The sequence below is a fragment of the Pseudomonas sp. P1_A1 genome (assembly GCF_056406935.1).
In genome coordinates, this window is sequence record NZ_JBFTZE010000001.1 from 111,762 (window position 1) to 168,689 (window position 56,928).

Sequence of the window (56,928 nt, forward strand, 5' to 3'; positions counted from 1 at the left end):
CAGCTATTTCAGACAGGTCCAGATCATTCACGCAGGACTGACGCGATGACCGAGCCCCTCCTCAGCTTCGAAGCACTCAAACGCGCCGCTGCCGCCGGCGAGATCGATACCGTGCTGGTGTGCATGGTCGATATGCAGGGGCGACTGGTCGGCAAGCGCTTCCAGGTCGAGTTTTTCATCGACAGCGGCCACGAAGAAACCCACTGCTGCAATTACCTGCTGGCCGACGACATCGACATGGAGCCGGTGCCGGGATACGCCGCTGCCAGTTGGAGCAAAGGCTATGGCGACTTTGTGCTCAAACCCGACATGTCTACGTTGCGGCGCGTGCCGTGGCTGGAATGCACGGCGCTGGTGCTCTGCGATGTGCTCGATCATCACCATAGAAAAGACCTGCCCCACAGCCCGCGAGCGATCCTGAAAAAACAGGTCGAGCGCCTGCGCGAGCGCGGCTATACCGGGATGTTCGCCTCTGAGCTGGAGTTCTATCTGTTCGATGAGAGCTATGAGGCGATCCACGAGCGCAATTACCACCAGCCGAAGACCGCCGGTCACTACATCGAGGACTACAACATCCTGCAGACCACTCGCGAGGAGCCGGTGTTGCGGGCGATTCGCAAGCACCTGCAAGCCTCCGGCATTCCCGTGGAAAACTCCAAGGGCGAATGGGGGCCGGGGCAGGAAGAAATCAACATCCGATATGCCGATGCCATGACCATGGCCGACCACCACGCCATCATCAAGCACGCCTGCAAAGAGATCGCGCAACTGCAAGGCAAGGCGATCACCTTCATGGCCAAGTGGCGCTATGACGCCGCCGGTTCCAGCAGCCATATTCACAACTCGCTATGGGACAAGCATGCGAAAAAGCCACTGTTCTTCGACCCCAAGGCCGAGTTCGGCATGTCGAAGCTGATGCGCTCGTGGGTGGCCGGGCAGCTCAAGTACGCCAACGACATTACCTGTTTTCTCGCGCCCTACATCAATTCGTACAAGCGCTTTCAGGCCGGCACCTTCGCGCCAACGCGGGCGGTCTGGAGCCGGGACAATCGCACCGCCGGCTTTCGTTTGTGCGCCGAGGGCAGCAAAGCCATCCGCATCGAATGCCGCATCGGTGGTGCCGACCTCAACCCCTATCTGGCCTTCGCCGCGTTGATCGCCGCGGGCCTGGCCGGGATCGACGAGAAGCTCGAACTCGCGGCGCCTTTCGAGGGCGATGCCTATGTCGATGAGCATTTGCCTGAAGTGTCGAAAACCCTGCGCGAGGCCTGCGCCGCGCTCAAGGCGTCAAGCATGTTGCGCGAGGCGTTCGGTGATGAAGTGATCGACCACTACGTGCACACCGCCGACTGGGAACAGAAAGAGTACGACCGGCGGATAACCGACTGGGAACTGCAGCGCGGCTTCGAGCGCTATTGAGCATGCCATGACTGAGACCGTTCAACTTATCTCCCCGGTCGATGGCCGGGTCTATGCCGAACGCCGCCGTGCCGATGCGGTACAGATCGAGCAAGCCCTGACGGCGGCCGAAACCGCCCAAGCGCAATGGAAACGCCGGCCACTGAGCGAACGCGCCGCCTTTTGCAGCGCTGCCGTGGACGCGATGCTGGCGATGAAGGACGAGATCGTGCCGGAACTGGCCTGGCAGATGGGCCGCCCGATACGCTTCGGCGCTGGTGAACTGCGCGGTTTCGAAGAACGTGCCCGGCATATGATCGCCATTGCGCCTGAAGCGTTGGCAGCGGTAGAGCCCACGCCTGTCGCGGGTTTTCGGCGCTATATCAAACGCGAGCCGCTGGGTACGGTGCTGGTCGTCGCGCCGTGGAATTATCCCTACTTGACGGCGGTGAATACGATCATCCCGGCGCTGATGGCGGGCAACAGCGTGATCCTCAAACACGCCACGCAAACGCTGCTGGTCGGGGAGCGTTTCGCCGAGGCCTTTCGCCGCGCCCAGCTGCCCGAAGGGCTGTTCCATAACCTGCTGCTCAGTCATGTCTATGCGGCGGCGATCATTACCTCTGGACGGGTGCAGCAGGTGAACTTCACCGGTTCTGTCAGCGGCGGCGAGGCCATGGAACACGCGGCCGTCGGAGGTTTCCTCGGCGTGGGGCTGGAGCTTGGCGGCAAAGACCCGGCCTATGTCCGGGCAGACGCAAACCTTGAGCATGCGGTGGAAAACCTGGTAGACGGCAGCTTCTTCAATTCCGGGCAGAGCTGCTGCGCCGTCGAACGTATTTATGTCGATAAAAAAATTTACCCGGCCTTTGTCGAGCGCTTCGCTGCCCTGACCCGCCAATACGTGTTGGGCAACCCGCTGGACGAAGCCACCACCCTCGGGCCGCTGGTCACACCGAGCGCCGCTGAGTTCGTTCGCCGGCAGATTGCCGATGCCCTGGCACAAGGGGCCAGGGCGCTGATCGATCCAAAGGACTTCGCCGCCGACGCGCCGGGCAGCGCCTACCTCGCGCCGCAGGTGTTGGTCGACGTCACCCATCAAATGGCGGTGATGCGCGAGGAAAGCTTCGGCCCGGTGCTGGGCATCATGCCGGTGGCCAGCGACGACGAAGCCATCGCCTTGATGAACGACAGTGAGTTCGGGCTCAGCGCCTCGATCTGGACGCAAGACCTGGCCGCCGCCGAACGCATCGGCAACGAGATCGCCACCGGCACGGTGTTCATGAACCGCTGCGATTACCTGGACCCGGCCCTGGCCTGGACCGGGGTGAAGAACAGCGGGCGCGGCGTAACGCTGTCGCGCCTGGGCTATGAACACCTGACCCGAGCCAAATCCTTCCACTTGCGCCACGAGATCTGAGCCATGAGCCTGACCGCGAACTGGAACTACCCCACGAGCATCCGCTTCGGTGTCGGCCGCATCGCCGAACTGGCCGAAGTCTGCCGCAGCCAAGGGATCCAGCGACCGTTGCTGGTCACCGACAGCGGCCTGGCACGTGCGCCGATCACCACGGCGGCGCTGGAATCCTTGCGCGCCGCCGGCCTCGGTGTCGCGCTGTTTTCTGATCTCAAGCCCAACCCCGTCGAAGCCAATCTCGCGGGTGGGCTCGACGCCTGGCGTGCGGGCAAACATGACGGCGTGGTGGCGTTCGGCGGTGGCAGTGGCCTGGACATGGGCAAGCTCATCGCCTTCATGAGCGGCCAGACCCGACCGGTGTGGGATTTCGAAGATATCGGCGACTACTGGACACGCGCCGATGAAAGCAGCATCGCCCCGATCATCGCGGTGCCGACTACGGCGGGCACCGGTTCCGAGGTCGGCCGTGCGGCGGTGATCATCGACGAGCGTACGCACACCAAACGCATCATTTTCCACCCGAAGATGATGCCGCGGGTGGTCATCAGCGACCCGGCCCTCACCGTCGGCATGCCGGCCAAGGTCACCGCCGGCACCGGCATGGACGCGTTTTCCCATTGCCTGGAATCGTACTGCGCTCCCGGTTTTCACCCCATGGCCGAAGGCATCGCGGTGGAAGGCATGCGCCTGGTGGCCAATGCCCTGGTGCGGGCGGTACACACCCCTTCCGACCTCGACGCGCGCGCGCAAATGCTGGCGGCTGCGGCGATGGGCGCCACTGCGTTCCAGAAAGGCCTGGGAGGAATGCACGCGCTCTCGCATCCGGTGGGCGCCCTGTACGACACCCACCACGGCATGACCAATGCCACGTTCATGCCCTATGTGCTGAAGTTCAATCGCCCGGCCATCGAGGAACGCATCACCCGTCTGGCGGCGTATCTGCGCCTGCCCTCCCCTGGGTTCGACAGCTTTATGGCCTTCGTCCTCAAGCTGCGCAAGGACATCGGCGTGCCGCATACGCTGGTGGAGCTGGGGGTGGATGATCAGCAGGCCGACCTGATCGCGGACATGGCGATTGTCGACCCCTGTGCCGGCGGTAATCCGCTGCCGTTGACACGAAATGGCGCGGCAGAAATTTTCGAAGCGGCTTATCACGGCCGTCTTTAGAGCTCAGCCGTCAGTCAAACCGCGAAAGCTGTGGGCTGGCATGCCGAAAAAATCTCGAACTCCGACCCTATCGCTGAATCCAATGTGTAGGCCAATGGAGGTAAGCGAAATGAACAACGATGACAGTGTCAACGACGTCGAATCAGAACCAACCTCGAACACCCCGCCCACCGCTACATCTGATAAACCCGTCGATGTGGTCGAAAGAGAGCTTGAGGACAGCGACAGTGACCTCGACGGTGAAGATCAGGCCACGACTAAAACCCAGGAGCAGGAAGCTGAAGAGCGCAGCCGGAAAATAGCCGAGATCGAACGCAAGGTGGCGGATGGCAATTAGGAAAATACACGCCCCTCATCAGGTTCAGGGCACAGGCGAATGACAGAGGGCAATGAGTTCTCCGATACTGTCGAGCAAATGCAGTGCAATGAGAACCGAAATGAAAACCCATTGTGAAATTAGTGATGTCCCTGAGCCGAAAACCCGGCGTAACAGCAACCTTCACCACGCTACCCGTCTGCAGCAGGCGGTAACAGCATGATCGAGGTCACCGAGGTTTCCATTGCCGAGCTGCGTGCTGCGCTCGAATCCGGCCAGACCACGGCGGTTGAGCTTGTGCAGGCCTATCTCGCCCGGATCGACGCCTACGACGGCGCCGACACGCCCACCGCCCTCAACGCGGTGGTGGTTCGCAACCCCGATGCGCTCAAGGAAGCACAGGCGTCCGATGCCCGTCGGGCCAAAGGCGAGATGCTGGGGCCGCTCGATGGTATCCCCTACACGGCCAAGGACAGTTATCTGGTGAAGGGGCTGACCGCCGCCTCTGGAAGTCCCGCCTTCGCCAACCTGATTGCTTATCGCGATGCGTTCACCATCGAACGGCTTCGCGCTGCCGGGGCGATCTGCCTGGGCAAGACCAATATGCCGCCGATGGCCAACGGCGGCATGCAGCGCGGGGTGTATGGCCGTGCGGAGAGCCCGTACAACGCCGACTACCTCACCGCCCCTTTCGCCTCGGGCTCATCGAACGGCGCCGGCACGGCAACCGCCGCCAGTTTCTCGGCATTTGGCCTGGCGGAAGAAACCTGGTCGAGCGGACGTGGCCCTGCCTCGAACAACGGTTTGTGTGCTTATACGCCTTCGCGCGGGGTGATTTCGGTGCGCGGCAACTGGCCGTTGACGCCGACGATGGACGTGGTCGTGCCGTATGCCCGGACGATGGCGGACCTGCTCGAGGTGCTCGATGTGGTGGTGGCCGATGATCCCGACACACGCGGCGATCTGTGGCGGATGCAACCCTGGGTACCGATTCCGAGCGTCGCTTCGGTGCGCCCTGCGTCCTATGGGGCGCTGGCCGCGAAAAGCGATGCGCTCGCAGGGAAGCGCTTCGGCGTGCCTCGCATGTACATCAACGCCGATCCCGATGCGGGCACCAGCGATGCGCCTGGCATCGGTGGGCCGACGGGCCAGCGCATCGACACCCGTCCTTCCGTGATCGGGCTCTGGGAGCAGGCGCGCAAGGCACTCGAGGCGGCCGGCGCAGAAGTGCTCGAGGTCGATTTCCCGCTGGTTTCCAATTGCGAGGGCGATCGTCCTGGCGCACCGACGGTGTTTAACCGGGGCCTGGTGTCCAAAGAGTTCCAGCACCATGAGTTGTGGGACCTGACGGCTTGGGCGTTCGATGATTTTCTTCAGGCCAACGGTGATCCAAAACTGCATCGCCTGGTCGACGTAAACGGGCCGCTGATTTTCCCGCACGACCCGGGGACGCTGCCCAACCGCGAGGGCGACCTTGCCGCGGGCATGGACGAGTATGTACGGATGGCCGCACGCGGCATTACGCCGTGGAACCAGATCGAAACGCTGCCGGATGGACTGCGTGGGCTGGAACTGACCCGTCGAATCGATCTGGAGGAATGGATGGATCGGCTGGGGCTCGACGCGGTGATTTTCCCTACGGTAGCCGACGTTGGGCCGGCGAATGCCGATGTCGATCCGACGTCTGCGGACATCGCGTGGAGTAACGGGGTATGGGTTGCCAACGGCAATCTCGCCATCCGCCACCTGGGCGTTCCCACGGTCACGGTGCCGATGGGCGTCATGCCGGACATCGGTATGCCCGTCGGGCTGACATTTGCCGGCCGCGCCTATGACGACTCGACGCTGCTTCGCCTGGCTTCGGCGTTCGAGTCGACGGGGACGAAACGCTTGATCCCGCCGCGCACCCCGCCCTTGTCGGGTAGCCAAAAATAGAAAGATCGCAGGTTCCTGCAGAGGTTGAGTACACCCGTACCCATACCCATACCCATACCCTGTAGGAGCCTGCGATCTTTGGGCTATTCATGCGAAATCCGGCAACAGTGTTTGTCCAGTCGGCCGCTATTTGAAAGAAGTTCAAACACCTAACATCGTCTCTACCCAGTGAGCCAATAGCGTCAGTATCCATTAGCTCACGAGGTAGTCACTCGAAAATCCGAGATGAGCTTTACGATCATCCCGGCCCCCGAGTAAACCTTGGACGATACGGTGAAGATAATGAAAACTTTAAAAATTGCGGTTCTTCTGGCACTTGCCGGTATAGGCGCACACGCCTTTGCAGACGATGGCCATTCAACTAACGCGACCAGCAAAACACCAGTAGAGATCTACACGTACGAAACGAAGCTCGACATTAAGAAAGTCATTAACCTCACAGCGATTGCGGACGAGTGCAAACCGGTCCCGGTGCAAATGACGTATGAAGATTCTCACGACCAACAGCATGTCATGCAATATCAAGTCATGGGCACTGGATGTTCAAACGGTTGAATGCCGTGCGGACGATGGAGGGTCGACACTCCATGCCTGCGGTGCAATCAACTCAAAAGCTGATACTTTTTCCTGAACCTACGATTTCTTCATCGGATGCCAACATGCCCGGGATGTGATGTTTAAGAAACTCTACCCATGTCCTTATTTTCGCATCCACGAATTTTCGTGATGGGTATATCGCAAACAAATTCAACTCTTCAAGACGATACTCTGGCAGCACGCGCACTAATGTGCCGGCCCTGAGACCATCGACCGCAGAAGCAATCGGCTGAATACCGATGCCCATCCCATTGGTTATAGCGACGGTCATTCCATCAGCGGTGTTAATGTGAAAAGGAGACAATGGGACGTTGATTGACTCCGCGCCTTCAGGCCCCTCAAATGCCCAGTTTTCAACCGGCATTACTGTGTTAACAATCCTCAAGCAATCATGTACACCTAGAGCACCCGGAGAGTCCGGGATTCCGCGTTTCTTCAGATAAGCAGGTGAGGCGCAGAGAATGCTGTAAGTGATGCCAAGCCGCTGAGCGACAAACCCCGAGTCGGGCAGATCCCGCGCTAAAACAATCGACATGTCATACCCTTCCTCGAGCAAGTCAGGTAGCCGATTGGTCAGCGTCAAATCAAACATGACCGAGGGATGAGTCTCTCTGTATTTGGCAATGGCATCGATCACGTAATGATTGCCGATGGCTGACATGGCGTGAATTTTCAGCCTGCCCACCGGCATGGTATGAGCGGTCCCGGCTTCCTCATCGGCTTCACGTACCTCGTCAAGAATCCTCTCGCATCGTTGCAAATAGCGCGCACCGGCTTCGGTCAACGCCAGGCGTCGGGTGGTGCGGTTAATCAGACGGGTTTGAAGCCTGGCCTCCAGGCTGGAAACGGCTTTGGAGACGTTGGTTGTCGTGGTGTCCAATAGCTCGGCTGCCGCGGTAAAACTGCCGCTCTGGGCAACCGTAATGAAAAACCGCATGGTTTGGAAAACGTCCATCGTTTTCACCTCAAGGGCGTGGATAACAGAGGGCGGCTTTACAGAAGACCGCCCTCCTCGTCATGTGTCACTTTTTCCGTGGAATAAATCCAGGCACACCGGTTTCCACGACCGAGTTGAATCGTACCCTGGTCGTAATATCTTCCTTGATCTCAAGCATCGCCCTATGCGGCAGGGTGGAAATATCCAGGTTTTCCTTGATATGGCTTGGTGTAGCGGACGTGGTCAGAAAAGCAACGCCCCGTTGTACAGACCAGGCCAATGCCACTTGAGCCGGAGTCTTCTGCAAGCGCTTGGCGATCCCTGTCATCACCGGATCTTCCAACACTTTCGGCTCCATGCCATGGCCCAGTGGCGCGAACGCCAGGAGGATGATTCCATGCTGTTTGCAGAACTCAAGCAGTTCCCATTCCGGCAGATAAGGGTGGGATTCAACCTGCACCACGGCAGGTTTGATCCGGGCCACTGCCACAATCTCTTTTAACGTTTCCAGCGTGATATCAGACAAGCCGATTGCCTTGCAGCGACCTTCATCCACCAGGCGTTCAAGTGCTCTCCAGGTCTCGATCAGTGTCACGCCGGAGTCGTAGATGACGCGACCTTGTTCGTCTCTCGGGTCCTGATTCTCACCGGGTTGAAAGGCAAACGGCGTATGGATCAGGTAGCAGTCGATAAAGTCCACTTGAAGGCGGCGGCAACTGGCCTCGAAAGCAGGTTTGACTCGCTCGGGACGATGGTTGGTGTTCCACAGTTTAGTGGTAATGAACACGTCCTCCCGGCGGATCTTGCCCGCCTCCAGCAGCTCTTTTATCGCAACGCCGACACGCTCCTCATTGCGATAGCGCTCTGCACAGTCGAGATGGCGAAAGCCCGCTTCCAAGGCGTTCTTGACCGCTTGTGTGGTGACGCTGAGATCACTGAACAGCGTGCCAAATCCAACGGCCGGCATTTCACCTGAGCCGTGGTTCAGCGCAAATCGGGTTTCGCGAAGTGCATCGTGAAAAGCTTCATAAGACATCTCTTGACTCCAATGTTCGGGGCCGTAGCCGTTATTGATACGAAGGGTTCTGTGCTTCGCGACTGGCAACCCGTTGCTCGAACGCGCCGACGGAATTACCGCCGAGGGCTACATACAGCTGCACCGTGTCGAGATACTGCGCAGTCTTCACCCGGATTTGCCCCAGCAACGCTTGCTCATAGGCACGTTCCGCTTCCAGCACCTGGAGAATGCTGTTCTCGCCTTGCGCATAGGCTTGCTGGTTCAACCGAAAACTGGTTTCGGCAGCGCGCAACGCGTCTTCCTGCGCCAGGTTTTGCTCGGCGTCGTGGTTGATCGCCTGCAACGAGTCCGCGACCTGGCCGAACGACTGAATGACGGTCTGCTGATAGCCGGCGAGCGTCGCCTTGTAGCCGTCGACGGCAGCCTGACGTTCAGCCTTGAGCGTTCCGCCGTCAAAGATCGGCCCCGCCAACCCTGCAGCCAAACCCCAGAGCGCGGCACCGCCATTACCGGAAGCGGCCTGTACCAGCGACGCGGACAGCGTTACATGGGGATAGAGGTTAGCGGTCGCGACACCGACTGCGGCGCTGGCCATGTGCAGTTCGGCCTCTGCTTGCAGTACGTCCGGTCGACCGTGAGCCATTTCCGAAGGCACACTCACTGGCACGTTGGCCGGCAATACGAACTCGGCCAAATCGAAGTCCGGCGCGATCCAATCGCCAGGGCCTTTGCCCGTGAGAATCGACAGCGCATGGCGCGCGGCATCACGCTGTTGAGCGAGGGGCGGCAGCAGTGTGCGGTCCTGGGCCAGCCGGGTCTCGGCCAGCGAAACGTCGATCTGCGTGGTGACGCCGCTGGCGTGTGCCCTGCGCACCAGGTCGAGGTTCTTGGCGTCATTGGCGAGCAGCTTCTCGACGGCTGCCATCTGCGCGTTGGCAGACGCCACCAACAATGCCTGGCTGGCGACATTCCCCGTCAGGGTCAGGTACGCCGCTTCGTATCGATGCTTCTGAAGATCGGCAAACGCTTGCTGCTGCTCGATCCGCCGCTTGTTACCGCCGAACGCATCAAGGTCAAAACCGACCCGCGGCCCGATCGCGTAGAAATTGGAGATCGAAGGCTCTTTAGCGTTGTGTACCCGCTGGCGACCCGCCTGGGCGCCAAAGTCGACCTGCGGATAAAGCGCACCCTCCGCCGCCGCCACCGAGGACGCCGCTTGCCGGATCGTTGCATCCGCCGCCACCAACTCAAGGTTGCCCTCGATGGCGCGACGTACAACCTTGTCGAGCTTTGGCGAATGGAAGGCCGTCCACCAGTCACCGCTGACCTTTTGGCCGAGGTTGATGTGTTGCTCGCCAGGCTGGTTGCCGCTCTGGCCGAGACGCTGCTCGGCCTGTTGGTCGTAGTGCTGCGACAGGCTCGGCGGCTGCATTTGATAGTCGGGGCCGACGGTACAGGCCGTCAGGAATACAAGAACCGACACCGCACCGAATGTGGTTTTGAACGTCTTTCTGTTGATGAAGCGCGCATTGGATTTCATTTGGGCAAACTCCACGAAAACTAGTTGGTCGGAACGGGCTTGCGAAGAAAGACAACCAGTGGACTGACCACCAGCATCGCCACCATCAACAGCTTGAATTGGTCGATCACCGCGATAAAAGCCGCCTGGCCGGTGATCATTTCGTTGAGCCCCGCCAGTGCTTGCAGGGACATCGGCGCGGCATGCGCAGCGGCGCGATAAGGCGTCAGATGGCTGACCAGCGCCAGGTGCATCGCTTGCGTATTGTTGAAGAAGAAAATCTGCACGATCGCAACGCCGAGGGTGCTCCCGTAAACACGCGACAGATTGAAAAAACCGGTGCCTTCCGGACGTAACTTGGGGTCGAGCGTGCTGAACGCGATCTTGGTGAGCGACGGCATCAAGATGCCGATGCCAATCCCCTGGATCGCCCCGGCGATCGCCACCGGCGACCAGTCCATCAACGGCGAATAACCGAGCATCAGCCAGTTGGCGTAAATCACCACTGCCACGCCAATCGCCACGAACAACCGACGGTCGAAGCGCTCGGGAACACGGCCCATCAGCAGGAACGCCCCTACCAGCCCCACACCGCGCGGTATCGTCAGCGAACCTGTCGTATCAGGCGGATAGCCGAGGATCTCGTCCAGCATCGGCGACGTCAGTGCCATGGTCGACAACAGCACGAAACCCACGGCGAAAAAGATAATCGACGCCAGTACAAAGTTGCGGTCCTTGAACAGCTGCTTGTTGAGGAAATGCACCTTCTTGCTCAACAGATGCACCGCGAACAGATAGAGCCCCAACGCACAGCCCGCCGCCTCCAGCCAGATCTCGGTCGAGGCAAACCAGTCCAGGCGTTCACCGCGGTCGAGCATCATTTGCAGGCTGATCAACCCCAGCGTGAAGCTGCCGAAGCCGAAGAAATCGAATGACGGACGTTGCTCGGCCTTTTTCTCCGCAAGCAAAAGCGCCATCACCAGGAAGATGAATGCCGACAACGGAAGGCTGATGTAGAAGATCGGGCGCCAGCCAAAATGCTCGCTGACCCAACCACCAATGCTCGGGCCGCTGACGATGCCGAAGAGCACGATTGCCGTCCATGTCGCGCCAAATTTCGCACGCTTCTCCAGTGCCAACGTCTCCATTGAAATCGCCATCGACAGCGGCGCCAGCACGCCACTCGCCAGGCCCTGGATAATTCGCGCACCGACGAACTCCAGCGGAGTCGTCGCAACCGTGGCGAGCAGCAAGCCAAGGACGAAGAAGGCCAGCGCGGCTTGATAAACCCGCTTCAAGCCAAAACGCCCGGCGAGCCATTGCGCAACCGGCATGGTGATGGCACTCGCTGCCAGGTACGAAGTGAATATCCAGCCAGCCTGATCGTCGGTCATCGACAGGCTGCCTTGAATGAACCTGAGTACCGCATTCGGCAACGGCAGGTTCGCCGACTGCATATAGGTCGCGAGCAGCGCGGCGAACCTTAATGTTCCCGCACCTTGAGGTCCGACAGAGTTGGCGTTCATCAGAAGTTACCTGCAGTCATCAGCGCCTTGAGCGGATGCCACCATGGCGTGTGATACCCGGTATCGACCTTGACCGTGGCGCTGGTGCCCGAAAACAGAGGCAGAGCAGGATCCACCTCATCGAGTTCGAGGCGCACCGGTACCCGCTGGACAACCTTGACCCAGTTGCCGGTGGCATTTTCAGGCGGCAGCAAGGCGAAGTCCGACCCGGCACCGGGGCTCATGCTGGTCACGTGGGCTTTGAAAACGTGATCGGGATAGGTATCGATGCTGATGGTTGCTTCCTGGCCTGGACGCATGTGGGTCACCTGGGTTTCGCGGAAGTTGGCTTCGACCCAAATCTGCCGATCGGACAACAACGCAAAGGCCGGCGCACCGTTGTTGACGTAGTTGCCAACCTGCAGATCGTCGACCTTGGCCACGATGCCATCGTCTGGCGCATACACCGTCGTGTATGAGAGGTAGAGCTGCGCCTCGTCCAGCTGCGCCTTGGCCTCGCGAACTGTCGGGTGGTTATCGGCTTCGATATCTGGATTACCGCTCAACGCGACAACCGTGCTGGCGATCTGTTGTTCGATCGACGCGATGCGTTGCCGGGCCACTTTAAGGTCGGTGTCGGCGCGCTCGTAAATTGCCCGCGAGACGAACTCGGTAGCGACCAGCGCTTTCTTGCGGGCAAACTCGCGCTGATCGAAATCGGCCGACTCTTTGGCCGATTGCAGTTCCGCCTGCTGCTGGCGATAACCGGCCTTGAGCCCATCGATGCGCAGTCGCGCCACGCTCAGCTGTGCTTGCGCACGGTCAACCGCGATCTGGAACGGTTTCGGGTCAATCCGAAACAGCACCTGCCCTTTGTGAACCGGTTGATTGTCCTCGACCGCAATTTCGACGACTTGTCCGGAAATGCGCGCGTTGATCGATGCCTTCGCCACTCGGGCGTAGGCGTTATCGGTCGAAATGAACGCCTCGCCTGCTTGATAGCGGGCATAGCCCAGCGCTGCGAAGAGCACCGGCAAACCGACAATCAACAAGGGCCGAAATTTCTGCTTGAACGGTTTTTTGATGGGCGCGTCAGGCCTTGCGTGCTCGAAGGTCTGCGTAGCCGGGATGTCGAACTGTTTAGTCATGATCGAATACACCTTTAACCGGGAAATCGGGCCAGCACCTGCGAGAATCGCCTGCGGCCCTGATGGCAAAAATTGCTGTGAGAAAGCAAACCCGTGCACGGTCAGGGAGGATCGCTCCACCGCACCGGTTTCGTCGCCGCAACACCCAGTTCGAGCTCAGCTACAACAAACCTGACGTTCAGGAACTTCTGGCTCCTTAATTTTGTGCGATGATGTAAGAATATAGAGCAGCCCATCCCCACACAAGGATTTTGTACGACATGGCACAAAAAAAGATTACAGAGGGCAAAGGCCGAGGCCGCCCTCGCGCATATGACCCGCAGACAGCGCTACAACAGGCACTTGGGGTTTTCTGGAACACTGGATATTCCGGTGCTTCCCTGGACAGCATCGCCACCGCGGCCGGCATGAATCGCCCAAGCCTCTATGCGGCATTCGGTGACAAGCACGCGCTCTACATCAAGGCGCTCGAGCAGTATTGGGAGTCTGCCTCCGCTGCCATGCAGGAAGCGCTTACGGACAAAGACCTGACCTTGGAGCAGGCACTGATGGGCTTCTATGAGGGGCAGTTGTCGATCTACTTCTCGGGCGAGGGGCAACCGCGTGGCTGCTTTGCGATCGGCACGGCGACGACCGAAGCCGTCGAGGATTCTGCAATACGAGAGGTTCTTGCGGACCGGCTCAGCCGGCTCGATGCCGATCTCGAAACGCGTCTGCGCGCGGCAGTCAGCGCCGGTGAGTTGAAAGACGATGTCGACCCAGCCGCCCTCGCCGTACTCGCGTCATCCTTGCTGCATAGCATTTCGATACGGGCGCGGGCGGGCAAATCCCGCGCGGAATTGACGGAGCTTGCCCGCAATGCGGTCAACCTGATGTGCGGTGTGTGAGGTGTTGGGTGGGTGAAGGACTCGAAGACATTCTCACCGAACGGCTTGCGGTGATTTTTTGCGGCATTAATCCGGGCGTGACTGCCGCCGCCCAAGGCCATCATTTTGCGGGTCGAGGCAATCGCTTCTGGCGCACACTCCATCTTGCCGGCTTTACGCCTACAGAAGTGCGCCCAGAAAACGACCGGACGATCTTGCAGTATCAGTGTGGATTAACTGCGGTGGTTGAACGGCCTACGGCGCGAGCGGATCAGCTGTCCGTGCATGAATTCACCGCTGCCGCCGCGCATTTTGAACAAAAGATCGCACGCTATGCGCCACGCTTTGTGGCGTTTCTCGGCAAAGCTGCGTACAGCGCGTTGTCCGGTCAACGGGAAATTGCGTGGGGGCTTCAGTCAAAGATGTTTGGTAATGCCTCGGTCTGGGTCCTGCCCAATCCCAGCGGGCGAAATCGCGCATTCACGCAAGATCAATTGGTGGATGCGTATCGCCAACTCCATTTAGCGGCCCAGCAGCCGGGCCTGGTCGAACAAAACACTGTTCGATAACCGTTGCGTCCCACTGCTGGCCCTCCTGCTCCTGTTCCAACTTGAAGCCAAAGTCTTCATACAGTGCCTTGGGTTCGAGAATTGCATGAACTGTTGGCACCTGCGCAGATCAGCAGATAATGTAGTCGAAATTCATCCTAGGGGGTTTTGTGGAAAACCGCTCCGAAGACAAAACCCGTCAGCCCCCTTTGCAATCGAGAAGACTGCCGGCAACAGCGATCTCCGTCGTGTTCATGGCTTTAGTCACCCTTTCGATACTGAGTATTTACTGGCTTCAAGCCGCCCAAAGTAAAGCCTATGAACTCTCACAAGCAAAACGGGTGTCAGGCAATTTGACGTGGTCGATAGCCCAACAAGCGACTGACACGTTTGATGAAGCCAACCTGATCCTGGATGAACTGATCGACAGGATAAAAGACAATCCAAGTGCCCAACAGCTCGATAAAACGCAAAAACTGCTCAAGCGCAGAGTCTTTACCACCGAGCAGTTGCACGGCCTTTTTTACTATGATGAAAACGGCAACTGGATCCTGACTTCGTTCGATTCGAAACCTGAAGCCGCCAACAATGCCGATCGTGACTACTTCATCTTTCACAAAAACAACGTAACCCTGTCGCCTCGCATCGGCCGGGCCATCCGCAGCCGCACGACCGGCGAATGGATTATTCCGTTCTCCCGACGAGTCAACGATAGCGAGGGCCATTTTAAGGGTGTCGCGTTGGCCACGATCAAAATGGCCTACTTTGATAAGTTCTTCTCAACGTTCGCCATTGATCAGAAAGGCGCCATTTTCCTGGCCCTTCCCGACGGAACGATAATCGCCAGGCGGCCTTTTGCTGAAGAGTTCATCGGTGCGTCGATAGCCAAAGGGGAAATATTTTCCATCTATTTACCCAAGTCTCCGGCTGATACCGTCATGATCAAATCGATTATCGACGGCGTTGATCGACTCTTCGGCTACAGGCTGCTTCAAAAATATCCGCTGGTCGTCGCTGCCGCCAATTCACGGGAAGCCATTTTTGCCGAGTGGAAAACCGGAACAATCAAGATGGCATTGATGATTGGCGCAGTGCTGCTGGTAAACCTTCTTGTCGGCCTCTTGCTCATCAAGAAAATACGTTACGGCGTCTCGGTAGAAAATCATTTGAAGCAGACCCGGGCAGCCCTGGAAAAACTGGTATTACAGGATGCGCTCACCGGACTTGCAAACCGACGCCATCTCGAAAACAGCTTGCAGCAGGAATGGCTTCGCGCGGTAAGACATCAATCTCAGATCAGTTTGATAATGCTCGATATTGATTATTTCAAAAGCTTCAATGATCAATACGGGCATATTGCCGGCGACCATTGCATCGCTTCCGTTGCGCAGGCAATCGCGCAATGCATTCACAGGCCATCCGATTTAGCCGCGCGGTACGGTGGCGAAGAGTTTGCAATATTGCTACCTGATACAGATGCCGAAGGTGCCTACTCCATTGCCGAAGACATCAGGCTCGCGGTGATGAACCTTGCCATTGCACACGATGGCAACCTGGCCAAGCGGGTGACCGTCAGTTTGGGGGTTTATACCTGCGTACCGGAGACTGCCGAATATATGCACCTGCTGACACAGGCGGACTCGGCACTGTACCTGGCGAAACGCTCAGGCCGGAATCAGACTGCCTGCTTGTCTTTGATCGAGGCCGAATAAGGCTGTAAGTCAAGATGCGCAAGACCGCGCCCGGCAGTCATTCCAGACCTCACGCATCAATTCCTTAAGCATCAACGCCTCGGCCCAGCGGTCGGTGATGTCGCGTCCGTCGGCCCCGGTGATGGCATAGGGTGGCGGGCCGAGTTCACAGGTGAAGGACAGGCTGGAGGGCGTGTCCGGTCGGGCCAGCCAGTCCTCGATCCCATAGCGCCACCAGCCCAGGAAACGCTCCAGCCAGGGTCGATGCTGGGCGAAACTCAAGGGCACCTGAACCTGTTCGCTGTTGGCGACACGGCCGTGAAAACCCCAACTGTGGCGCAGGATGGTCTGGATCTGTTCGTCGTCTTCGGCCTCGACCGGCTCTGGCAGTTCGCGGCCCACGACATAGTGGGACAAGTCGGCCAACAGCTTGAGATCGGGCATTTCAGCGAGAATGTCGAGGGTGAACAACAGGTCACTGGTGAGGCGATAACGATGGGTTTCCAGCAGGATCGGAAAGTCCACCTGCTCGGCCAGTCGCTGCCACCCCTCGATCAACTGGATGGCTTGCGTCAGCGTGCGCGGCCGGACGTCGGCTTGCAGCGTGAGATGGTGGCAGCCGTAGCGGGACGCGACGTCGATCGCTGCCGCCAGATCATCCACGGTGCGGGGGAACACCTGACCTTCGATTTGCAGGCCCTGCGCTTTGGCGGCGGCATGCAAGCGTGCGGCATGGTTCGCCACCCAGAAATGGTCAGTGATTCCGTCGAAACCGGCGGCAGCGATTTTCTCCAGTTGCGCTTCCAGCGCAAGCTCGCATTGGCCACGGTGATCTTGCATGGCCCAAAGGGACTGGAAGACCAGGAATTCACGCATGTCAGTTCCTCAGCAGTTGTTTGAGCGATACCTCGGCGTCGGCCAGAGCCTCTACCGAAAGGGCGTTATGGGAAGCGATCAGTCGTTCGCACAACTTGATGTCCTTGGCGACGCTATTGCCCTGGCCCCAGCCGCAAACGCCTTGCAGACGTTGTTCGTCATCGAGGTAGAACAACAGGAAACCGCCACTGGGGGTTGTCCGGCTCGCCGTGGGTTCTGTGTTTGCGATCACACCCACGGTCTGCAATCCCCAGTCGTACTGGTCGGACCAGAAACCGGGAATGACTTCGAAGGGCAACTCGCGGCCCAGCAGATTCAGGGCGGCGTGACGGCCCTGGGTTTCGGCGTTGCGCCAGGTTTCCTGACGCTGGTAACCCCCTTGCGGGTGCAGCCGAAATTCACAGACATCCCCCGCCGCAAAGATGTCCGGTGCGCTGGTGCGCAATTGGGCATCGACGCGAATGCCCTGGCCGACCACAAGCCCTGCGGCCATGGCCAACTCGGTGTTGGGTTGCATGCCGATGCCCACCACCACCAAGTCGCAAGGCAGCAGTTGGCCGTCGACCAGTTGCACGGATTCAACATGAGTAGCGCCCTGCACTGCCTCAATAGCCACGTTCAGTCGGACATCCACGCCCTGGCTGCGATGCAGTTCCAACAGAACGCTGGACAACCGTTCCGGCAACACCCGTCCCGCCAGGCGCGGCCCAGCTTCGAGCAAGGTCACCGGGCAACCCAAGGCTCGGGCGGTGGCTGCGACTTCGAGGCCGATGAAGCCACCGCCGATGATCACCAGTCGGGTGTCGGGCCGCAACGAAGCGCGCAGTGCCAGCGCCTCGTCATGGCTACGCAGATAAAGCACATTGCGCAGATGCGCGGGCACACAGGTAAGCCTGCGTGAGCGACCTCCCATCGCCAGCAACAGCCGGGCGTAATCCAGCCAGCGGCCGTCGGCCAATTGCAGGCGATGCTGCTGCGGGTCCAGGCCTGTTACCGGGTTGCCGGCCAGGTGTTCGATGCCCAGTTCAGCGAGCCGAGCGCTATTGCACAGGCTGTAGCCCGCCAGATCGACCGTGCCCTGCAGCAACCCTTTGGACAGTGGCGGACGTTCATAGGGCGGGTAAATCTCGTCGCCGATCAGGATCAGGCGACCGCTATAACCTTCGTCGCGCAGGGTCAGGGCCGCGCGGCCACCGGCATGCCCGGCGCCAACAATGACCAGTGGAGCATTGGCAGGACTCATGGCACAGACTCCGTGCAGTTAAACCGTGATGGCGAGCAAGACACGCCCCGCCTCGACCCGGACTTCATAGGTCTTGAGGTTGACGCACACCGGTGCGCCGAGGGCTTTGCCGGAGCGGTAATCGAAACGCCCGTTGTGCTTGGGGCACTCGATAACGTGCTCCATCACCAGGCCATCGGCCAGGTGGATGGACTCGTGGGTGCACAGGCCCGCGGTGGCGAAAAACTCGCTGTCGGCGGAGCGGTACACGGCATAGGTGTGCTGGCCATGGTCGAAACGAATGACGTCTTCTTCATTGATATCGCCCACGGCACATACATCGATCCATTGATCGGTCATGGCGTTTTCTCTGGTAGTGGTACAGACAGGAAGGGGTCAGGCCGGCGTTACTTCAGGTTCTGCCTGGACGGTGGCGGCCGACGCTGCGCGTTGTGGCAAAGGACGACAGACGAAATGGCTCGGGTCTTTGCGCTGCCTCCAGATCGTCGGGAGGATTTCCCTGAAGGCCTCGGACAGGCTGCCGTAAGGCGGCGGGCAGTCGCGGCGGATCTCTTCGTGAAGCTGCGCCAGCGCATGAAAAGGCACCATCGGATACATGTGATGTTCCAGGTGATAGTTCATGTCGAGGTACAGGAAACGCAGCAGTCGGTTCATGTAAATCGTGCGGCAGTTGCTGCGGTGATCGAGTACGTCTTCCGCCAGGCCGACATGCTGCGAAAGGCCGAACAGGTAAGACAACCAACCGCCATAGAGGGTCGGCAGACCGATAAACATCAGCGGCAACCAGCTCTGCAGAAAAAGCGCCGTGCCCACGGTAAGCCCATAGATAGCCAGCCAGACGCGCGCGTCTCGCGCCACTTTGGGCCATTCGGATTCGGGGATGAAGGTCTGCTCTTCTTCACCCATCCGCCCGACTGCATGCCGGCAAACTGACCCCATCGTCTTCAACGCGTAAGGCATTCTGAACAGACTCAGCACCATCATGATCAGACTCGGTGGACGCGGCTCGACGATTTCCGGATCGCGACCAACGATGATGGTGTCGGTGTGATGCCGTGCATGACTCCAGCGCCAGACCTGGGGTTCGAACATGAACATGAAACTCGACAGCTGATAGACCGCATCATTCATCCAGCGGGTCTTGAACGCCGTACCGTGACCCGTTTCGTGCCAACGGGCATTGGACGCGGTGCCATAGAGCAGCCCATAGACGAAGAAGAACGGAACACAGGCCCAGGAACCCCAGAACCAGTATCCGCCGAAGCCGGTGACGACCATCGCCGACAGCCAGATGGCGGTATCACGCAAGGCCGGGCCATCGCGGCGCTGCATCAATTCTTTCATGCGTTTGCGGGAGATGGGCGATTGATACCACGTTGCCGATACCAAACCTTTTTGCGCCGCTCGGGCGGCTTCGGGACCGGTCAATCGATAATCCCTTGGCACGGGTTTATCGGTTTTTTCAAAGGCTGCGTTGTGTAAGGGCATTTTATTGTTCTCCGCAAGCTTGATGGGTTTAAGCATTTGCTTTCGATGCGGGATGGCATCGCTGGAGAAAATATAGAGAGCGCACAAACCACCCTCAATCCCTTGAATACATTCCCTATCAAGCTATCATCCAGGCCCATTGCAGCTTGATAGTTTTCTATCAAAGCGACTCAAGGGCCCACCATGAACAACAAAAAACGCCCCACTATCGCCACGGTCGCCGAGCACGCTCGCTTGAGTGTCGCCACCGTGGACCGGGTGCTCAACGCCCGGGCTCCGGTCAGCCCGGCCACCGCCGAGCAGGTGTTCCAGGCCGCCGAAGCCGTCGGTTATTTCGCCGCCCGGCTGATCGGCCAACGCATTCGCGAACGTCGTCCCAGCTATCGATTCGGCATCCTGTTACTCGGTACCGCCCAGGCGTTCTATGCCAACGTTGCCTCCGCCATCACCGAGGCAGCGCAGCGTCAGGCCGGCGCCAATCTGAGCTGCCAGTTCGAATACGTCTTCGATCGCACACCCAGCGCGATCATTGCCCAGATCGAACAACTGGCCGTGCAGTGTGATGGCCTGGCGGTGGTCAGCTTCGCTCACCCGCTGATCAATGCCGCCATCGCGCAGATCAGAGCCGCAGGCGTGCCGGTGATCGCCCTGCTGTCGGACATCCATGAGGCGGCAGAAGAACCTTACATCGGTCAGGATAATCATGAGGTCGGGCGCACCATGGGTTGGCTGCTGGCTCACACCTGCGGCGCACGCAAGGGCAGCGTCGGCGTATTGCTCGGCGGCCATCGTTTTCTTGGTCATCAGGCTCGGGTCGAAGGGCTGCGCAGTTACCTGGCGGAGCGAGCACCGGGGTTGCGGCTACTCGAAGCGGTGATCAACCTGGACAACTGCGACGTCACCGAAGAGGCGACACTGGAACTCCTCGCGCGCCATGCCGACTTGCGAGGGCTGTGCGTGGTCGGCGGTGGCGGCGACGGCATCATCCGGGCCCTGTCACAGCTGCCGAAACGGCCGTCGCTGTGTTGCATCCTGCAGGAGTCGACCGAGCTGTCGCGACAGGCCCTGGATCAAGGGTTGATCGACCTGGTCATCGACTCTCAGCCGCGATTGCTGGCAGCCGCGCTGGTCGACTTGCTGGTCGAGTTGCAGACCACGCCGGACTTCGATCCGCTCCGGCACAGGGTCCATATTCCGTTGCAGATCATCACCTCGGAGAACACTCGAGGCTGAACGTGCCTCCCCATCAGAGATTGGCTCCCGCACGAAAAGCATCGGCACTCAGCCCGAATCGATTCATCTTGTTGTACAGCCCGCCACGAGAAACGTTCAGTTGCCGGGCGGCCAGGCGGATGTTGCCTCGGGCATCCCTGAGGGCGACGATGATCGCGTTCATTTCATGGGTGCCAAGGTCCAGCGCAGCCCGGGGTTCGGGCACACTTCCCGGCACCGATGGCCGCAGCCTTTGCTTGATTTCAAGTGGCAGATCACCCGGCTGAATCATCTCGGTCATCGCCAGATTCGTTGCGCGCTCGATGGTGTTTTCAAGTTCGCGAACATTACCCGGCCAGCTGTAGGCCGAAAGAATATCCAGCGCCTCTGGCGAGATGCCCTGCACCGATTTGCGCAATGACCGCGCGCAACGAGCGAGAAAATGTCGCGCCAGCAAGGGCACATCTTCCCGGCGCATCCGCAGCGGCGGAACCGTCAGATTCAGGACGTTGAGCCGGTAGTAAAGATCCTCACGGAAAGCGCCATCGGCCACCGCCTGGCTCAGGTTGCGGTGGGTGGCGGCGATGATGCGCACATCCACCTGCTGCGATTTTTTCGCCCCCACGCGCGTCACCTCGCCTTCCTGCAAGACCCGTAGCAGGCTGACTTGGGCATCGAAAGACATGTCACCGATTTCGTCGAGGAAGATCGTTCCGCCATCGGCCAATTCGAACTTCCCGGCAGATCCGCCACGGGCCGATCCGGTGAAGGCACCCTCAACATGACCAAACAGTTCGCTCTGCACCAGATCGCGCGGAATGGCTCCGCAATTGACCGCCACGAAAGGACCGCCGCAACGCTCGCTGGCGTTATGGATCGCCTGGGCGAACAGCTCCTTGCCGGTACCGCTCTCACCCAGGATCAGCGTGGTCGATTCACTGCGACTGGCGATCCGTCCCAGGTGCAAGGCGTCTTGTATCGCTCGCGAATTACCTTGAATGGTCTCGAAGGTGTAGCTGGCTTGAGTGCCGATGACCCGGCGCGTAATTTCGCGGATGCGCCGGTTTTCACGCAACGAAACAATCCGTCCACCCTGCTCCAGCGGGCACACCGATACCAGACATGCCAAGTGGCTGCGATCATGCAGCTCGAAGGTGCAATCCAGATCTCTTATCCCTTCATACTGCTGCCCTTCCCCTCCGCGCAGCAGAATCTGGTTGGTCAGTTCGCTTTGCCCCAGACGCTGGAACGGGCTGCCGAGCAGATCCTGGCCCACGCGGAACAATTGCCGGGCATAACGGTTGAGCGCCTTGATGCAGCCCCGCTCATCCAGCACCACAAGCCCTTCGTTGAGCACTTCAAGCACGGTTTGTTGCTCTTCCAGCAGGGCTTGCAGCGCCATCTGCCGCGAGACCGCTTCGGCCGCGGCCTGGACGGTGCCTAGCGTATGAAAATGAAACCAGCCCGGCTCAGCGGTCAGGGTCAGCATGGCGAGCGTCCTGCCCTGCGCATCCCTGATCGGCGCGGCGGCGCAGTGCATGCGCCGTCGACGCAAGCCGCTGGCGAAGTTTTCCTCGGCCAGCACATACACCAAGCGATCTTCGGCAAGCGCCAGCCCCGTGCAGTTGGTGCCCTGCACCGACTCCAGCAATCGGCTGCCCACCGGTGTGAGGTCCAGACCACAGAAATACAGGGTCGTGCCTTGAGCATCGGTCAGGTTGATATGGCCCCTGGGGTTGTAGGCCAGCAATCCCCCCATGACCTGCGCCGCCGCTGCAATCAACGTGCGATTGGCCGCCAGCGTCGCGGCCAGAACGGCAGGAGCAACAAATCGATATTCGCCATCCTCAGGATCGAGGCCGGTGCCGACGCTGCGCCGCCAGGAATCCCAAATCACCTGCCTGACCCCGGCAGGTCGATCGGTGCGCCCGTTCAGACACGCCAGCCAGGCCTGTTCCAGCGCGGCGATCGAGCCTTCGTTCAACGACGCGGGGCCGAGAGCGGTGATGTAATCGAGGTCTTGCGCGCTGAAGGCTGTTACCTGTGGGTTGACCATCATCGACATCCGCTTCCATGTTCATGTTTTAGACATGTCAGTGTAGACATGTCCTGCGAATGAACACTTCTTTCAAAAAATATTGATTAACCCTTTGAATATCAACGACTTAAATACTGGCACAGCACTTGCTCAAAGGGTTATGCCAGCCGAGGACATTCCTGCGGCCAAGTCATTGAACAACAATAAAAGGGAGTCAATTCATGAGTACGTCCAAGATCATCCGCCTGGGCCTCATCGGCGCCGGCCGCATGGGCAGTTTTCACGGCCAGACGGCCGCCCGGCACATTCCTGGCGCCTGCCTGGCCGCCATCGCCGACCCGACACCCGGCCAGGCCGCTCGGTTGGCGGCAGAGTTGGGGGTGCAGAAGGTCTATACCGATCCACAGCAACTGCTCGATGACCCGGAAATTGACGGCGTCCTGATCGCCGCCCCCGCCCGCAGCCATGCCGAACTGGTGATCAGTGCGGCCCGGTCCGGCAAAGGTGTGTTTTGTGAAAAACCCATGGCCATTACCCTCGACGAGGCCGACCGCGCCATCGCCGCAGCCGCCGATGCCCGCGTGCCGCTGCAGGTTGGCTTCAATCGTCGTTTTGCCAAAAGCTTCCGCACCGCCCATCTGGACGTGGTCGCCGGCCGTATCGGCACGCCGCAACTGCTGCGCTCATTAACCCGCGATCCGGCGCTGAACAATCCAGCCGCTTCGCCGCAGTGGGTGATTTTTCTCGAAACCCTGATCCATGACTTCGATACCTTGCGCTACCTCAACCCCGGTGCCGAAGCAGTCGAAGTTTATGTCATGGCCGATGCGCTGATTGCACCGGACTACAAGAGCAAAGGGTTTCTGGACACCGCCGTGGTCACGATCCGTTTCGACAACGGCGCCATCGCCACCGCCGAGGCCAATTTCCAGGCCGTTTATGGCTACGATGTTCGGGGGGAAGTGTTCGGCAGCGCCGGCATGCTGACCATGGGCAGCGTCAATGACTCAGACCTGGTGCGCTACTTGGCTAATGGCATCCAGGCCGACACCCAACGCATGGACACCGACCTGTTGCGGGATGCCTATGTGGCCGAGCTCAATCACTTTGTCGACTGCCTGCGCACCAGTGAAAAACCACTGGCCAGCGGTGAAGATGCCCGAGCGGCACTGGCCATTGCCCGCGCGTGTATCGAGTCCGTCCAACAGGGCAAAGCGGTGCGCGTGCAAGGAGCCCGTTCATGAGTTTCATCCCGTTCAAACTGGCGATCAGTGCCGAGATGGTGTTCCTCGACCTGCCGTTCACCGAACGCGTCAAACGGATTCACGCGCTGGGTTTCAGCGCCGAAATTTGGGACTGGACCCAGAAAGACATTGCGGCCCTGGTCGCCACCGGTGCCGACTTCACCTCCATGACCGGCTACATCTCAGGCAACCTGACCGACGCCGAAGGCATCCAGCATCTGCTCGACAGCGCACGTGAATCGCTGGCCGTCGCCGCACAACTGAATTGCCCGAGCCTCAACCTGCATGGCACTGGCTTGGGCGATAAAGGCTTGCCGGTCAAACCCGTGGCCCACACCACCGGACGCATGTGGTTGAGCGCCTGCAAGACCCTGGAAAAAATCGCTCGCCTGGGCGAAGACGCGGGCCGAGTGTTCCTGCTGGAAAACCTCAATACCGAAGTGGACCACCCCGGCACGCCCTTCGCCCGCGCCGACGATACCCTGGCGCTGATCGAGGCCGTGGGTAGCCCGCATTTGAAGATGAACCTGGACCTTTATCACGCCCAGATCGGCGAAGGAAACCTGATCGAACTGATCCAGCGCGCCGGCAGCGCCATCGGCGAAATCCAGGTGGCCGATGTCCCCGGCCGCATGGAGCCCGGCACCGGCGAAATCCATTATCCGGCCATTGCCAAGGCCTTGTTCCGCATGGGATACACCGGTGTCGTCGGGCTCGAGGGCTGGGCCAGCGGCGACAGCGAAGCAGCACTTGAGCGTTTTCGGCAAGCCTTCACGCTCGATTGAATGCCGCTCTCTTTGTAGCAGCTGTCGAGCTTGCGAGGCTGCTGCTACGGGTCGCATTACGGCTTAACTGACTGGCTCATCTCATAACAACAAAAGGAAAACCATCATGCGTCGCTGCACACTATTCTTTGCCACGCTGTTATTACTCGTCAGCCAATGGGCCGCCGCCGACTATCGCATCGGCGTCAGCATTGCCAGGGTTGACGACAACTTCATGACCTATGTGCGCAACGGCCTGGAAAATGCCGCCAGGAAGGAGAACGTCCAGATCCAGTTCGAGGACGCCCAGGGCGATGTGGTTCGCCAACTCAACCAGATTCAGGGTTTTCTCGGTCAGAAGGTGGATGCCGTCATCGTCCTGCCCGTGGACACTGCCGCCACCGCCAACATGACCCGCGCCGCCGTCGAGGCGAAGATTCCGCTGGTCTACGTCAACCGCCACCCGGACGAACGCGTGCTGCCCAAAGGCGTGGTCACGGTGGCGTCCAATGACATCGAGGCCGGGCAACTGCAAATGCGCTACCTGGCCGACAAGCTGGGGGGCAAAGGCAACATCGCGATCATCATGGGCGACCTGGCACAGAACTCCACGCACGACCGCACCGAAGGGGTCAAACAGGTGCTCAAGGACTACCCCGGGATCAAAATCATCGAACAGCAAAGTGCCGAGTGGCAGCGCAACAAAGGGATGGACTTGACCAGCAATTGGCTGCTGGCTGGCACTGGCTTCGATGCCATCGTCGCCAACAACGACGAGATGGCCATCGGCGCGGCCATGGCACTGCAGCAAGCCGGCAAAGCCAAGGGCGAGATTGCGATTGTCGGCATTGATGGCCTGCCCGACGGCCTGGCGGCGATCAAGCGCGGGATGCTGGTCGCCTCCGTCTTTCAAGACCCCAAGGCCCAGGCGATCAGCGCGGTACAAGCGGCCATCAAGATGATCAAGGGCGAGCCGGTCGAAGCGGATGTCTGGGTACCCTTTCAGCTGATCACGCCGGATCAGGTGGCGATGTTTGAGCAGCATTACAAATAGCGTCAAAAGCCGATCGATGGCTGCCCTGCGGGACGGGGCAGCAATCGGGCCGGAAGTCAGGTACGCAGAGGTGAAGGAAAGCCTTTATTTAACGTGCCGCTTTTCCTTGGAAGGTCTGTACCCGAAGTACGAGCTATAGCACTTGCTGAAATGGCTTGGCGACACGAAGCCACAAGCCACCAACACGTCGACCTGGGACAGTTCGGTGTGCTGGAGCAGTCGCCGCGCTTCAGTGATGCGCAGCTCCATGTAATACCGCTGCGGCGTTGTACCGAGTTGCTCCTTGAACAAGCGTTCCAGTTGCCGACGGGAACGGCCGGCATAGGCCGCCAGTTGCTCCAGTTCCAGAGGCTCTTCGAGGTTGGCGTCCATCAGCTTGACCACCTCGCGCAAGGGCGCGCTCACACAGATATTTTCAGCCGGTTTGATGCGCCGATAGCGAGACTCCTCGAACGCCAGAATGTCCTCGATCCCCTCGACGAGGGCTTTATCGTGCAGGCCCTTGATCCAGTCCAGCGCCATATGAAATGCCCCCGAGGGGCTGGACGCGGTAAGGCGGTCGCGATCAATGACGTAGGGTTCACTGGTGACTTGCGTCGCCTTGGAGATTTCCGCGAGTGCGGGGCGATGTTCCGGGTGAATGGCGCAACGATACCCATCGAGCAAACCTGCGCTGCCCAGAAACCATGCGCCATTCCACAACCCGGCCAGGCAGACACCCTGGTTCGCCGCCATTCGCAACAGGCTGATGAACTCATCATCAGCCTTGAGCTCTGTCCTGTAGCCGCCACAAATCACCAGCAGATCCAGGTCGTGAATGGCGGAAGCATCCAGACGTGCATCCGGCCGGATCACCAGGCCCAGATCGCTGATGACCTCGCCGTCGTTCAAGCCGAACGTTCGCGAAGAGAACAACCTGGGTCGTAGAAGATTCGCGGTGACAATGGTGTCCAGTGCCTGGGTGAACGCAGGCAGCGAGAAATGCTCGAGCAGCACAAAGCCTGCCCGGGTCGTTCGAGCAGGCTCATCAGGGTTTTCATTCAGATAGCGGAGATTTTTCCCCTTCATGCCTCCGCTGAATTGGCGTCGTTCGATCAATGTTCGACCCACTCGGTTACTGCGTAGATAAAGCCTAATGCTAACTGTAGAAGCGCAGAAAGCCCTAGCACCATTATGCGACCGATCAAACCCGTTGAAAGCCGTGACGAAGCGGGTCTTTGTCATCGACAAAAATGGTGTTGTGGCCCGATCCGGCCGTCGGCATCGGTGCTGGCAACGGTTGTGACGCTCAAGTATTGGTGTGGCAGGACATGGCGGGATTGCGCACCGGACCTCTGCCCAGGTTCGTCAAGCAATATGCCGACCTGCGAGGCGTGCTGCTCGGGGCAGCGCGCGACTTCGCCGGCGATGTGCAAGCAGGCGACTTTCCAGGGACCGAGCATTCTTTTTAGTCGAAGGAGAAGGCCCTTCAATGAAAAGCTTCAGACAGCGTGCAGCCGAAGGGCTCCAGACAGGCGATAGCTTCACCCTCTCCCGCTGCTTCCCGCAGGAAGACATCCAGCGCTTTGCGCAGATCTCCGCGACTACAATCCGGTGCATTTCGATGCATCGACCGGTTGAATCCACAGTCGAAACCAGCCCTTCGCACCACACAACAATCGACCAATTGCACCCAGCATCGCTATCTCGCGCCCTGCTGGTATTCACGGGGCGTACATCCAAACTCGCGACGGAACACCGTGTGTAGATATTGTGCGGATTTGAAACCGCAATTACGGGCAACGTCTGCAATCGCTGTGTCGGTATTTTCCAGCCCGCTGGTGGCCGCCGCCAGTTTGAAGCGCAGAATCTCGTCGTGGACGCTGCAGCCTCGCGCAGTGCGAAAGTGCGACTCCAGCGATGAACGCGACACGCCAACATAAGCCGCTACCTGCGCTGTCTTGATGCCCTGGCAGGCATATTGGCGGATAAACAGCAGCGCTTGCATGACGTAGGGGTTGCCCAAAGGTTGGTGCAAACTCGACACCTGCACGTTGATCGCATCAGGCGGGATCAGGATGTGCGTGCCCGTGGACGGCTTGCCGTGCAGCATCTGGTGCAGCAGTTGCGCGGCGGTGCGGCCCATGGTTTCGGTGCCCTGGATGACCGAGCTCAGGGGGACCCGGGTCAGGCTGCGTGTCAGGGGGTCGTTGTCGATGCCGATCAACGCCACCTGCTCCGGTACGGCGATTCCGGCGGTCAGGCAGGCTTGCAGCAACTGCCGGGCGCGGGCGTCACTGACGGCGATGATGCCAATGGGCTTGGGCAGGCTTTGGAGCCAGGCAATCAGTTGTTCGACGGCGCTGTCCCAGAGCGGTGCGCTGGTACCCATGCCGCGATAGACCTCGGCGTGCAAGCCGTCACGTTGCATCAGTCGTCGAAAGGATTTTTCCCGTTCCTGAGCCCAACGATTTGCCTGCGCTTCAGGCAGGCTGAAGCAGGCAAAACGCTGCAGCCCTGCCTCGATCAAATGCGTGTAAGCCAGTGTGATCAGTGCGTTATTGTCGGTAGCGACGTACGGGATCCCTTTCGGATAGGCCCGTTCATCCTGATAAGAACCACCCACCGCCACCACGGGCAGCTTGATGTCGGCCAACGCCTCGCCAATCAGCGGATCGTCGAAGTCGGCAATGATTCCGTCACCTTGCCAGCGCTCGATTCCTTTCAAGCGGCAGAGAAAGTCCTCCTCCAGGAACAGGTCCCAGGACGCGCGGGTGCTGCTCAGGTAGTTGCCGATGCCGCTGATGATGCCGCGGTCATAGATCTTGCTCCCGTTGAACAACAGTGCGATGCGGTGAACAGGCGGTACGGTTTTCATTGTTTTCAGGCTTGTTCCGGGCCCCTTGTCACGGAGGCGGTTTGCACAGACTAGGCGTGCAGACGGCGAATCTCAATACGCAAAATCGCACCCGCTGTTGGTGATTTTCATAATCAGCAGGCACAGGGCCGTTGTTAGTATCGAGACACCGCCAAGAACAACAAGGACATTGCCAATGCCGTACTTCCCCGATGTCGGCCAGATTCGCTACGAAGGCCCTGCCAGCGATTCTCCCCTCGCCTTCCGTCACTACGACGCCGACAAAATCATCCTCGGCAAACCCATGCGCGAACACCTGCGCATGGCCGCCTGTTATTGGCACACCTTCGTCTGGCCGGGTTCCGATGTGTTCGGTGCTGGTACTTTCAAGCGCCCGTGGCAACACGCCGGCGACCCGATGGAGCTGGCCATTGGCAAGGCGGCAGCCGCGTTCGAGTTCTTCTCCAAATTGGGTATCGACTATTACTGCTTCCACGACACGGATGTCGCCCCGGAAGGCAATTCGCTGAAGGAGTACCGCAACCACTTCGCGCAAATGATTGATCACCTGGAGCGACACCAGGAAGAAAACGGGATCAAGCTGCTGTGGGGAACCGCCAACTGCTTCAGCAACCCGCGCTTTGCCGCAGGCGCCGCCAGCAATCCTGACCCCGAAGTGTTCGCCTGCGCCGCTGCCCAGGTATTCAGCGCCATGAACGCGACCCAACGCCTGAAAGGGTCCAACTACGTGCTGTGGGGCGGTCGCGAAGGCTACGAAACCCTGCTCAACACCGACTTGAAACGTGAACGCGAACAACTGGGCCGCTTCATGCGCATGGTGGTCGAGCACAAGCACAAGATCGGTTTCAAAGGCGACCTGCTGATCGAACCCAAGCCGCAGGAGCCGACCAAGCACCAATACGATTACGACAGCGCCACCGTGTTTGGCTTTCTCCAGCAGTTCGGTCTGGAAAAGGAGATCAAGGTCAACATCGAGGCCAACCACGCGACCCTGGCCGGGCATAGCTTTCATCACGAGATTGCGACGGCCGTCTCGCTGGGGATTTTCGGCAGCATCGACGCCAACCGCGGTGATCCACAAAACGGCTGGGACACCGATCAATTCCCCAACAGCGTCGAAGAAATGACCCTGGCCACCTATGAAATTCTCAAGGCCGGCGGGTTCAAGAATGGCGGGTTCAACTTCGACTCCAAGGTGCGCCGCCAGAGCCTCGATGAGATCGATCTGTTCCATGGTCACGTCGGCGCAATGGACGTCCTCGCCCAGTCCCTGGAGCGGGCAGCCGCCATGGTGCAGAACGACCAGCTTCAGCTGCTCAAGGATCAACGCTACGCCGGCTGGCAGCAGCCGTTCGGGCAGGCGGTGCTGGCGGGTGAGTTCAACCTCCAGTCGTTGGCCGAACACGCATTCGCCAACGAGCTGAATCCGCAGGCCGTCAGCGGCAGGCAGGAGATGCTCGAAAACGTCGTCAACCGGTTTATCTATCGCTGATCGCCAACGGGGTCTGTGGGCGCAACAACGCTGTGACATTCGCACGACAAATCTGTGTCCGCTGCGTCTGCAGGTTCTCTACAGTTCTACCAGCCCGATACTCATCGTCAGGCCGTGTCTTTCAAACAAAAATAAAAGGACGCACCACCATGAAGAACGTAAAACGCGCGCTATTTGCCAGCGCCCTGGCTCTGCTGTCGCTGCCGGTGATGGCCGATGCTGCCCACCCGAAAATCGGTTTCTCCATTGATGATCTGCGGCTGGAACGCTGGTCACGTGACCGCGATTACTTCGTTGCGGCGGCGGAGAAAATGGACGCCAAGGTCTTCGTACAGTCGGCCGATGCCAATGAGCAAAAGCAGATTTCGCAAATCGAAAACCTCATTTCCCGTGGCGTCGATGTCATCGTCATCGTGCCGTTCAACGCAACGGTCCTGACCAATGCAGTGGCCGAAGCGAAGAAAGCCGGAATCAAGGTCGTGTCCTATGACCGTCTGATACTCAACGCGGATATCGACGCCTACATTTCCTTCGATAACGAAAAGGTCGGCGAGATGCAGGCCAGCGGTGTGCTGCACGCAGCGCCCAAGGGCAATTACTTCCTGCTCGGTGGTGCGCCTACCGACAACAACGCAAAAGTCCTGCGCGAAGGTCAAATGAAAGTGCTGCAACCGGCCATCGACAAAGGTGATATCAAGATCGTCGGCCAACAATGGGTGAAGGAATGGAACCCTACCGAAGCGCTGAGCATTGTTGAAAACGCCTTGACCCGCAACGCCAACAAAATCGACGGTATCGTCGCCTCCAACGACGCCACGGCAGGTGGCGCCATCCAGGCCCTGGCCGCTCAGCAACTGGCCGGCAAGGTGCCGATTTCGGGGCAGGACGCGGACCTCGCAGCGGTCAAGCGAGTGATCGCTGGCACTCAAACCATGACCGTGTACAAGCCGCTGAAACTCATCGCCTCCGAAGCGGCCAAGCTCTCGGTGCAACTGGCCCGTAACGAGAAACCCGCCTACAGCTCGCAGTACGACAACGGCAGCAAAAAGGTCGACACCATCCTGCTCACTCCGACTCCGTTGACCAAGGACAACATCGACCTGCTGGAACAGGACGGGTTTTACACCAAGGCGCAGATTGCCGGAAAGTGATCATCACCCCGTAATGCCCCCCTGCAGGAGCTCGCTCCTGCGGGACCAGCCTCGTACCTGCCGCTTATGAGTCTCTGCCATGTCCGACTATCTGCTGCAAATGAACGGTATCGTCAAAACCTTCGGCGGTGTCAAAGCGCTCAACGGCATCGACATCAAGGTCAAGCCGGGTGAGTGCGTCGGGCTGTGCGGCGAGAATGGCGCCGGCAAGTCCACGCTGATGAAGATCCTTTCCGCGGTGTACCCCCATGGCACCTGGGACGGTGAAATCCTCTGGGACGGTCAACCGCTCAAGGCGCAATCGATCAGCGAAACGGAAGCCGCTGGTATCGTCATCATTCACCAGGAACTGACGCTGGTTCCCGACCTGTCGGTGGCCGAGAACATTTTCATGGGCCATGAACTGACGCTGCCTGGCGGGCGGATGAATTACCCGGCGATGATCCACCGCGCCGAAGCCCTGATGCGTGAGCTGAAAGTGCCGGACATGAACGTATCGCTGCCGGTTTCGCAGTACGGCGGCGGCTATCAGCAACTGGTGGAAATCGCCAAGGCACTGAACAAGCAGGCGCGCCTGCTGATCCTCGACGAGCCTTCATCGGCCCTGACCCGTTCGGAAATCGAGGTGTTGCTGGACATCATCCGCGACCTCAAGGCCAAGGGTGTTGCCTGTGTCTACATCTCCCACAAGCTCGATGAAGTGGCCGCCGTGTGCGACACCATTTCGGTAATCCGAGACGGCAAACACATCGCCACGACCGCCATGGCGGACATGGATATTCCACAGATCATCACCCAGATGGTCGGACGGGAAATGAGCAACCTCTACCCCACCGAGCCGCACGACATTGGCGAGGTGATTTTCGAGGCCCGTCACATCACCTGCTACGACGTCGACAACCCCAGGCGCAAACGGGTCGACGATATTTCGTTCACCCTCAAGCGTGGGGAAATCCTCGGCATCGCCGGGCTGGTCGGTGCAGGCCGCACCGAATTGGTGACCGCGCTGTTCGGCGCCTACCCCGGCCGTCACGAAGGCGAAGTCTGGCTGGACGGCCAACTCATCGACACCCGCACGCCGCTCAAGTCAATCCGTGCCGGCCTGTGCCTGGTGCCCGAGGACCGCAAGCGCCAGGGCATCATTCCAGACTTGGGAGTCGGCCAGAACATCACCCTGGCCGTGCTGGACAGTTACTCGAAACTGACCCGCATCGATGCCGAAGCCGAACTGGGCTGCATCGGTCGAGAAATTTCGCGCCTGCACCTCAAGACCGCAAGCCCGTTCCTACCGATCACCAGTCTATCCGGCGGCAATCAACAAAAAGCCGTATTGGCGAAGATGCTGCTGACCAAACCCCGGGTCCTGATTCTCGATGAGCCCACCCGAGGTGTGGATGTCGGCGCCAAGTACGAGATCTACAAGTTGATGGGGGCGCTGGCGGCCGAAGGCGTGTCGATCATCATGGTGTCTTCGGAGCTGGCCGAAGTGCTCGGCGTTTCCGACCGCGTACTGGTGATCGGCGAAGGCCGGTTGCAGGGCGACTTCATCAACCATGAACTCACTCAGGAACAGGTGCTCGCCGCCGCACTCAGCCAGCCTGACAGCCATAACAATAAAGATCGGAAATCCGCGTAAATGAATCAGGTCAAACAACTCTTCACCCGCTACAAGATGCTCGCGCTGGTGTTTGCCGTGGCGTTTATCTGGCTGTTCTTCAGCTGGCAGACCGAGGGCGGATTCCTGACACCGCGCAACCTCTCCAATCTGCTGCGCCAGATGTCCATTACCGGGATTCTCGCCTGCGGCATGGTACTGGTCATCATCAGCGGCGAGATCGATTTGTCGGTCGGCTCATTGCTGGGCCTGCTCGGTGGCGTCGCGGCCATTCTCGACGTTATCTACCACATACCGCTGCTGGCGAACCTGAGCCTTGTCGTCCTGTGCGGACTGCTGATCGGCCTCGCCAACGGCTACATGGCCGCCTACCTGCGCATTCCGTCTTTCATCGTGGGGCTGGGGGGCATACTGGCTTTCCGGGGCATTTTGCTGGGGATTACCGGCGGCACCACCATCGCCCCGGTGTCGCCGGAGTTCGTCTACATTGGCCAGGGTTATTTGCCACACACGATCGGCACGGGCCTGGGCGTTCTGCTGTTCGCACTGACGTTGTTCCTGACCTGGAAACAACGGCGCAATCGCGCCCTTCACGGCCTGGCGGCACATTCACTGGTGCGTGACGTAGCACGCGTGCTGTTGATCGGCGCGGTACTGGCCGGCTTCGTCCAGACCCTCAACAGCTATGACGGCATTCCCGTGCCGGTCCTGCTTCTGCTGATCCTGCTGGGCGGGTTCAGCTACGTGACCAGTCAGACCGTGTTCGGCCGACGCGTCTATTCCGTGGGCAGCAACATGGAAGCGACGCGCCTGTCCGGTATCAATGTACAGGCCGTGAAGCTCTGGATTTTCGGGATCATGGGCGTGATGTGCGCCCTCGCCGGCGTGGTCAACACCGCGCGCCTGGCTCCCGGTTCGCCCTCGGCCGGCAGCATGGGCGAACTCGACGCCATCGCCGCCTGCTTCATCGGTGGCACCTCCATGCGCGGCGGCTCCGGCACTGTCTACGGCGCCCTCCTCGGCGCGCTGGTCATCACCAGCCTGGACAACGGCATGTCCATGCTCGACGTCGACAGTTATTGGCAGATGATCGTCAAGGGCAGCATTCTGGTGTTGGCCGTGTGGGTAGACGTGAGCACCCGGACCGGACGACGCTGATCCGCTGCGGATGAGGCCAGAAGCGGTCAGTCGCTCAAAACACTTAAAAACCACTGATTGCTAAAGCAATCAGAATCCGAAAATAGCTCACTCGGTCGAAGGGACGGATGCTTTGCTGCCCAAGCGGATCAGCTCATTGGAAAAACACAGGCCGACGATGATCAGTACTGCCCCTGCGTACAGGCTTTCGCGCGGTACTTCATTGAGCGCCACAAACGCCAGCAGCGCGGCGAACAACGGTTCGGTCAGCTCCAGCGCCTGCACTTGGGATGGCTTGAGATACTCGATGGCCTTGGTGGTGCAGAAGAAGCCCAGGATGGTCGGCAGCGCGGCCAGCGCCAGCAGTGCGGCGATCGCCAGCGGAGACAGCTCGCCGATCGCGAAACCATCGGCCGCAGCCGGCATCAGCAGGTACAGGCTGCCAAAGAACAACAATTGCCGGGTGAAGTGCAGCCCCCCCGACACACCCATCCGCTTCATGGCAACCGAAAAGGCCCCATAGCCGCAGCCGGCCATGGAAGCTAGCGCGGCACCTTGCAGGGTAAAGCCCTGCTGCAGGTCGGCGCCGAAGATCACCGCGATCCCAGCGATAGCCAGTGCGGCACCCACGGTCGCGTTCGCGGTGATGGCATCCTTGAGGAAAATGCGCCCCAGAATGATCGAGGAAATTGAGGCACTGGCCATCAGCACCACCACTACACCTGCTGCAGCGTAGTGCCGATAGGCGGACGTTTCGAAGTGGAACAGCACAAAGATGCCAAGGAATGCGCAGATCGCCGCCTGAATCCATTTGGTCGTCGACGCCGGGCGCTTGAGGAAAAGCAGCAAGATCGAGAGAAGCATGCAACCCAGTACGGTCTTGATGACAGCGACACTGCTGGCGGTGAAGCCATTAATCATGAGTACTTTGCTGAGTACACCGATCGTTGCGTTCAGTGCCGCCGCGGAGAGTGCAAATATGACGCCTTTGCTGAAAGTAGATTGCATTGATGACGATCCCTGTCGCTGAATTGTCGTTCGATAGAATGCCGCCCTACATCGACGGCGCAAAGGTTGAGGATACGAAGATCCCACCAACCCCAGTATTTATTGTGGCATAAGGGCTAACGATTTTGTCGCCCCCAAGGGTGAAGTCAGAGGGCCTGGCCCTTGGCTATGCAATATGAGTTGACGAACGTTGCAGTGTGCTGCAAAGACTGACGTATATCCGGTTTGGCTATTCCATGTCTGTTGGCAAATTGCTCGACCGCCGCTGTATCAAAACGAGTGGTCTGGATAAAGTCCAAGGCTTCGGGTTTTGTATTCAAAAACCGCGCCACGGGAGGAATACTCAATAGCAACTTCAGCAAACGGAGTGGAATGTAATGCTTGGGAGACTTTAAGCCCAAAGGTTGTGCCACCTGAACCAGGAGTTCTCGCAAGTTGGGAGTTTGGTCATCAAGCGCCAGCAGTTCCTGGCCCACCATGGCAGGATCAAAAGCACAAACCGCCACCAGCTCAACCAGGTAATCCACGGTGACCAGTGGCAGCCAGTGCTCGACGGTACCGGGCACCGCAGTCAGCTTTCCCTGCACCAGGTTGCGTATCAGCTCCACCAGCGGCTGACCGTCAAGGATATACCCCGTGCAGCTGTGGCCACAAACCGTCGCGGGATGGACAACGGTCATCTCCCCGCCCTTGGCGGACATGACCTCCAGGGTCGCAAAATGTGCCTCCAGCTTGCTCCCCTCGTAACCACCGACATGTCGGTAGACGGCAGGCCAATTCGTCAGCTCCGGATAACGAGGATCAATTCCGATGCGTTGCAGATGTTCATGATTTTTCAGCATGTAGCCGCCGATCATCACTAACCGGCTTTTTTGCTCAGCCGCCAACAGCGCCACGCGCTTTGCCCCTTCCACATTCACCGCGCGAGAATGCTCCACTGAAAGCCCCCATGCGAAGTGGGCGCCCAGGTGGAATATGACGCTGGCGTGCCTTAGCACTTCTCGGTCAGCAAGACTCAGCCCGAGGTTGTCCCGTTCCAGATCGCCAGCTACGGCAAATACCCGGGTTGCGCACCCTCCCAAATTGTCGACTTGCTCCCGCAGTGCAGCTAGTCGCTCCGGGCGACGCATCAACACCCGAATGGTGTGACCTTTTGCACTCAGGTACGCCACCAAATGTTGACCGATGAAGCCGGTACCCCCCGTGACAAAGCACTCCACGCTCATTTCCCTGTTCCTTGTTTAAGGTGAGAAATCAAGCGTAAACTATCGACCCAACTCTACAGTCAAGCGGTGTTTTCATGAAAATCGGCGAACTCGAGGCCCGCAGCGGCGCCAGCCGCCATACGCTGCGTTACTACGAGCAAATCGGCCTGATCTCATCGCTGCGGCAAACTAACAACTATCGCGTTTACACAGCGCAAACTCTGCAGGATCTGGACTTTATCCAGCGCGCGCAAAGCATGGGGTTTTCCCTGGGGGAAATAGGCGAGCTTCTGGATGCGCAGCGGAACAAGCTGATCGATTGTGCTGACGGCGCTAAGCTAATTGAAAAGAAGATGGCAGAAATCAAACAGAAAATCGCCAGCTTCCAAAGCATTTATCGATATCTGGATGAAGAGCGTGCAAACCTCGAAGCCAGTGCTGCCAAGCAACTTGAGCTTCAGCAGCGGAACAACGCTTCCAACTGAACTGTCAGCTTCTGGGAAACGGAAGCTGCAGCCTGCTTCCAGTTTCAAGCCCATCGCTTACGCATGTTCTAAAACCTTGTGGCCAGGCCCTGGAATGCTTTTCCAACCCTGTCGTCAGGCGCCTTTTTCATTAGCCGTATCGGGCACAACGGCGCTGACCACAACGGGATAAGCAATACAATGATCAGCTTTGCCTGTCCGATACTGAAAACCAGGCCGAAACCGACCGCCTGTGGAACGCGATTGTCGGAAACGGCGGTCGGGAAGAAGCGGCGCTGGGGCGTTAACCAACGCTGCTTGGGGCTGGGCGTTTGGATATGTCGATTCTGGCTGCTTCAGACGCCTCTCCCCGCGCAGTGAACAGGCGGCGCCCCTTATTCCGGCAGTCCCGCTCTGCGTAGACCGTCCACCAGTGTGGCGAGATTCTCCGGCCGGTGGATCGGCAGCCAATCAGAGATATTGCTGAGGCGTAACGTAGGATCGAGCTTGCGCAAATGGTCCATCGCACGCTGCGCTTCGGTCGTCCGTCCGGCAAGCGCATGGCTCGCTGCAAGGATGGCGACAGCCAACAGAAAATCGGGCAAATCCCGAAGTGCTTTCTCTGCCCATGACGACGCCGTATCGAAGCGCCCCACGAAGAGATTCGCGACTGCCATTCCGGCTTGCATTCTATACAGCTCCGGGTCGAGGGGGCTGAACCGCATGGCGTGCGTAAAGTACTCGATGGCTGCATCGGTTTCGCCGTGCCAGAGCCTGAGGAACGCGCCGAGGAACCACGCTGCGGCGAGGTTCGGATTGAGCATGAGTGCCTTGTCCAGCAATGCGATGCCACCCAGGAGGTCGCCAGCAAGATAGCTAAGCGTATGGCCGCTTCGGGTGAGAGCGACCGCATCGCCCCTGTCCAGCTCCACCGCTCGGCGAGCGAGTCGAATACCCTCCGCTTCCTCCCGTGGGTGATCAGTCATCCAGCGATTGGCTTTGCGCCAACTATGACACCAGGCCGCCATCGCGTAGGCCGATGCAAAATCCGGGTCGAACTCTATGGCCCTATGGAAGAGCGGCAGCGCCTGGTCGATAGCCTCCCTGGTGCCATGATGAAGCTTGGCCATTGCGCGCAGATAGTAATCGTAGGCGTCGAGACTTTCGGTGGGCGTGTGCCTCGCACGTTCGATCTCCGCCCGCTCAAGCTGTGGTGCGATTGCGCCGACCACGCTTTCGGTGATCTGGTCCTGCAGTTCGAAAATGTCCCCCAGCACACCTTCGAAACGGCCTGCCCAATGGTGAGCCCCGGTTGTCGCATCGATCAGCTGGGCCGTGATGCGCACGCGATTGTTGGCTTTGCGCCAACTGCCCTCCAGCACATAGCGAACGCCCAGTTCGCGACCGACTTGTTTCACGTCCACCGTACGGGTCTTGTAGGTAAAGCTCGAGTTGCGCGCGACGACAAACAGCCAGCGATACTGCGACAACGCCGCGATGATGTCCCCTACCACGCCGTCGGCCAGGTAATCCTGCTCTTCGTCTCCGCTCAAGTTCACGAATGGCAAGACGGCGATGGACGGTTTGGCCGGCAGCGCCGGCTCGGATGCAGAGGCTTGAACCGAGGGGGCGGATTCGGTGCCTGGAAGGCCAACGCAATCCAGCGACTTGACGTCGGCGACGAAGCGGAATCCCTTGCGGGCCACCGTTCGAATCACACGCTGCTGCTGACCGTTGTCACCGACCGCCTTGCGCACTGCATTGATGTGGCTGGCCAAGGTCGACTCGGAGACGATTCGGCCGGTCCATATCGCATTGATCAGGTCGTCCCGGCTGACGACGTGCTCGCGGTTCTGCGCCAGGTAAACCAGGAGGTCGAAAACCTGGGGCGCAGTGGCAACGACCTGGGAGGCCCGGAGGAGTTCTCGCCGGTCCAGGTCGAGCACGCAGTCATCAAACACCAATAGCATTCAGGGCTCCTGTCCCGTACTCACGCGCCGGGCACATGCCCGTGGTTACCGGCCGACGATTGGCGGCCAGGCGACGTGATTTATAACACGGGTTCCTGGACAAATAGCCAAGCCAAATTCAATGGAAACCCAAGGCTTCGACAAAGTATCGCGCCCGGCTGGCGAGCATGCTCCCTACATCGATCACTGCAACGAATTTGATCGACACCCAACCGAGGAGCGGGACATGAAAATTGTCGTTATTGGCGGTAGCGGACTGATCGGATCGAACATTGTCAGCAGGCTACGTCTCTATGGACACGAGACGGTGGCGGCCTCGCCACGTACGGGCGTGAACACCCTCACTGGCGAGGGGCTGGCCGAAGCGCTTGCCGGCGCTCAGGTCGTCGTCGATGTGGCGAACTCCCCCTCATTTGAAGACCGGGCCGTCATGGAGTTCTTTCAAACGTCCGGTCGAAACCTGCTTGCAGCCGAAGCGGCCGCTGGCGTGGAGCACCATGTCGCGCTCTCTGTCGTAGGCCCCGATCGTCTTCCGCAAAGCGGTTACTTCCGGGCAAAAGTCGCCCAGGAAGAGCTGATCAAGGCGTCGAAGATCCCCTACACCATCCTGCGTTCGACGCAGTTCTTCGAGTTCATCGAAGGCATTGTCAATTCGGGTGCCGACGGCGACACGATTCGCCTCTCGCCTGCCCTTATCCAGCCCATCGCATCGGATGACGTCTCGGCGGTGCTGGCCGATCTTGCGGTCGGGGCACCGGTCAATGGCATCGTCGAGGTGGGCGGACCTGATCGTTTCCCTCTCGATGAACTGGCGCGCAAGTTTCTTGCCGCGCACCACGACAAGCGGCAGGTCATCGCCGACGTGCATGCGCGCTACTTCGGCGATGAGTTGAATGATCGATCCCTGGTCGCGGGCGACGACGCGCACATCGGTCCGACACGCTTCCTGAACTGGCTCAGCCGCACATCGGCTTAAGGACCGCGCCAGTCAGCTAGCCAGGCAGGACGCCATCGAGTCTCCACCTACGTATTTCTCACACAGAGGATTCACCATGACCCAGCGCATCGATTACCAGAAGCAATCCCCGGAGCTGTTCAAGAAGTTCGTTGAGTTCAGCCTTGCCTTCAAGCAATGCGCCATCGAGGAGTCGCTGCGCGATCTCGTGGATATCAGGGCATCGCAACTCAACGGCTGCGCCTTCTGCGTGGACATGCACGTGAAGGAAGCCACGATCCATGGCGAGCGGCCGCTCAGGATCCACCATGTCGCCATCTGGCGTGAGTCAACGCTGTTCAGCCCACGCGAACGCGCGGCCTTGGCATGGACCGAAATCCTCACCCAGATTCCCGCCCGTGGCGTGCCTGATGAGCTCTATGAGCGTGTTCGTATACAACTGTCCGAGAAGGAGATATCGGACCTGACCTTCCTGATCATGTCGATCAATGCCTGGAATCGCATCAACGTGGGCTTCCAGGTCGTACCCGGCTCGTACGACAAGGCGTTCGGTGTAGACAAGTCCGGCCTGTCCTGATCAGGCATCGGCACACAGGCGCAGCCCCGCCAGGGTGCTGCGCCATCTACTAATCGACAACGAGGAACACGCCATGTCCATTTTCAGAACTTTCGCCATAGGGCTCCTGTTGACCACCGGCACCGCCGGCGCACAGGAGGCATTGCCACCGGCGCAGGTAACACCGCTGATGACCAAAGCTCTGGCGGACTATCCCGGCAAGGAAGCGGTGATGATCACGGTGGAGTTTCCACCGGGTGGAGGCGATCCCGTGCATCGGCACAATGCACACGGATTCATCTATGTGCTGGAGGGTTCGATTGTGATGGGCGTGCGCGGTGGCGAATCCGTCACGCTGACACCGGGCCAGACCTTCTACGAAGGCCCGGACGACGTCCACACGATCGGGCGCAACGCCAGCCTCACCAAACCCGCCAAGTTTCTGGTCGTCCTGTTGAAGGACAAGAGCAAGCCCATTTTTACTCCGGTGCACTGACAGCACCGCCCGCACACGCGGCCAGCTGCGTGCTCGGTGACGCCCTACTCGGCCGACATCATCCGTTCAACGATATCGGCCTGGGGCGATCCCTTCCTCGACAGGACGCTGCAATGACCTCACAACGGCTGCTTTCACAATTACGGCAGTGCGCAATCGCAACGCTAGGCGCAGTTTCGCTGGCCGGCTGCATGGTCGGCCCCGACTTCGTGAAGCCTGAGAACGAGCTTGGCGAAGTGGTGCTGGCGCCCAGGCAGGACCACCCCAGCGTCCCCCTGACTTCCGACGCCGCAGTGCCCTCCCAGTGGTGGCTGTTGTTCAACGACGCCGTGCTCGCCGAGCTGCAATCACGTGCGCAGGCTGACAACCTTGATCTGCTCATAGCCTCCGAACGCATTGAACAAAGCCGGGCGCAACTGGGCATCGCCTCCTCGCAGTTGCTGCCCAGCGTGGCGGCCAATGCCAGCTACACGCGTGAGGGGCTCAGCGAACATGGCAAGTTCGCCGCCCTGGGAGCGCCTACTGCCCCCGATAATTTCTGGCAGCTTGGATTCGATGCCAGTTGGGAGCTCGATCTGTGGGGCCGTGCCCAACGCACGCGCGAAGGCGCCGCAGCGACCCTGGAAGCCACGGTGTATGACCGCGAAGCGGCACGGGTGGCTTTGTCCGCCGAAGTGGCGCGCACCTATTTGCAGTTGCGTGGAACGCAGGCACAGCTGGACATTGCGCAGCAAAATCTGAGGATTGCCGAACGCACCCTCGGCCTGGCCGAAAGCCGCGAGCGTAACGGCGTCGCGACGCGCTTCGAAACCTCGTCCGCCCATGCGCAATTGGCGACGATCAAAGCCTTGGTTCCCGAACTGACCCAGCGCCGCAACGCCCTGATGAATGCTCTGGCGTTGTTAATGGGAGAACAGCCACGCACACTCGATGCGCAACTGCGTCAAGCCATGCCCTTGCCTTCGCTGCCGACCCGCGTACCGGTCGGCGTCCCTTCGGAATTGGCTCACCGGCGACCCGACATCCTGCGCGCCGAAGCCCAGCTGCATGCCGCGACAGCCGCCATCGGTGTGGCCAAGGCTGATTTCTACCCACGTATCGGCTTGAAAGGAAAAGTCGGCGTGGAAGCTTTTGAAAGCGGCGATCTCGCGAGTTGGGACTCGCGCTTCTTTTCCGTCGGCCCGACGGTTTACCTTCCGATCTTCCAGGGGGGACGGTTGACGCAGCGTCTGGCCCTGAACGAATCACGGCAAAAAACCGCCGCGCTGGCTTATCGGCAAACGGTATTGCGAGCCTGGCATGAAGTGGACAATGCCCTGGACGCCTGGGCTGCCCAACAGCGCCGGCACGCTGAATTGCTGGATTCGTATGAACAGAACAAGCAGGCACTGCAGTCTGCCGAACGCGGCTATCAGCAAGGCGCTACGGACTATCTGAGCGTACTGACGGCGCAGCTCAACGTGCTTGCCAGCCAAACCAGTCTCAATGACAGCGCGACCAACGCCACGCTCACCGTGGTCAACCTCTACAAGTCGCTGGGTGGCGGTTGGGACCCGCAGGTTGGCATCGATCACTCGACGACACCTCCATCGGTTGCCCTCGCGTCTCCGGTCGTTTCACCTTCGAAGGCCGACCAATGAACGGAGTCGCATTGTCGCCAGAGGACGTCCCTGCTACCGCAACGCCCGTGGCCAAGCCCTCGATACGCCCAATGGCAGGTCTCGTTGGCATTTTTCTCGCGGCCATGATGGCGGGTTTGAACACCCGCGTCGGCGCATTGGCGTTGGCCGATGTACGCGGTGCACTCGGTTTTGGCCTCGACGATGCCTCCTGGCTGACCACGGCGTACAGCGCCGGGGAATTGATTGCCATGCCCTTTGCGGCGTGGTTTGCCATTACGCTATCGCTGCGGCGCTTCGAGCTGTGGATGCTCGGCAGTTGTGCGCTGCTGGCGGTGATCCTGCCCTTCATCCACGATCTGAACCTGCTGCTGACCTTGCGCTTTGTGCAAGGCATTGCCTGCGGCACGACGATCCCGCTGCTGATGATGGCGGCGCTGAAATTCCTGCCAGCGCCCATCCGGCTGTATGGGCTGGCGCTGTATGCGATGACCGCGACCTTCGCGCCCAATCTCTCGATCTGGCTGGCCGGGTACTGGACGGATGGGCTGTTCGACTGGCGCTGGGTGTACTGGCAGATCATTCCCCTGACCATCATCGCCGGATTGTTGGTCGGATGGGGATTGCCACGAGAGCCCATCCAGATCCCACGCTTTGGGCAGGCCAATTGGTCCGGCATGGCCTGCGGCGTGCCCGCGCTAGGCTTGATTACCGTCGCACTGGATCAAGGCGTGCGGCTGGACTGGTTTCATTCGCCCTTGATCACCTTATCGCTGGTCGCCGGGCTGGCCCTGCTGGCCGTCTACCTGCTGACTGAGTGGTATCACCCCTCGCCGTTCATCAAATTGCAGATCCTCGGACGCCGCAACCTGGGACTGGGCTGCGTTCTGTTCGTCTGCCTGTTGGTGGTGCTGATGTCCAGTTCACTCTTGCCGGCCAGCTATCTCGGCCCTCTGCAGAACTACCGGCCCCTGCAAATAGCCTCGATCGGTTTGATCGTCGCCTTGCCGCAACTGGTCCTGGGGCCTGTCGTGGCGCTGCTGCTGTATCAGAAGCGGGTCGACGCGCGCATCGTGTTCGCGTTGGGGTTGTTGTTGATCGCACTGGCATGCTTTTGCGGCGCGCAATTGACCTCCGACTGGAACCGCGAGCAGTTCGTCGTGGTGCAAACGCTGCAAGCGTTCGGCCAGCCAATGGCGGTGGTATCGATGCTGTTTCTGGTCACCAGCGTTGTGCAGCCCCCCGAAGGACCTTATGTGTCCGGCACCATCAACACCCTGCGCGCCTTCGGTTCACTGGCCGGTGCGGCAGTGGTCGGACAGCTGATGACCGTGCGCGGTCGTTTCCATGGGGAGATGCTGCTGAACCATGCGGCCCTGACAGATAACGTCCTTGCGCTTAAGCCCTCCCAACTGATGGGCCTCATCGGCCAGCAGTCGCTGGTGCTGTCGATCGCCGACGCCTATCGCGTGCTGGGCATTCTGGCGCTGGTATTGATTCCTCTGGTGCTGCGGCTGACCTGCATCCCCGCACCCGACGTGCATGTGGCCTCGCCCTCTTCCTCTCCTTCATCTTCCTCACACGGATAACCCATCATGGCCTTGCCAAAGAAAGCCAGGATCATCAGCGCGGTGCTACTGCTTGCAGTGGCGATCGGCGGTGTTCTCTATCTCAATCGCCCCGAGTCCAGCGCATCGACCCAGTCCACGGACGATGCCTATGTCCACGCCGACTTCACCACGGTCGCACCGCAGGTGTCGGGAACGGTCGACTCAGTGATGGTCGAAGACAACCAGCTGGTCAAGAAAGGCGATCTGCTTGCGATCATTGACGACCGTGATTTCGTTGCGGCCCTGAACGCAGCGAAGGCCGAGGTCGCCAGTGCCCGGGCCGGCATCGCCAGCCTGCAAGCGCACCTGATTCAGCAGGAAACCGCCATCCGCCAGGCCCAAGCGGCCGTTGCCGCAGACGATGCTGCGCTCAAGTTGGCCAGCGTCAATCAGACCCGTTATCGCAACCTGGCCACCGACGGCTCGGGAACGGTGCAAGCGCGGCAACAGGCCGAAGCGCAATTGAGCATTCAACAGGCCCGTGGGGAAACGAGCCAGGCGGGTTTACAGGCCGCTCGGCAGCAAGTGGATATCCTGAAAGCTGATCTGGAGAAAGCCAGGGCGGCTCTTGCCCACGCGCAAGCCGCACAAGCCACCGCAGAGCTGAAACTTTCCTATACCCGCATCACTGCGCCGATCGGCGGCACGATCGGGCAGAAATCGGTACGTATCGGCGCCTTCGTCAATGCAGGGAAACCCTTGCTGGCGATTGTTCCGCTCGATGCCGTCTATGTCACGGCCAACTACAGGGAGACGCAACTGGCGCGCGTACAAAAGGGTCAAGCCGTGGATATCGAGGTGGATGCCTTGCCGGGCGAGACGCTGCAAGGAACGGTGGACAGCCTGGGACCGGCCAGCGGAGTCACCTACTCCGCCGTCGCGCCGCACAACGCCACCGGCAACTTCACGAAGATCGTCCAGCGCTTGCCTGTACGCATTCGTATCGATCCCGATCAGCCCGCGGCGGCGAAGCTGCGAGTCGGCATGTCCGTGACACCGAAAATCCGTATCCGGTAAATGACGTGCGGGACATGGTGGGTAGTAGCGCAACCTGTGGGGGCAAGCCCCCTCAAAGCGACGCCCCGTCCACCTGCGAGGGGCAAGTTGGACTATTGGCCGTAACGTACTGGATCACCTCTTCAAGCGAGTCTATGTCTGGAGCATTGCTCACTAACACTTCCGGGCGGCACCATGGGTAATCCAGATGCGATAGCCACTCCATGATGCAGTGCAGATCAGTCGCTGGCAGGGTTTTCATGTGCTCGATGGTGATAGTGAGCCTCTGGACAAGTCCCGACTCGGGGCTGAACTGCCACTCATACAGACCGCAACCGACCCGGGCTTCACCGGAGTGCTTGTCGGACATGCCGACCAGCCATTTGCACTGGAATGTTTTGGCCTGCGGTTCAGGCGGGTGTCCCAGGCAGAAGGTATAGACGTTTTCGAAGGTCTGGCCGAATCGCCTGACCAGCACATCACCGATARGCCCCAGGCCTTCGACGTGGGGTGGAAACGAGATGGATCCGGTGTGCACGACCATGTCCAGGATCGCGTCCGGCGCAAAGGCCTGGTCTAACAAATGTGGACGGTTGCCGTCCTTGGCTTTGATGTACTGTCGAATTGATAGTTGAGCAGTGTTCATTGTTTGTCCGTCGCATCCATACTGGGTTGAGAGCCGCCTCATACGAGGCTCACATGACTCGCCTTTACAAAGCACTATTCCATAAGTCCCCCACAATAGGAAAAAGGCAGCGATGGTTACTTTCTGGCAAAGGGACTCAGCCTCATGATGCGTCGTGTCGGCTTTTTGCTCATCGGGACTCTCGGACTGGTACTGATCCTGCCTTGGGTTGCCTATTGGGTCGGTCTGAGCAGAATTTCGCAGTATCCTTCGCCCCCCTCTCAAGCTATATCCACTGCGCAGCGTGAGTGGGTATGGAGCCTGGCCAACGGCTCAGGCGAGCCGGTAATAGTGCAGTTGAGCCCGTATTCGTATCTGTACGACCTTTTCATTTTGAAAGGTAACAACGATAGGAAAATGCTGGTCGCCTGGTGGGTGGCCTCTGAACACTTGATCAAACAGCACTCAACACAGCGAATGCTGTGGTGGCACCTATCCGGCGCGGCTCTGACCATATGGTTAACCAGGAACTGGACAGATCAGCAGATAACAGCAGCGGCTTTCGTCGCCCTTCAGCAGCGGGGCGAGGTATATGGTGGTCACTAGCCAACAAAGCATTGGCCAGAAGCGGTATCAAAAGTGCGGCTAGCAGCTGGTTATTTGACCCGCATCAATCCTGTTGACGCGCCCGTTGTCCGACCGGGTCCACAGCCAGTTATACACGTCGTATCCGYCTTCGCACTTGCCTTGCTTTCTGCCCTGGAAGTCGAAAGTCCGCCATGCGCCATTCTGATGTGAAGGCATCCCGAGCACTCTTTGAATATCTATATCTGTAGAACCTGGCCATAGGTGATTGGCAAATGACACAGGATGCAACTGTGCCGGTAACGCAGGACAGTCACTGCTCGGCCGTTCAGTCTTGAGTTTTTCGGCGACAACACTGGTCACATAGTGGCTGTCCCCGCCCATCTCGGCATTCGAGATGATCCATATCCGCACGCCGACACTTGGCTGGCTGAAGCACAACCAATACACACTTGCACCTGCATCGCCTCGATGTGCGAGGGTGCCAACGGAAGCTTCGCTCATCACCTGCGCTAGCGTTGTTTTCTCGAATTGAATGACGAACGCCCCAAGTGTAGCGCCTTGCGAAGGGGCCTCCTTCAGAGTGGCCGGCCATTCGATCACATCGAATGGGCCCATGGGCGGTGGAACAGCGGCTGTCGCGCTAAAGGCGATGCTGAACGATCCGAAAAATAGCGATGACCGATTCATTGCGCGCCTCCGTTTGACTACCAACACCTCAGATCTTAGTGAACGCGATGAATTTCTGCCCTTCGCGACCGGTTGCAAACGGCCGATTCTGTTGAAAAAGTCGGTTTGCCCAAAACGCTCGAATATTGATGGGTGAAAACCCCTCTTTTGCACGCTGCTACGTGAAATCCGAGTCCTGAACCTTCTGCGCAAAACACAGATTTCAATCTCAGGCGCGTACTTTTCTGCCGAAACCGAAGCCGACTTTTTCAACAGAATCGGCCAAAAGCGGTCTGCGGGGCGCGCCTCGTAAATCCAGGGCCACTCACAATTTTGACTCGATACGACTGGCTCACTCGGGCCGGTAGCGGTAACGACTTTCCGACGCAGAATCATCATTCCCGCAGGTACAAGGCGAGTTGCACTGCGGGTCGCGGATGGCCGCCGGCCACCCGCGAGCCAGTGCCATCAAGCCAGCAGCTTAAGCTCGTCTTTACCGTACTTGAGCGATTTCTCGTCTGGAATCATCAGGCCAGTGTGCTCGTTGCGCCCCTGCAGGATGAAGCGGGCGTTCGGGGTGCCCAACTGGGTAGCGGCCTGCTGGCTGTCGGCGCCGATCTCGCCCTTCTTCATGCGGTTGACGATCACCCCCACCGCCGTATCGTTGAAGTCGCGCAGCATCCAGGCATCGCCATCGCTGTCGCCAGCCACCAAAACCGGGCCATAGCCCTTCTGTTTAACCAGCACGTTCTTGATGCCGACGGTCTTGCCCGGCCCGTAGTTGAAGTGCCAGTCCGGCTGATAGCGAGTGGTGTACTTGCCGCCTTCCATCGCCATGCGCAGGCCGATCACGTTCTCAGGCGGCACGTCGTATCCGTAATGAGGATTGCCCGCGAACACGCGTACCACATCGTCGATCGAGGCGGTGCTGACATAGACGTCGATGCCGTTGGCGCGCAGCGTGTGCATCAGGCCGCGGATTTCCTCATGGATGCGGATGCCATGAAAGTGCGTATCCGCCACCACCCCGGCCTTGCCCGGCAACGTGCGTGAGCTCTCGTACTTGACCTTGCGCAGTGCGTCGCCGATGGCGTAGTTGTTGGAAGCCTCGGCCATCGCCTGCAACTCAGCCGTGGTCATGTTCTTGTAGAAATACAGAATCCACTTATAGCCGATCTCCACCGGGTAACTGTCGCAGATCGCGTCGTACATAAAGTAGAGCTTGGCGAGAAAATCCTTGTACTGCTCGCTGGCCTGAATCTCTTCCAGGCTCTTGTCGCCGGCGAGCCCCTTGTAGTTGGCGTGCAACCAGCGGTAATCCGCTTCTACGTCGCTGGCGATGTCTTCCATCTTGACCGGCTTGCCGTCCACCGTGGTGTAGTCCTTCATGAACGCGCCGTTCGGCACGTCCTGACGCACCACCTCAGCGAACTCATCGGGCGTCAACTTGTACTGCAGATGATTGATCTGGTAGACCAGCAGCGCTTCTTCACAGTCGTTCATGATGCAGGTGTTGTCCCAGTCGAACACCGCGTACGGGCGCTGGTCAGGGCGGTAGGACGCGCTCTTGACGCCGTGCTCATCGATCACCGCCTGCAGACGCTTTTGGTTGAGCGGCGACCAGCGCGCCGGGTCCAGCGCACTTGGTGTAGCCGGGGGCGTGGCGGCTTGCGTTATGCGGGATGACAACAACAGCGGACTGACAACGGAAACGGTGGCGAGGGTGTTCAGAAACTGGCGACGCTGCATGGCATTGCTCCTACTTCTAGATGAGAGGTTACAACCGAGGCGATGGCGAAAGCGTGTTTCGAAATGCGGACGAGGGGAAGAAACCGTCCGGCCCCGAGGCTAGCTCCAAATACACAAAAAAACAATAATGCCTCAATATCGCACAAATATGACGCGCAGGCCGCGCCAACCCAATGATCATGAGGCCGCGCCAAACTTGACAGCGACTGACGCCCCTCCACAATGCGTGCTCGGACAGCGACTCGAACAGCAGGGACACCCGGTATGTGGCAAGAAGAGCGTTACCAGCGGATCCGAGCACTACTATCGACTTTGCAGCGCGTCACCACCGACCGCATCGTCACGGAGCTGAACGTTTCACGCGAGACGGTGCGACGCGACCTGGTCGCTCTGGAAGAACAGGGGGAGTTGAAGCGGATACACGGCGGCGCCATCCGCGTTGAGGACGAAGCGCCCATCGCCGAGCGGGCGAACATCAACGTCAAATTCAAGCGTGACCTCGCGCGCGCAGCGGTCAGTCTGCTGTCGCACGGACAGACTGTGTTTATCGACGCGGGCACCACCACCGTCATCCTCGCCGAAGAGCTGGCCAAGCTGGGAGGGCTGACCGTGATCACCAACTCGTTCAACGTGGCGCTGCAATTGCGTAATCCCGCTGTGCCAGGCGGCCAGCACAACGAGGTGATCGTACTGGGCGGCTCGCTCGGCGACCGTGCTCCCGCTACGGTTGGCGGCACCACGGTGGCGGAAATTGGCCGCTATCGGGCCGACCTCGCGCTGTTATCGCCCGTCGGCATCGACGCCCAGCGCGGTGCCAGCAACTACGACCACCGCGAAGCCGAAGTGGCGCGCGCCATGGCCGACAATGCCGAAGGCGTGGTCATCCTCGCCGACTACAGCAAGATCGGCGTGGAGAGCCGCGTCGCTTTCTGCCCGCCAGAACGCATCGACGTGCTCATCACCAACCACAAGGCCAGTACCGAAGCGGCGTTCGCCGCACTGAACGCCAAGCTCAAACGTATTGTCCTGGTGTAGCAGTGGCTCGGCGGTTGCAACAGGCATTGACGCAGCGTGATGCTCCAGCGCGGCGCAACCGGGTAGATCTTGCACGACGCGACTCTCGGCGCGGGCAAACTGACCGTAACGGCATTGGCTGTGATCGCTTGCAATGGGTCGTTTACTGCCCTTGGCGACAGGCAACAATCGGCCCAACAGCAGCCAGTCAATGAAGCAGTAGCCTGCGACCGCGATCAATCACAATTCAATGCGGCTGAGACAACTCAAAAGCTTGCTCAAGGAGCACCAAAGCGGACGAGCGCAGCCTCGATAAATCGTCGGAGTTTGGCAGTTCTCTGACGATTGGCCGTGTAGAGCAAATGCATTTGTCGGCTCGGTGCTTCGTAATCAGCTAACAGTCGAACCAACTCACCGCTGCGCAACGCGGGCTCAAGAAAGTCTTCGGGACCAAGGACAATCCCGAACCCGTCCAGCGCTGCCGACAGCAGTGCTTTGCTCTCGTTGACCTGCAATCGACTGACGACTTGTACCCGTTCAACTGCGGAGTCTTTGCAGAACACCCATTCGCGGTCGGCCGGCCGGGACCAATAGGCATACCCCAGACACTCATGGTTCTTCAGATCATCCGGTATTTGCGGCACTCCACGGTCGGTCAGATAGCTCGGTGCCGCACAGGCTATCAACCGATAAGGCGCCAACGGCCTGGCGGTCAAACTGGACGCGGTCAACGGGCCAATTCTGAAAGTCACTTCATAACCCTCCTCCACCAGATCGACGAAGCGATCGGTCAAATGCAGATCGATTTCGACTTCCGGGTGTTGACGCAAAAACTCCGTCACAAAGGGCATGAGGCTATAGGATCCGAACGTTACGGGAGCGCTGATTTTCAGTTTGCCGCGCGGGGTGTCGTTCATGATCTGCGCAAGGGAGTCGGCAGCCTGAGCCTCGCTCAAAATGTGCTTACAGCGTTCGTAGTAAGCGCTGCCCAACTCAGTCAGACTCTGGCGTCGAGTGGTACGGTTCAGCAACCGCGCACCTAGTCGCTGCTCAAGCGCGGCAACATGCTTGGCCAMCTTGGCCAACGCCAGGGCTTCTTGCGTGCGGCCTTATTAAGACAGCGCGTCAATCAACAAAAGCGGAGTCACCGAATTTTCGTCGATACCTTCGAGCGGCTGCTTTTGGCCGTTTTTTGCCTGACGCAACCGGTTGCTTTTGGCCGTCTACTGCCCCTCGTCACAGGCAGAAAACGGCCAAAAGCAGTCGTTGAGAAGGTTGCGTTAGTACTGGTAATGGCACTGAACTATTAGCTAGGCTTTTCGCTTTTATGGAGCGCAGTAGATGCCTGTTTTTGAAATCTCACCACTCGAAGCCATTGGTCCCGTGCGGCTTGGCGTACCACGCGCTGTAGCGAGGCAAACAATGGCTGCCATTGGATTCCCACTCGAGAACTCCCACGACGGCGTTGATTATTTTTGCGAATCCTGCATGCAGTTTTCCTACGGGCCAAGCGATGAAGTCTGGTTTATTGGTGTCTGCGGAAACCCGAATTTCACGTTCGTGTTCAAGGGCATCGATGTCTTCGCGCGCTCTGCCACCGAAGTGTTTTCATTGATGGCTGCTTCAGATAATTCTGGCCCTCATGATTTCACCTCATATGAATACTGGTTTCCAAACCAAGTCCTCTCACTGTGGGATGCGGATGAACAATACGACCGCCAGGAAGGAGAAAGCCGCGAGGTCTGGGGTCAGATCGGAATAGGAAACAGCGCTTACATGGCAGCCATTCGCGCTATTAAGAAAAAGGCGTGATGGACCATACCTTTACTTTAAATGAGATGGTTTGAAGGACAGCTTTGGGTCCAGGCTGTGTGAAAACGCGTTAAATATGTCGAAAACTGAGAGGCGCGAGGATTGCCTGTGAAATATGCGGGCGGAAGCGCGAATTACCTCAGTCAGGTACATAATCATTTGTAATGCCATTTGGGCCGCGTCAGCGGCCCAAACGGCTACTAACTGGCGAGCCAAGCAGCTGGATTCACGCCCTGATCGCCTCAAGAAGTCCTGCGATGCCGAAGATGCTCATCATTCGTTTGAGGTTGTAGGCGAGCACATGAAGGCTCATTTCGGTACTTACCCGCGGAAGTGTTTTGGTCAGGAAGTGGGTGGCTCCCATCCAATATTTGAGCGTTCCAAAAGGATGCTCAACAGTCTGGCGGCGAACCTTCATCTTTCCCGGGTCATGCTCCAGCCGAACCTGCATCGCGTCGATTACCGCCTCATGCTCCCAGCGCTTCACACGGCGTTCCTTACCCGTTGTACATTGCTTTTGCATTGAGCAGGACTGGCAGCCCGAGAAGTAGTAACAATGCAATAACATGCCGTCTTCCATCGACGAATGCCGCCTGGTTAGTAACTGCCCCGCAGGGCATCGATACTCGTCCGACGCAATAAGATAGATGAAATCCTGTTTGCCGAATCTGCCTTCGGCTTTACTGCCAGCCTCGGTCGGCCACCACCGTTAGCGACTCAGCCTCGATTTCTTCGCGCGCTTGGTTCGCCATATTGCTCAGTTGCCCACGATCATTACCAACGTTGGTCACCTCATGGGCAATGATCAGATGGTGTTTGTCGTCGACAGCTGTTTGTACGTTGTAGCCAACCGTTCCGGTGCCTCGGCCGCTCGTGGCCATTGAACGTGCATCAGGATCTGTGAGGGAGATCTGCTGGTCAGGACTTTCGTGGAGTTGCGCCTCGATGTCCTTGAGTTTCTGCATCTGCTTTTTCAGTGTTTCTATCTTTTCTTTAAGTCGCTCTGCTTTGGCCTCGGCCACTTCGGGCGTTGCCCGATCCGCCGAATCCATCGCCGCCAGATATCGATCAATACTCTGCTCGATCTGCTGCATGCGTGCCTTCACCTTGCCCTGAGTGAAGTTGCGGTCGCGATTATTGACGGCTTTGAATTTGCTGCCGTCGATGGCGATGATCGATCGGGAGAAGAGATTGAGGTTGCGACAAAGCACTACGAACTGGCGGCATACGCTGCGAATGGCTTTGCCGTTGTCTTTGCGAAAGTCGGCAATGGTTTTGAAGTCCGGAGCCAAACGCCCCGTTAGCCACATCAACTCGACGTTGCGTTCGGCCTCACGCTCAAGCCGACGGCTGGACTGAATCCGATTGAGGTAGCCGTAAATATAGATCTTCAGTAACACCGCCGGGTGGTACGCCGGACGACCAGTTGCTGCAGGATCGACGCCCTCAAAACCAAGTGCGCCCAGCTCGAGTTCATCGACGAAAACATCGACCACGCGCACTGGATTTTCTTCGGCTACGTAATCGTCCAGACACTCCGGCAGCAAGGTGACTTGCGTCCGAGCCTCACCCTCAATGAATCGCTTCATGATCGCCCCCGATACGATCTAGACGAAAAAAAGCTTAGATCATCCTCGGCGTATTCCGGCTTTTGGCCTTAAAGCAAAGCTCGCCTTCCACCTGGATTGAGGACATTACCGGAGGGGATTGGTCAGATATTGGCAAGCTGGGGAACAATGGATTTACCCATGCAATTGACTGCCGCAAAGTATTTATGGCCGCTTGAATGGGACAACCTTGCGTGGCATTCGCAACAATACTCGTCGTGGTATTGGCCATCAGGTATGAAAAATAGCTTGGCCTCGTTGAGGTCGGTTATTAAAAATCCTTCAGATTTCAAAATCTGTTCAAAACGATCACGTAGTGAAGAGAGGGCGGTGGGAAGGTGGGGATGACTGCGAAGCTCCTTCGGGTATGGGGTCGCACTCAGTAGATCCACCGTCGCGATCGATTCCCCGGTCGCTTTGAGTGCTTGCAACAGATGTGGGTGTACGTACGACAGTCTGCTCGCAGCGTGGTGCGCAATACTTTGACAGACACTACTGAGGCGGCGACGGGAAGGCATTCATTCTTCCTGATTTGGTTTGCGAGCTGCGTCGAGCTGCTGGATTCCTAGAGACCATATGGTGCCTCAAAACCTAGTCAAATGCCCCCATGGCCGAATCGTTCTAAAAATGTGTTTTCACACAGCCTGGGTCGTTTTCTGCCTGTCGTGAAAGGCAGAAAACGACCGAAGCTGTGTAAAAACGATTTAGAGCAAGTTAAACGGTCAGAACCAGAACGTTACTGGACAATCGAGACTACAGTCGGCCTGGCAATACCCCCTTGAAGTCTCTGTACGAACGCATTCTGCCCGCCTATTTCTCCATACAGGCCTTCATCATCACCCTACGTCTGGCGGGGTCTGGCTGCTGATTAAAGCGCCCTGCCCAGGCATGTTCGACCTACACCAGCACGGTCAACCAGGCCGACACCAGCAGCAAAAAAGCCAGTGCATGGTTCACGCGTTTGAACGCCTGTGGCGAACCAAAAAACCGAGCACTACCCACGCCGAGCAGCGCCCACAGGGTCATGCACGGCAAGGAGACCAACAGAAACACCAGCGACAACAACACCAGCCGCATGGTCTTGTCGCCACCACCGGCAAACACGCTCACCACCGCCACCGCCATCATCCAGACTTTGGGGTTGAGCAATTGCAGGGTGGCGGCACCGAACACGCTCAGGCCCTCGTCGCGCGGGGTAGTCGGGCTCAGGGACGGCGGCGCGCTTTGAAAGATCTGCCAGGCCAGCCAACTCAACCAGAGCACCCCGGCCCAGGCCATCGCCTGCTGCACTCGCGGAAACCGCAGCAGCGTCTCGCCCACGCCGAGTCCGACGGCAAACACAATCAGCGCCGCCGCCACGCATGCGCCAAAAATGATCGGCAGCGTAGCGCCCAGCCCCCACCGCGAACTGTGGCTCAGCACCAGAATATTGGTCGGCCCCGGGGTGATCGAGGCAACGAACGCAAACAGCAGGAAAGGCAACAACGATTCCATGGCTCAGACTCCCTGAGGACACATCGAAGGCGCAGAAAGGAACAGCGAAAAAGACATGGCATGGACTCCTTGATCAGATAGGAGGCCATGGTCGCGGGTCAGCTGGATTCAGTCTGGAAGGTTTGAGCAGCGCTTGCGGTAGTCCGCTGGTGTGAGCTGGTAGGCACGGCGGAACCAGCGCCCCATATGGCTTTGATCGGAGAACCCGAGAGCACTGGCCACCTGCGCCGGCGACTCGCCCCGCGCCAGTAGCTGCCGCGCCTTGGCCAGGCGCAGCTGGATCAGATAAGCATGAGGCGCCAGCCCAAAGGCTGCCTTGAAGGCCCGCGTCAAGCGAAAGCGATCAACACCACAGGCTTGAGCCAGATCATCCAGCCCGACGTCCTCGTAGACATGGGCATGCAGATAGTCACGCGCAACCTGGGCCACCAACGGCAGACGCGGATCAAAGGCCTGCCGCTTGCGCCAATCAAGGTGGCAAGTGAGCGCCCCCAACAAGGTATCGATGGCGCTCTGGCGCACGATGCGCAAGTCACCCTCATGGAGCACGTGGAAGGCTTGATAAATGGCAGTGGCCAGGCCCGGATCCTGGCTCAGGGTGTCGGCAAAGCCCGGCTGACTATCGGCCGGCGCGTGCTCGAACAACGCATGCAACTCCCGTTCAAGCCAGTGCGGATCGAGGTAGAGCATGGAATAGGTAAACCCTTCCTCGGTCGGCGCATGCCCATCGTGGATTTCCCCCGGCTCCAGCATGAATACCTTGCCCGGCGTACTAAGATGGCGAACGCGTCGGCAATTGAACTGCTGCACCCCCTGTTCGGTGACCCCCACCAGAAAACTGTCATGCCAGTGCGGATCGTAGGCATGCCCCTGAAAATGGGCACGAATCGATTCAATCCCGGTATCGGCATCCTGGGACAGCTCAATCCAGTTGCGTTTATCCACGGAAGGCTCCAGAGGTATGGTTCAGCTTTGAACTGTGCGGGCGACTAAATTACCGCGCTTTTGAATAGGACGTTTAGAAGATTTGTGTAGGTTGGTGCTGAGCCATAGCTGCCGGTCGTGACCGACAGGAAACGGCCCCGAGTATATAAAAACGCCTCCGCGAACCCTTGCTATGACTTCTGAGGATTTCATCGCAGGGATCGCCAATGAAGCGCTTTATCCAAGGTGACCATCGAGGCCAAGGCACCTTACCGCTTAGGCGCAAAGCTTGTTGATGAACTATGCCCTGGGCAACTAGAGGGAAACCGTCATGAATGGACTCACAATGCCGTTGCCCTATTTGGTTTTCAGCGCATTGGTCAGACGCACCATCGACGCTTCGATTTCATAAGCGGTCAAGGACGAATAGCCCAACAGCCACCCTTGTTTCTTCTCATCGCCGGCGTACAACCGGCTGAGGCCGGGCAGTCGCACGCCCGCGCTGGCAGCTTGGTGGATGGTCTTTTCCTCCGACCAGCCATCGGCCAGTAGACAGGGAATCTGCAGTCCTCCTTGGGGGCGTAATGCTGTGGCAATGCCGTCCAGGTGCTTGCCGATTGCATCGAGCATAACTGCACGGCGTCCGGCGTAGAGTTTGCGCATAGCCCGGACGTGGGAGTTGTAGTGGCCGTCTTCCATGAAGCGCGCCAGGGTCAGTTGAAGGATCTGTGGCGTGTGGCCGTCCATGATGCTGCGCGCGTAGGTGAAAGCTTTGACCAGCTCGAAAGGCAGCACCATGTAGCCCATCCGCAACCCCGGATAGAGCGTCTTGCTGAAGGTACCGAGGTAGATCGTGCGCTGGTATTTGTCCAGGCCCTGCACGCACGCGGTCGGCAGCCCGTCGTAGTGGAACTCGCTATCGTAGTCGTCCTCGATGATCCACTTACCACACTCGGCCGCCCAACGGATCAGCTCAAGTCGACGCTCCAGCGGTAAGGTCGCCCCGGTGGGGTATTGATGAGAAGGCGTGACATAGACGCAATTGGCGCCGCTGCGGTCTGCCTGCAGCAGGTCCGTGCGTATGCCCTGTGCATCGACGTCAATGGGCACGACTTTGGTCTCGGCCGTTTCAAAGGCTTTCCTGGCGCCGAAGTAGCCTGGGTTTTCCAGCAGGATCGGTTTGCCGGCGTCCACTAGCATCTGGGCACACAGGAACAGAGCTTGGCGAGTACTGCTCAGCACCAGGATCTGGTCGGGGGAGCACTTGGCACCGCGCTCAAGGTTCAAGTAGGTGGCGATGGCCTTGCGCAGCGGCTCAGCGCCTTGCGGGTCGCCAT

At 59.1% G+C, this 56,928-nt stretch carries 49 protein-coding genes and 5 pseudogenes (1 of these 54 cut by a window edge); 29 read left to right on the forward strand and 25 right to left on the reverse strand.

Going from position 1 to position 56,928, the window contains the following annotated elements; translation table 11 throughout:
* Positions 1-45 precede the first annotated feature (45 nt).
* The 6 genes from AC1D2Q_RS00580 (at position 46) to AC1D2Q_RS00605 (ending at position 6,788) form a co-directional block, all read left to right on the forward strand.
* Entirely contained in the window at positions 46-1,419 is a 1,374-nt protein-coding gene (locus AC1D2Q_RS00580) for a glutamine synthetase family protein (RefSeq protein ID WP_477811869.1), read from the forward strand.
* 7 nt (positions 1,420-1,426) lie between these two features.
* Positions 1,427-2,818, forward strand: coding sequence for an aldehyde dehydrogenase family protein (locus AC1D2Q_RS00585; RefSeq protein ID WP_477811870.1), 1,392 nt, complete (start codon positions 1,427-1,429; stop codon positions 2,816-2,818).
* 3 nt (positions 2,819-2,821) lie between these two features.
* Positions 2,822-3,982 carry an iron-containing alcohol dehydrogenase gene (locus AC1D2Q_RS00590; RefSeq protein WP_105344452.1) on the forward strand — a complete coding sequence of 387 codons (1,161 nt, stop codon included), beginning with the start codon at positions 2,822-2,824 and terminating at the stop codon, positions 3,980-3,982.
* A 109-nt stretch (positions 3,983-4,091) separates the two neighbouring features.
* Positions 4,092-4,319 (forward strand): hypothetical protein, encoded by a 228-nt coding sequence (locus tag AC1D2Q_RS00595; protein WP_477811871.1) that lies wholly within the window; start codon positions 4,092-4,094, stop codon positions 4,317-4,319.
* A gap of 198 nt (positions 4,320-4,517) precedes the next feature.
* Positions 4,518-6,233 carry an amidase gene (locus tag AC1D2Q_RS00600; RefSeq protein ID WP_477811872.1) on the forward strand — a complete coding sequence of 572 codons (1,716 nt, stop codon included), beginning with the start codon at positions 4,518-4,520 and terminating at the stop codon, positions 6,231-6,233.
* Between the two features lie 282 nt (positions 6,234-6,515).
* On the forward strand, positions 6,516-6,788 hold the full coding sequence (locus tag AC1D2Q_RS00605; protein ID WP_477811873.1) for a DUF2790 domain-containing protein: 273 nt from the start codon (positions 6,516-6,518) through the stop codon (positions 6,786-6,788).
* A 52-nt stretch (positions 6,789-6,840) separates the two neighbouring features.
* Here the strand turns inward: AC1D2Q_RS00605 and AC1D2Q_RS00610 are convergent, their stop codons facing one another.
* The 5 genes from AC1D2Q_RS00610 to AC1D2Q_RS00630 form a co-directional block, all read right to left on the reverse strand.
* Positions 6,841-7,785, reverse strand: coding sequence for a LysR family transcriptional regulator (locus AC1D2Q_RS00610; RefSeq protein ID WP_477811874.1), 945 nt, complete (start codon positions 7,783-7,785; stop codon positions 6,841-6,843).
* 67 nt (positions 7,786-7,852) lie between these two features.
* Positions 7,853-8,803: an aldo/keto reductase gene (locus tag AC1D2Q_RS00615; protein ID WP_477811875.1), complete on the reverse strand. Its 951-nt coding sequence runs from the start codon at positions 8,801-8,803 to the stop codon at positions 7,853-7,855.
* Positions 8,804-8,834: 31 nt separating this feature from the next.
* On the reverse strand, positions 8,835-10,325 hold the full coding sequence (locus tag AC1D2Q_RS00620; RefSeq protein WP_477811876.1) for an efflux transporter outer membrane subunit: 1,491 nt from the start codon (positions 10,323-10,325) through the stop codon (positions 8,835-8,837).
* 20 nt (positions 10,326-10,345) lie between these two features.
* Positions 10,346-11,830 carry a DHA2 family efflux MFS transporter permease subunit gene (locus AC1D2Q_RS00625; RefSeq protein ID WP_477811877.1) on the reverse strand — a complete coding sequence of 495 codons (1,485 nt, stop codon included), beginning with the start codon at positions 11,828-11,830 and terminating at the stop codon, positions 10,346-10,348.
* Complete coding sequence (locus AC1D2Q_RS00630; protein ID WP_477811878.1) at positions 11,830-12,957, reverse strand: HlyD family secretion protein; 1,128 nt, start codon at positions 12,955-12,957, stop codon at positions 11,830-11,832. Before AC1D2Q_RS00630 ends, AC1D2Q_RS00625 begins: the two co-directional genes overlap by 1 nt.
* Positions 12,958-13,217: 260 nt before the next feature.
* On the opposite strand from AC1D2Q_RS00630, the gene AC1D2Q_RS00635 reads away from it, so the two are divergent.
* Together AC1D2Q_RS00635 and mug are read left to right on the forward strand one after the other, a co-directional pair.
* Positions 13,218-13,844, forward strand: coding sequence for a TetR/AcrR family transcriptional regulator (locus AC1D2Q_RS00635; protein WP_477811879.1), 627 nt, complete (start codon positions 13,218-13,220; stop codon positions 13,842-13,844).
* 8 nt (positions 13,845-13,852) lie between these two features.
* Positions 13,853-14,392, forward strand: a complete 540-nt coding sequence (gene mug / locus AC1D2Q_RS00640) for a G/U mismatch-specific DNA glycosylase (protein ID WP_477811880.1) — start codon at positions 13,853-13,855, stop codon at positions 14,390-14,392.
* Here the strand turns inward: mug and AC1D2Q_RS00645 are convergent.
* Positions 14,355-14,462: pseudogene (locus AC1D2Q_RS00645) on the reverse strand (MarR family transcriptional regulator); the annotation flags it as partial. The gene mug and the pseudogene AC1D2Q_RS00645 overlap by 38 nt on opposite strands.
* Positions 14,463-14,541: 79 nt before the next feature.
* On the opposite strand from AC1D2Q_RS00645, the gene AC1D2Q_RS00650 reads away from it, so the two are divergent.
* The gene (locus AC1D2Q_RS00650; RefSeq protein ID WP_477811881.1) at positions 14,542-16,083 is read left to right on the forward strand and encodes a sensor domain-containing diguanylate cyclase; all 1,542 of its coding nucleotides are present in this window, start codon (positions 14,542-14,544) and stop codon (positions 16,081-16,083) included.
* A gap of 9 nt (positions 16,084-16,092) precedes the next feature.
* Here AC1D2Q_RS00650 and AC1D2Q_RS00655 read toward each other — a convergent pair whose 3' ends face one another.
* Genes AC1D2Q_RS00655 through AC1D2Q_RS00670 form a run of 4 tightly spaced genes read right to left on the reverse strand, consistent with a single transcriptional unit; the run spans position 16,093 to position 19,669 of the window.
* Complete coding sequence (locus AC1D2Q_RS00655) at positions 16,093-16,938, reverse strand: sugar phosphate isomerase/epimerase family protein (RefSeq protein WP_477811882.1); 846 nt, start codon at positions 16,936-16,938, stop codon at positions 16,093-16,095.
* A gap of 1 nt (position 16,939) precedes the next feature.
* Positions 16,940-18,181 (reverse strand): NAD(P)/FAD-dependent oxidoreductase, encoded by a 1,242-nt coding sequence (locus AC1D2Q_RS00660; protein WP_477811883.1) that lies wholly within the window; start codon positions 18,179-18,181, stop codon positions 16,940-16,942.
* 18 nt (positions 18,182-18,199) lie between these two features.
* Positions 18,200-18,520 (reverse strand): MocE family 2Fe-2S type ferredoxin, encoded by a 321-nt coding sequence (locus AC1D2Q_RS00665; protein WP_081361822.1) that lies wholly within the window; start codon positions 18,518-18,520, stop codon positions 18,200-18,202.
* A 36-nt stretch (positions 18,521-18,556) separates the two neighbouring features.
* Positions 18,557-19,669 carry a fatty acid desaturase family protein gene (locus AC1D2Q_RS00670; RefSeq protein WP_477811884.1) on the reverse strand — a complete coding sequence of 371 codons (1,113 nt, stop codon included), beginning with the start codon at positions 19,667-19,669 and terminating at the stop codon, positions 18,557-18,559.
* Positions 19,670-19,852: 183 nt separating this feature from the next.
* On the opposite strand from AC1D2Q_RS00670, the gene AC1D2Q_RS00675 reads away from it, so the two are divergent.
* Positions 19,853-20,902 (forward strand): substrate-binding domain-containing protein, encoded by a 1,050-nt coding sequence (locus AC1D2Q_RS00675; RefSeq protein ID WP_477811885.1) that lies wholly within the window; start codon positions 19,853-19,855, stop codon positions 20,900-20,902.
* 13 nt (positions 20,903-20,915) lie between these two features.
* On the opposite strand, the gene AC1D2Q_RS00680 is transcribed toward AC1D2Q_RS00675, so the two are convergent.
* The gene (locus AC1D2Q_RS00680) at positions 20,916-22,946 is read right to left on the reverse strand and encodes a sigma-54 interaction domain-containing protein (protein ID WP_477811886.1); all 2,031 of its coding nucleotides are present in this window, start codon (positions 22,944-22,946) and stop codon (positions 20,916-20,918) included.
* Positions 22,947-23,140: 194 nt separating this feature from the next.
* On the opposite strand from AC1D2Q_RS00680, the gene AC1D2Q_RS00685 reads away from it, so the two are divergent.
* The 3 genes from AC1D2Q_RS00685 (at position 23,141) to AC1D2Q_RS00695 (ending at position 25,981) form a co-directional block, all read left to right on the forward strand.
* Positions 23,141-24,163 carry a Gfo/Idh/MocA family oxidoreductase gene (locus AC1D2Q_RS00685; protein ID WP_477811887.1) on the forward strand — a complete coding sequence of 341 codons (1,023 nt, stop codon included), beginning with the start codon at positions 23,141-23,143 and terminating at the stop codon, positions 24,161-24,163.
* Positions 24,160-24,948, forward strand: a complete 789-nt coding sequence (locus AC1D2Q_RS00690; RefSeq protein WP_477811888.1) for a TIM barrel protein — start codon at positions 24,160-24,162, stop codon at positions 24,946-24,948. The genes AC1D2Q_RS00685 and AC1D2Q_RS00690 overlap by 4 nt, the downstream gene beginning before the upstream one ends.
* Positions 24,949-25,054: 106 nt before the next feature.
* On the forward strand, positions 25,055-25,981 hold the full coding sequence (locus tag AC1D2Q_RS00695; RefSeq protein ID WP_477811889.1) for a sugar ABC transporter substrate-binding protein: 927 nt from the start codon (positions 25,055-25,057) through the stop codon (positions 25,979-25,981).
* A gap of 84 nt (positions 25,982-26,065) precedes the next feature.
* On the opposite strand, the gene AC1D2Q_RS00700 is transcribed toward AC1D2Q_RS00695, so the two are convergent.
* Positions 26,066-27,049: a GlxA family transcriptional regulator gene (locus AC1D2Q_RS00700; RefSeq protein ID WP_477811890.1), complete on the reverse strand. Its 984-nt coding sequence runs from the start codon at positions 27,047-27,049 to the stop codon at positions 26,066-26,068.
* A 182-nt stretch (positions 27,050-27,231) separates the two neighbouring features.
* Here AC1D2Q_RS00700 and AC1D2Q_RS00705 point away from each other — a divergent pair.
* Together AC1D2Q_RS00705 and AC1D2Q_RS00710 are read left to right on the forward strand one after the other, a co-directional pair.
* Positions 27,232-27,432: pseudogene (locus AC1D2Q_RS00705) on the forward strand (3-methyl-2-oxobutanoate hydroxymethyltransferase); the annotation flags it as partial.
* A gap of 20 nt (positions 27,433-27,452) precedes the next feature.
* Positions 27,453-27,586 (forward strand): annotated as a pseudogene (locus AC1D2Q_RS00710) (acyl dehydratase); the annotation flags it as partial.
* Between the two features lie 76 nt (positions 27,587-27,662).
* On the opposite strand, the gene AC1D2Q_RS00715 reads toward AC1D2Q_RS00710, so the two are convergent.
* Entirely contained in the window at positions 27,663-28,838 is a 1,176-nt protein-coding gene (locus AC1D2Q_RS00715; RefSeq protein ID WP_477811891.1) for a XylR family transcriptional regulator, read from the reverse strand.
* Between the two features lie 175 nt (positions 28,839-29,013).
* On the opposite strand from AC1D2Q_RS00715, the gene xylA reads away from it, so the two are divergent.
* The 4 genes from xylA to AC1D2Q_RS00735 all read left to right on the forward strand — a co-directional run bounded on the left by xylA (position 29,014) and on the right by AC1D2Q_RS00735 (position 34,254).
* A complete protein-coding gene (gene xylA / locus AC1D2Q_RS00720; protein ID WP_477811892.1) occupies positions 29,014-30,330 on the forward strand; it encodes a xylose isomerase in 1,317 nt (438 codons plus the stop codon).
* Positions 30,331-30,479: 149 nt separating this feature from the next.
* On the forward strand, positions 30,480-31,481 hold the full coding sequence (gene xylF / locus AC1D2Q_RS00725; RefSeq protein ID WP_019648608.1) for a D-xylose ABC transporter substrate-binding protein: 1,002 nt from the start codon (positions 30,480-30,482) through the stop codon (positions 31,479-31,481).
* Between the two features lie 79 nt (positions 31,482-31,560).
* Positions 31,561-33,117: a D-xylose ABC transporter ATP-binding protein gene (xylG, locus tag AC1D2Q_RS00730; RefSeq protein WP_477811893.1), complete on the forward strand. Its 1,557-nt coding sequence runs from the start codon at positions 31,561-31,563 to the stop codon at positions 33,115-33,117.
* Complete coding sequence (locus tag AC1D2Q_RS00735) at positions 33,118-34,254, forward strand: sugar ABC transporter permease (protein ID WP_477811894.1); 1,137 nt, start codon at positions 33,118-33,120, stop codon at positions 34,252-34,254.
* 87 nt (positions 34,255-34,341) lie between these two features.
* Here the strand turns inward: AC1D2Q_RS00735 and AC1D2Q_RS00740 are convergent, their stop codons facing one another.
* On the reverse strand, positions 34,342-35,241 hold the full coding sequence (locus tag AC1D2Q_RS00740) for a DMT family transporter (RefSeq protein ID WP_477811895.1): 900 nt from the start codon (positions 35,239-35,241) through the stop codon (positions 34,342-34,344).
* 146 nt (positions 35,242-35,387) lie between these two features.
* Complete coding sequence (locus AC1D2Q_RS00745; protein ID WP_477811896.1) at positions 35,388-36,467, reverse strand: SDR family oxidoreductase; 1,080 nt, start codon at positions 36,465-36,467, stop codon at positions 35,388-35,390.
* Positions 36,468-36,541: 74 nt separating this feature from the next.
* Between AC1D2Q_RS00745 and AC1D2Q_RS00750 the strand changes: the two genes are divergently transcribed.
* On the forward strand, positions 36,542-36,931 hold the full coding sequence (locus AC1D2Q_RS00750) for a MerR family transcriptional regulator (RefSeq protein ID WP_477811897.1): 390 nt from the start codon (positions 36,542-36,544) through the stop codon (positions 36,929-36,931).
* A gap of 374 nt (positions 36,932-37,305) precedes the next feature.
* On the opposite strand, the gene AC1D2Q_RS00755 is transcribed toward AC1D2Q_RS00750, so the two are convergent.
* The gene (locus AC1D2Q_RS00755; protein ID WP_477811898.1) at positions 37,306-38,880 is read right to left on the reverse strand and encodes a winged helix-turn-helix domain-containing tetratricopeptide repeat protein; all 1,575 of its coding nucleotides are present in this window, start codon (positions 38,878-38,880) and stop codon (positions 37,306-37,308) included.
* A gap of 226 nt (positions 38,881-39,106) precedes the next feature.
* Between AC1D2Q_RS00755 and AC1D2Q_RS00760 the strand changes: the two genes are divergently transcribed.
* From AC1D2Q_RS00760 to AC1D2Q_RS00785, 6 genes are all read left to right on the forward strand, one after another.
* Complete coding sequence (locus AC1D2Q_RS00760; protein WP_026286720.1) at positions 39,107-39,856, forward strand: SDR family oxidoreductase; 750 nt, start codon at positions 39,107-39,109, stop codon at positions 39,854-39,856.
* 76 nt (positions 39,857-39,932) lie between these two features.
* Positions 39,933-40,412, forward strand: coding sequence for a carboxymuconolactone decarboxylase family protein (locus tag AC1D2Q_RS00765; RefSeq protein ID WP_477811899.1), 480 nt, complete (start codon positions 39,933-39,935; stop codon positions 40,410-40,412).
* A gap of 73 nt (positions 40,413-40,485) precedes the next feature.
* Complete coding sequence (locus tag AC1D2Q_RS00770; protein ID WP_477811900.1) at positions 40,486-40,887, forward strand: cupin domain-containing protein; 402 nt, start codon at positions 40,486-40,488, stop codon at positions 40,885-40,887.
* A gap of 113 nt (positions 40,888-41,000) precedes the next feature.
* The gene (locus tag AC1D2Q_RS00775) at positions 41,001-42,527 is read left to right on the forward strand and encodes an efflux transporter outer membrane subunit (protein ID WP_477811901.1); all 1,527 of its coding nucleotides are present in this window, start codon (positions 41,001-41,003) and stop codon (positions 42,525-42,527) included.
* Between the two features lie 71 nt (positions 42,528-42,598).
* Positions 42,599-44,095 (forward strand): MFS transporter, encoded by a 1,497-nt coding sequence (locus AC1D2Q_RS00780; protein ID WP_477811902.1) that lies wholly within the window; start codon positions 42,599-42,601, stop codon positions 44,093-44,095.
* Between the two features lie 6 nt (positions 44,096-44,101).
* Positions 44,102-45,133 carry an HlyD family secretion protein gene (locus AC1D2Q_RS00785; protein WP_018930039.1) on the forward strand — a complete coding sequence of 344 codons (1,032 nt, stop codon included), beginning with the start codon at positions 44,102-44,104 and terminating at the stop codon, positions 45,131-45,133.
* A gap of 52 nt (positions 45,134-45,185) precedes the next feature.
* Here the strand turns inward: AC1D2Q_RS00785 and AC1D2Q_RS00790 are convergent, their stop codons facing one another.
* Positions 45,186-45,758: a hypothetical protein gene (locus AC1D2Q_RS00790; RefSeq protein WP_477811903.1), complete on the reverse strand. Its 573-nt coding sequence runs from the start codon at positions 45,756-45,758 to the stop codon at positions 45,186-45,188.
* 144 nt (positions 45,759-45,902) lie between these two features.
* On the opposite strand from AC1D2Q_RS00790, the gene AC1D2Q_RS00795 reads away from it, so the two are divergent.
* Positions 45,903-46,343 carry a hypothetical protein gene (locus AC1D2Q_RS00795; protein WP_477811904.1) on the forward strand — a complete coding sequence of 147 codons (441 nt, stop codon included), beginning with the start codon at positions 45,903-45,905 and terminating at the stop codon, positions 46,341-46,343.
* A 39-nt stretch (positions 46,344-46,382) separates the two neighbouring features.
* Here the strand turns inward: AC1D2Q_RS00795 and AC1D2Q_RS00800 are convergent, their stop codons facing one another.
* Both AC1D2Q_RS00800 and AC1D2Q_RS00805 read right to left on the reverse strand, forming a co-directional pair.
* Positions 46,383-47,012, reverse strand: coding sequence for a hypothetical protein (locus tag AC1D2Q_RS00800; RefSeq protein ID WP_477811905.1), 630 nt, complete (start codon positions 47,010-47,012; stop codon positions 46,383-46,385).
* 447 nt (positions 47,013-47,459) lie between these two features.
* On the reverse strand, positions 47,460-48,740 hold the full coding sequence (locus AC1D2Q_RS00805; protein WP_018925648.1) for a haloacid dehalogenase-like hydrolase: 1,281 nt from the start codon (positions 48,738-48,740) through the stop codon (positions 47,460-47,462).
* Between the two features lie 264 nt (positions 48,741-49,004).
* Between AC1D2Q_RS00805 and AC1D2Q_RS00810 the strand changes: the two genes are divergently transcribed.
* Complete coding sequence (locus AC1D2Q_RS00810) at positions 49,005-49,775, forward strand: DeoR/GlpR family DNA-binding transcription regulator (protein ID WP_085717995.1); 771 nt, start codon at positions 49,005-49,007, stop codon at positions 49,773-49,775.
* Between the two features lie 257 nt (positions 49,776-50,032).
* Here the strand turns inward: AC1D2Q_RS00810 and AC1D2Q_RS00815 are convergent.
* Positions 50,033-50,827, reverse strand: a pseudogene (locus AC1D2Q_RS00815) (LysR substrate-binding domain-containing protein); the annotation flags it as partial.
* 268 nt (positions 50,828-51,095) lie between these two features.
* On the opposite strand from AC1D2Q_RS00815, the gene AC1D2Q_RS00820 reads away from it, so the two are divergent.
* Positions 51,096-51,566, forward strand: coding sequence for a hypothetical protein (locus AC1D2Q_RS00820; protein WP_018930309.1), 471 nt, complete (start codon positions 51,096-51,098; stop codon positions 51,564-51,566).
* A gap of 226 nt (positions 51,567-51,792) precedes the next feature.
* Here AC1D2Q_RS00820 and AC1D2Q_RS00825 read toward each other — a convergent pair.
* The 5 genes and pseudogenes from AC1D2Q_RS00825 to pdxR all read right to left on the reverse strand — a co-directional run.
* Positions 51,793-53,155: pseudogene (locus AC1D2Q_RS00825) on the reverse strand (IS1182 family transposase).
* A gap of 122 nt (positions 53,156-53,277) precedes the next feature.
* Positions 53,278-53,691, reverse strand: coding sequence for a hypothetical protein (locus AC1D2Q_RS00830; RefSeq protein ID WP_477811906.1), 414 nt, complete (start codon positions 53,689-53,691; stop codon positions 53,278-53,280).
* 379 nt (positions 53,692-54,070) lie between these two features.
* On the reverse strand, positions 54,071-54,667 hold the full coding sequence (locus tag AC1D2Q_RS00835; protein WP_477811907.1) for a LysE family translocator: 597 nt from the start codon (positions 54,665-54,667) through the stop codon (positions 54,071-54,073).
* Between the two features lie 108 nt (positions 54,668-54,775).
* Complete coding sequence (locus AC1D2Q_RS00840) at positions 54,776-55,612, reverse strand: helix-turn-helix domain-containing protein (RefSeq protein ID WP_477811908.1); 837 nt, start codon at positions 55,610-55,612, stop codon at positions 54,776-54,778.
* A 336-nt stretch (positions 55,613-55,948) separates the two neighbouring features.
* A protein-coding gene (gene pdxR, locus AC1D2Q_RS00845; protein WP_477811909.1) for a MocR-like pyridoxine biosynthesis transcription factor PdxR crosses the window boundary here: on the reverse strand, positions 55,949-56,928 show its 3' portion. 520 nt of this gene lie beyond the right edge of the window; 980 of the gene's 1,500 nt are visible here — the last part of the coding sequence; the start codon falls outside the window, past its right edge; the stop codon is at positions 55,949-55,951.

Coding starts and splice junctions, on each gene's coding strand:
- AC1D2Q_RS00745 (WP_477811896.1), bottom strand. CDS start 36,467: ATGAGCGTGGAGTGCTTTGTCACGGGGGGTACCGGCTTCATCGGTCAA.
- AC1D2Q_RS00700 (WP_477811890.1), bottom strand. CDS start 27,049: ATGAAGGGGAAAAATCTCCGCTATCTGAATGAAAACCCTGATGAGCCT.
- AC1D2Q_RS00620 (WP_477811876.1), bottom strand. CDS start 10,325: ATGAAATCCAATGCGCGCTTCATCAACAGAAAGACGTTCAAAACCACA.
- xylF (WP_019648608.1), top strand. CDS start 30,480: ATGAAGAACGTAAAACGCGCGCTATTTGCCAGCGCCCTGGCTCTGCTG.
- AC1D2Q_RS00615 (WP_477811875.1), bottom strand. CDS start 8,803: ATGTCTTATGAAGCTTTTCACGATGCACTTCGCGAAACCCGATTTGCG.
- AC1D2Q_RS00695 (WP_477811889.1), top strand. CDS start 25,055: ATGCGTCGCTGCACACTATTCTTTGCCACGCTGTTATTACTCGTCAGC.
- xylG (WP_477811893.1), top strand. CDS start 31,561: ATGTCCGACTATCTGCTGCAAATGAACGGTATCGTCAAAACCTTCGGC.
- AC1D2Q_RS00715 (WP_477811891.1), bottom strand. CDS start 28,838: ATGAAAACCGTACCGCCTGTTCACCGCATCGCACTGTTGTTCAACGGG.
- AC1D2Q_RS00670 (WP_477811884.1), bottom strand. CDS start 19,669: ATGCCCTTACACAACGCAGCCTTTGAAAAAACCGATAAACCCGTGCCA.
- AC1D2Q_RS00680 (WP_477811886.1), bottom strand. CDS start 22,946: ATGTCGATGATGGTCAACCCACAGGTAACAGCCTTCAGCGCGCAAGAC.
- AC1D2Q_RS00835 (WP_477811907.1), bottom strand. CDS start 54,667: ATGGAATCGTTGTTGCCTTTCCTGCTGTTTGCGTTCGTTGCCTCGATC.
- AC1D2Q_RS00675 (WP_477811885.1), top strand. CDS start 19,853: ATGAACAACAAAAAACGCCCCACTATCGCCACGGTCGCCGAGCACGCT.
- AC1D2Q_RS00585 (WP_477811870.1), top strand. CDS start 1,427: ATGACTGAGACCGTTCAACTTATCTCCCCGGTCGATGGCCGGGTCTAT.
- xylA (WP_477811892.1), top strand. CDS start 29,014: ATGCCGTACTTCCCCGATGTCGGCCAGATTCGCTACGAAGGCCCTGCC.
- AC1D2Q_RS00635 (WP_477811879.1), top strand. CDS start 13,218: ATGGCACAAAAAAAGATTACAGAGGGCAAAGGCCGAGGCCGCCCTCGC.
- AC1D2Q_RS00660 (WP_477811883.1), bottom strand. CDS start 18,181: ATGAGTCCTGCCAATGCTCCACTGGTCATTGTTGGCGCCGGGCATGCC.
- AC1D2Q_RS00690 (WP_477811888.1), top strand. CDS start 24,160: ATGAGTTTCATCCCGTTCAAACTGGCGATCAGTGCCGAGATGGTGTTC.
- AC1D2Q_RS00600 (WP_477811872.1), top strand. CDS start 4,518: ATGATCGAGGTCACCGAGGTTTCCATTGCCGAGCTGCGTGCTGCGCTC.
- AC1D2Q_RS00625 (WP_477811877.1), bottom strand. CDS start 11,830: ATGAACGCCAACTCTGTCGGACCTCAAGGTGCGGGAACATTAAGGTTC.
- AC1D2Q_RS00820 (WP_018930309.1), top strand. CDS start 51,096: ATGCCTGTTTTTGAAATCTCACCACTCGAAGCCATTGGTCCCGTGCGG.
- AC1D2Q_RS00740 (WP_477811895.1), bottom strand. CDS start 35,241: ATGCAATCTACTTTCAGCAAAGGCGTCATATTTGCACTCTCCGCGGCG.
- AC1D2Q_RS00785 (WP_018930039.1), top strand. CDS start 44,102: ATGGCCTTGCCAAAGAAAGCCAGGATCATCAGCGCGGTGCTACTGCTT.
- AC1D2Q_RS00755 (WP_477811898.1), bottom strand. CDS start 38,880: ATGCTATTGGTGTTTGATGACTGCGTGCTCGACCTGGACCGGCGAGAA.
- AC1D2Q_RS00770 (WP_477811900.1), top strand. CDS start 40,486: ATGTCCATTTTCAGAACTTTCGCCATAGGGCTCCTGTTGACCACCGGC.
- AC1D2Q_RS00765 (WP_477811899.1), top strand. CDS start 39,933: ATGACCCAGCGCATCGATTACCAGAAGCAATCCCCGGAGCTGTTCAAG.
- AC1D2Q_RS00685 (WP_477811887.1), top strand. CDS start 23,141: ATGAGTACGTCCAAGATCATCCGCCTGGGCCTCATCGGCGCCGGCCGC.
- AC1D2Q_RS00605 (WP_477811873.1), top strand. CDS start 6,516: ATGAAAACTTTAAAAATTGCGGTTCTTCTGGCACTTGCCGGTATAGGC.
- AC1D2Q_RS00750 (WP_477811897.1), top strand. CDS start 36,542: ATGAAAATCGGCGAACTCGAGGCCCGCAGCGGCGCCAGCCGCCATACG.
- AC1D2Q_RS00810 (WP_085717995.1), top strand. CDS start 49,005: ATGTGGCAAGAAGAGCGTTACCAGCGGATCCGAGCACTACTATCGACT.
- AC1D2Q_RS00760 (WP_026286720.1), top strand. CDS start 39,107: ATGAAAATTGTCGTTATTGGCGGTAGCGGACTGATCGGATCGAACATT.
- AC1D2Q_RS00610 (WP_477811874.1), bottom strand. CDS start 7,785: ATGGACGTTTTCCAAACCATGCGGTTTTTCATTACGGTTGCCCAGAGC.
- AC1D2Q_RS00780 (WP_477811902.1), top strand. CDS start 42,599: ATGGCAGGTCTCGTTGGCATTTTTCTCGCGGCCATGATGGCGGGTTTG.
- AC1D2Q_RS00805 (WP_018925648.1), bottom strand. CDS start 48,740: ATGCAGCGTCGCCAGTTTCTGAACACCCTCGCCACCGTTTCCGTTGTC.
- AC1D2Q_RS00830 (WP_477811906.1), bottom strand. CDS start 53,691: ATGCCTTCCCGTCGCCGCCTCAGTAGTGTCTGTCAAAGTATTGCGCAC.
- AC1D2Q_RS00735 (WP_477811894.1), top strand. CDS start 33,118: ATGAATCAGGTCAAACAACTCTTCACCCGCTACAAGATGCTCGCGCTG.
- AC1D2Q_RS00775 (WP_477811901.1), top strand. CDS start 41,001: ATGACCTCACAACGGCTGCTTTCACAATTACGGCAGTGCGCAATCGCA.
- AC1D2Q_RS00630 (WP_477811878.1), bottom strand. CDS start 12,957: ATGACTAAACAGTTCGACATCCCGGCTACGCAGACCTTCGAGCACGCA.
- AC1D2Q_RS00655 (WP_477811882.1), bottom strand. CDS start 16,938: ATGCGTGAATTCCTGGTCTTCCAGTCCCTTTGGGCCATGCAAGATCAC.
- AC1D2Q_RS00595 (WP_477811871.1), top strand. CDS start 4,092: ATGAACAACGATGACAGTGTCAACGACGTCGAATCAGAACCAACCTCG.
- AC1D2Q_RS00580 (WP_477811869.1), top strand. CDS start 46: ATGACCGAGCCCCTCCTCAGCTTCGAAGCACTCAAACGCGCCGCTGCC.
- AC1D2Q_RS00665 (WP_081361822.1), bottom strand. CDS start 18,520: ATGACCGATCAATGGATCGATGTATGTGCCGTGGGCGATATCAATGAA.
- AC1D2Q_RS00590 (WP_105344452.1), top strand. CDS start 2,822: ATGAGCCTGACCGCGAACTGGAACTACCCCACGAGCATCCGCTTCGGT.
- AC1D2Q_RS00795 (WP_477811904.1), top strand. CDS start 45,903: ATGATGCGTCGTGTCGGCTTTTTGCTCATCGGGACTCTCGGACTGGTA.